At 63.0% G+C, this 57671-nt stretch carries 56 protein-coding genes and 2 pseudogenes (1 of these 58 running past the window's edge); 21 read left to right on the top strand and 37 right to left on the bottom strand.

From position 1 onward, the window contains the following. The 10 genes from E3T25_RS07550 to E3T25_RS07505 all read right to left on the bottom strand — a co-directional run. Positions 1-867 carry the beginning of a V-type ATP synthase subunit A gene (locus E3T25_RS07550; RefSeq protein ID WP_134373436.1) on the bottom strand. The gene continues 894 nt to the left of window position 1, outside the view, so the window shows 867 of its 1761 coding nt (coding positions 1-867); it begins with the start codon at positions 865-867; its stop codon lies beyond the left edge, outside the window. Next, positions 867-1190, bottom strand: a complete 324-nt coding sequence (locus tag E3T25_RS07545; RefSeq protein WP_158250282.1) for a V-type ATP synthase subunit F — start codon at positions 1188-1190, stop codon at positions 867-869. The genes E3T25_RS07550 and E3T25_RS07545 overlap by 1 nt, the downstream gene beginning before the upstream one ends. A 38-nt stretch (positions 1191-1228) precedes the next feature. Continuing rightward, on the bottom strand, positions 1229-2323 hold the full coding sequence (locus tag E3T25_RS07540; protein ID WP_134373434.1) for a V-type ATPase subunit: 1095 nt from the start codon (positions 2321-2323) through the stop codon (positions 1229-1231). Then, positions 2323-2916, bottom strand: coding sequence for a V-type ATP synthase subunit E (locus E3T25_RS07535; protein ID WP_134373432.1), 594 nt, complete (start codon positions 2914-2916; stop codon positions 2323-2325). Before E3T25_RS07535 ends, E3T25_RS07540 begins: the two co-directional genes overlap by 1 nt. Next, positions 2916-3143 (bottom strand): hypothetical protein, encoded by a 228-nt coding sequence (locus tag E3T25_RS07530; protein WP_198412860.1) that lies wholly within the window; start codon positions 3141-3143, stop codon positions 2916-2918. The genes E3T25_RS07535 and E3T25_RS07530 overlap by 1 nt, the downstream gene beginning before the upstream one ends. A gap of 14 nt (positions 3144-3157) precedes the next feature. Beyond that, on the bottom strand, positions 3158-5080 hold the full coding sequence (locus E3T25_RS07525) for a V-type ATP synthase subunit I (RefSeq protein WP_166784977.1): 1923 nt from the start codon (positions 5078-5080) through the stop codon (positions 3158-3160). A 15-nt stretch (positions 5081-5095) separates the two neighbouring features. Beyond that, positions 5096-5449, bottom strand: a complete 354-nt coding sequence (locus E3T25_RS07520) for a hypothetical protein (protein WP_104101650.1) — start codon at positions 5447-5449, stop codon at positions 5096-5098. Then, positions 5446-6096 carry a V-type ATP synthase subunit D gene (locus E3T25_RS07515; RefSeq protein ID WP_166784976.1) on the bottom strand — a complete coding sequence of 217 codons (651 nt, stop codon included), beginning with the start codon at positions 6094-6096 and terminating at the stop codon, positions 5446-5448. Before E3T25_RS07515 ends, E3T25_RS07520 begins: the two co-directional genes overlap by 4 nt. 111 nt (positions 6097-6207) lie before the next feature. Further along, a complete protein-coding gene (locus E3T25_RS07510; protein ID WP_104101655.1) occupies positions 6208-7383 on the bottom strand; it encodes a sensor histidine kinase in 1176 nt (391 codons plus the stop codon). After that, complete coding sequence (locus E3T25_RS07505; RefSeq protein ID WP_198412859.1) at positions 7380-7997, bottom strand: response regulator transcription factor; 618 nt, start codon at positions 7995-7997, stop codon at positions 7380-7382. The genes E3T25_RS07510 and E3T25_RS07505 overlap by 4 nt, the downstream gene beginning before the upstream one ends. A gap of 148 nt (positions 7998-8145) precedes the next feature. Here E3T25_RS07505 and E3T25_RS07500 point away from each other — a divergent pair, with 148 nt between their 5' ends. Next, positions 8146-9522 carry a serine hydrolase domain-containing protein gene (locus tag E3T25_RS07500; RefSeq protein ID WP_134373427.1) on the top strand — a complete coding sequence of 459 codons (1377 nt, stop codon included), beginning with the start codon at positions 8146-8148 and terminating at the stop codon, positions 9520-9522. Positions 9523-9791: 269 nt separating this feature from the next. Here E3T25_RS07500 and E3T25_RS07495 read toward each other — a convergent pair whose 3' ends face one another. Then, positions 9792-10643 carry a carbonic anhydrase gene (locus E3T25_RS07495; RefSeq protein ID WP_134373425.1) on the bottom strand — a complete coding sequence of 284 codons (852 nt, stop codon included), beginning with the start codon at positions 10641-10643 and terminating at the stop codon, positions 9792-9794. 192 nt (positions 10644-10835) lie between these two features. Here E3T25_RS07495 and E3T25_RS07490 point away from each other — a divergent pair, with 192 nt between their 5' ends. The 5 genes from E3T25_RS07490 (at position 10836) to E3T25_RS07470 (ending at position 15384) form a co-directional block, all read left to right on the top strand. Next, a complete protein-coding gene (locus E3T25_RS07490; RefSeq protein WP_104101734.1) occupies positions 10836-11402 on the top strand; it encodes an RNA polymerase sigma factor in 567 nt (188 codons plus the stop codon). Further along, complete coding sequence (locus tag E3T25_RS07485) at positions 11389-11997, top strand: hypothetical protein (RefSeq protein ID WP_134373423.1); 609 nt, start codon at positions 11389-11391, stop codon at positions 11995-11997. The genes E3T25_RS07490 and E3T25_RS07485 overlap by 14 nt, the downstream gene beginning before the upstream one ends. Before the next feature lie 210 nt (positions 11998-12207). Continuing rightward, positions 12208-12741, top strand: coding sequence for a TetR/AcrR family transcriptional regulator (locus tag E3T25_RS07480; RefSeq protein WP_134373421.1), 534 nt, complete (start codon positions 12208-12210; stop codon positions 12739-12741). Beyond that, positions 12738-13406, top strand: a complete 669-nt coding sequence (locus tag E3T25_RS07475) for a GAP family protein (RefSeq protein ID WP_104101668.1) — start codon at positions 12738-12740, stop codon at positions 13404-13406. The genes E3T25_RS07480 and E3T25_RS07475 overlap by 4 nt, the downstream gene beginning before the upstream one ends. A 523-nt stretch (positions 13407-13929) precedes the next feature. Next, positions 13930-15384, top strand: coding sequence for a M1 family metallopeptidase (locus E3T25_RS07470; protein WP_241980716.1), 1455 nt, complete (start codon positions 13930-13932; stop codon positions 15382-15384). Between the two features lie 323 nt (positions 15385-15707). Here the strand turns inward: E3T25_RS07470 and E3T25_RS07465 are convergent, their stop codons facing one another. Beyond that, positions 15708-16163: an SRPBCC family protein gene (locus E3T25_RS07465; RefSeq protein WP_104101671.1), complete on the bottom strand. Its 456-nt coding sequence runs from the start codon at positions 16161-16163 to the stop codon at positions 15708-15710. Between the two features lie 1223 nt (positions 16164-17386). Between E3T25_RS07465 and E3T25_RS07455 the strand changes: the two genes are divergently transcribed. Continuing rightward, positions 17387-18028 carry a DNA-3-methyladenine glycosylase gene (locus E3T25_RS07455; protein ID WP_134341943.1) on the top strand — a complete coding sequence of 214 codons (642 nt, stop codon included), beginning with the start codon at positions 17387-17389 and terminating at the stop codon, positions 18026-18028. Positions 18029-18068: 40 nt separating this feature from the next. Here E3T25_RS07455 and E3T25_RS07450 read toward each other — a convergent pair whose 3' ends face one another. Both E3T25_RS07450 and E3T25_RS07445 read right to left on the bottom strand, forming a co-directional pair. Next, positions 18069-18278: a hypervirulence associated TUDOR domain-containing protein gene (locus E3T25_RS07450; RefSeq protein WP_104099967.1), complete on the bottom strand. Its 210-nt coding sequence runs from the start codon at positions 18276-18278 to the stop codon at positions 18069-18071. 86 nt (positions 18279-18364) lie between these two features. Beyond that, the gene (locus E3T25_RS07445; RefSeq protein ID WP_134373417.1) at positions 18365-18898 is read right to left on the bottom strand and encodes a DUF488 domain-containing protein; all 534 of its coding nucleotides are present in this window, start codon (positions 18896-18898) and stop codon (positions 18365-18367) included. A 245-nt stretch (positions 18899-19143) separates the two neighbouring features. Here E3T25_RS07445 and E3T25_RS07440 point away from each other — a divergent pair, with 245 nt between their 5' ends. Further along, on the top strand, positions 19144-19875 hold the full coding sequence (locus tag E3T25_RS07440; RefSeq protein ID WP_134373415.1) for a dienelactone hydrolase family protein: 732 nt from the start codon (positions 19144-19146) through the stop codon (positions 19873-19875). 265 nt (positions 19876-20140) lie between these two features. Next, positions 20141-20584 carry a hypothetical protein gene (locus tag E3T25_RS07435; protein ID WP_134373413.1) on the top strand — a complete coding sequence of 148 codons (444 nt, stop codon included), beginning with the start codon at positions 20141-20143 and terminating at the stop codon, positions 20582-20584. 777 nt (positions 20585-21361) lie between these two features. Here the strand turns inward: E3T25_RS07435 and E3T25_RS07430 are convergent. Then, the gene (locus E3T25_RS07430) at positions 21362-22354 is read right to left on the bottom strand and encodes an Lrp/AsnC family transcriptional regulator (RefSeq protein ID WP_134341939.1); all 993 of its coding nucleotides are present in this window, start codon (positions 22352-22354) and stop codon (positions 21362-21364) included. A gap of 154 nt (positions 22355-22508) precedes the next feature. Here E3T25_RS07430 and E3T25_RS07425 point away from each other — a divergent pair, with 154 nt between their 5' ends. Together E3T25_RS07425 and E3T25_RS07420 are read left to right on the top strand one after the other, a co-directional pair. Beyond that, on the top strand, positions 22509-23750 hold the full coding sequence (locus tag E3T25_RS07425) for a flavin monoamine oxidase family protein (protein WP_134373411.1): 1242 nt from the start codon (positions 22509-22511) through the stop codon (positions 23748-23750). Further along, positions 23747-25054, top strand: coding sequence for a flavin monoamine oxidase family protein (locus E3T25_RS07420; protein WP_241980714.1), 1308 nt, complete (start codon positions 23747-23749; stop codon positions 25052-25054). The genes E3T25_RS07425 and E3T25_RS07420 overlap by 4 nt, the downstream gene beginning before the upstream one ends. 63 nt (positions 25055-25117) lie before the next feature. On the opposite strand, the gene E3T25_RS07415 is transcribed toward E3T25_RS07420, so the two are convergent. From E3T25_RS07415 to E3T25_RS07375, 9 genes are all read right to left on the bottom strand, one after another. Further along, positions 25118-26305 carry an ABC transporter ATP-binding protein gene (locus E3T25_RS07415; RefSeq protein WP_134373409.1) on the bottom strand — a complete coding sequence of 396 codons (1188 nt, stop codon included), beginning with the start codon at positions 26303-26305 and terminating at the stop codon, positions 25118-25120. Then, positions 26302-27087, bottom strand: a complete 786-nt coding sequence (locus E3T25_RS07410) for an ABC transporter permease (RefSeq protein WP_134341936.1) — start codon at positions 27085-27087, stop codon at positions 26302-26304. The genes E3T25_RS07415 and E3T25_RS07410 overlap by 4 nt, the downstream gene beginning before the upstream one ends. Beyond that, complete coding sequence (locus E3T25_RS07405) at positions 27084-28022, bottom strand: ABC transporter permease (protein ID WP_241973158.1); 939 nt, start codon at positions 28020-28022, stop codon at positions 27084-27086. The genes E3T25_RS07410 and E3T25_RS07405 overlap by 4 nt, the downstream gene beginning before the upstream one ends. Then, a complete protein-coding gene (locus tag E3T25_RS07400) occupies positions 27995-29113 on the bottom strand; it encodes an extracellular solute-binding protein (RefSeq protein WP_134373407.1) in 1119 nt (372 codons plus the stop codon). The genes E3T25_RS07405 and E3T25_RS07400 overlap by 28 nt, the downstream gene beginning before the upstream one ends. A gap of 376 nt (positions 29114-29489) precedes the next feature. Further along, positions 29490-29918, bottom strand: a complete 429-nt coding sequence (locus E3T25_RS07395; protein WP_134341934.1) for a GNAT family N-acetyltransferase — start codon at positions 29916-29918, stop codon at positions 29490-29492. Positions 29919-30003: 85 nt separating this feature from the next. Then, complete coding sequence (locus E3T25_RS07390; RefSeq protein WP_134373405.1) at positions 30004-30282, bottom strand: cupin domain-containing protein; 279 nt, start codon at positions 30280-30282, stop codon at positions 30004-30006. Positions 30283-30383: 101 nt separating this feature from the next. Continuing rightward, positions 30384-31613, bottom strand: coding sequence for an acyl-CoA dehydrogenase family protein (locus E3T25_RS07385; protein ID WP_134373403.1), 1230 nt, complete (start codon positions 31611-31613; stop codon positions 30384-30386). 30 nt (positions 31614-31643) lie between these two features. After that, positions 31644-33188, bottom strand: coding sequence for an aldehyde dehydrogenase family protein (locus E3T25_RS07380; protein ID WP_134373401.1), 1545 nt, complete (start codon positions 33186-33188; stop codon positions 31644-31646). Next, positions 33185-34558 (bottom strand): aminotransferase class III-fold pyridoxal phosphate-dependent enzyme, encoded by a 1374-nt coding sequence (locus tag E3T25_RS07375; RefSeq protein ID WP_134373399.1) that lies wholly within the window; start codon positions 34556-34558, stop codon positions 33185-33187. The genes E3T25_RS07380 and E3T25_RS07375 overlap by 4 nt, the downstream gene beginning before the upstream one ends. A gap of 115 nt (positions 34559-34673) precedes the next feature. Between E3T25_RS07375 and E3T25_RS07370 the strand changes: the two genes are divergently transcribed. Then, the gene (locus E3T25_RS07370; protein WP_134373397.1) at positions 34674-36251 is read left to right on the top strand and encodes a PucR family transcriptional regulator; all 1578 of its coding nucleotides are present in this window, start codon (positions 34674-34676) and stop codon (positions 36249-36251) included. On the opposite strand, the gene E3T25_RS07365 is transcribed toward E3T25_RS07370, so the two are convergent. Further along, positions 36248-37450 (bottom strand): CaiB/BaiF CoA transferase family protein, encoded by a 1203-nt coding sequence (locus E3T25_RS07365; RefSeq protein WP_241980712.1) that lies wholly within the window; start codon positions 37448-37450, stop codon positions 36248-36250. The two genes, E3T25_RS07370 and E3T25_RS07365, sit on opposite strands and share 4 nt — an antisense overlap. A gap of 160 nt (positions 37451-37610) precedes the next feature. Here E3T25_RS07365 and E3T25_RS07360 point away from each other — a divergent pair, with 160 nt between their 5' ends. The 3 genes from E3T25_RS07360 (at position 37611) to E3T25_RS07350 (ending at position 39487) form a co-directional block, all read left to right on the top strand. Beyond that, positions 37611-37937, top strand: a complete 327-nt coding sequence (locus E3T25_RS07360; RefSeq protein ID WP_134373395.1) for an NUDIX hydrolase — start codon at positions 37611-37613, stop codon at positions 37935-37937. A gap of 192 nt (positions 37938-38129) precedes the next feature. Further along, positions 38130-38846, top strand: coding sequence for an ASCH domain-containing protein (locus E3T25_RS07355; RefSeq protein WP_134373393.1), 717 nt, complete (start codon positions 38130-38132; stop codon positions 38844-38846). Positions 38847-38920: 74 nt separating this feature from the next. Beyond that, entirely contained in the window at positions 38921-39487 is a 567-nt protein-coding gene (locus tag E3T25_RS07350) for a GrpB family protein (protein WP_134373391.1), read from the top strand. A gap of 634 nt (positions 39488-40121) precedes the next feature. Here E3T25_RS07350 and E3T25_RS07345 read toward each other — a convergent pair. The 3 genes from E3T25_RS07345 to E3T25_RS07335 all read right to left on the bottom strand — a co-directional run bounded on the left by E3T25_RS07345 (position 40122) and on the right by E3T25_RS07335 (position 43157). Further along, positions 40122-40910 carry a class I SAM-dependent methyltransferase gene (locus E3T25_RS07345; RefSeq protein ID WP_104101742.1) on the bottom strand — a complete coding sequence of 263 codons (789 nt, stop codon included), beginning with the start codon at positions 40908-40910 and terminating at the stop codon, positions 40122-40124. Positions 40911-40919: 9 nt separating this feature from the next. Beyond that, positions 40920-42458, bottom strand: coding sequence for a putative bifunctional diguanylate cyclase/phosphodiesterase (locus E3T25_RS07340; protein ID WP_134373472.1), 1539 nt, complete (start codon positions 42456-42458; stop codon positions 40920-40922). A 318-nt stretch (positions 42459-42776) separates the two neighbouring features. Continuing rightward, on the bottom strand, positions 42777-43157 hold the full coding sequence (locus E3T25_RS07335; RefSeq protein WP_369827978.1) for a DUF7793 family protein: 381 nt from the start codon (positions 43155-43157) through the stop codon (positions 42777-42779). 440 nt (positions 43158-43597) lie between these two features. Here E3T25_RS07335 and E3T25_RS07330 point away from each other — a divergent pair. From E3T25_RS07330 to E3T25_RS07315, 3 genes and pseudogenes are all read left to right on the top strand, one after another. Then, positions 43598-43909 (top strand): annotated as a pseudogene (locus E3T25_RS07330) (NUDIX domain-containing protein); the annotation flags it as partial. An 810-nt stretch (positions 43910-44719) separates the two neighbouring features. Next, positions 44720-44878 carry a VOC family protein gene (locus E3T25_RS17925; RefSeq protein WP_420898235.1) on the top strand — a complete coding sequence of 53 codons (159 nt, stop codon included), beginning with the start codon at positions 44720-44722 and terminating at the stop codon, positions 44876-44878. Positions 44879-45214: 336 nt separating this feature from the next. Then, entirely contained in the window at positions 45215-45706 is a 492-nt protein-coding gene (locus E3T25_RS07315) for a GNAT family N-acetyltransferase (RefSeq protein WP_134373387.1), read from the top strand. A 508-nt stretch (positions 45707-46214) separates the two neighbouring features. Here the strand turns inward: E3T25_RS07315 and E3T25_RS07310 are convergent. Beyond that, a pseudogene (locus tag E3T25_RS07310) lies at positions 46215-47359 on the bottom strand (IS3 family transposase). 105 nt (positions 47360-47464) lie between these two features. Continuing rightward, on the bottom strand, positions 47465-48460 hold the full coding sequence (locus tag E3T25_RS07305) for a glycoside hydrolase family 26 protein (protein ID WP_338145472.1): 996 nt from the start codon (positions 48458-48460) through the stop codon (positions 47465-47467). A gap of 91 nt (positions 48461-48551) precedes the next feature. On the opposite strand from E3T25_RS07305, the gene E3T25_RS17385 reads away from it, so the two are divergent. From E3T25_RS17385 to tatA, 3 genes are all read left to right on the top strand, one after another. Next, complete coding sequence (locus E3T25_RS17385; protein ID WP_241980730.1) at positions 48552-48752, top strand: hypothetical protein; 201 nt, start codon at positions 48552-48554, stop codon at positions 48750-48752. 153 nt (positions 48753-48905) lie between these two features. Continuing rightward, entirely contained in the window at positions 48906-49283 is a 378-nt protein-coding gene (locus E3T25_RS17920) for a fibronectin type III-like domain-contianing protein (RefSeq protein WP_134373383.1), read from the top strand. Between the two features lie 291 nt (positions 49284-49574). Further along, complete coding sequence (gene tatA, locus E3T25_RS07295) at positions 49575-49790, top strand: twin-arginine translocase TatA/TatE family subunit (protein WP_134373381.1); 216 nt, start codon at positions 49575-49577, stop codon at positions 49788-49790. 75 nt (positions 49791-49865) lie between these two features. On the opposite strand, the gene nrfD is transcribed toward tatA, so the two are convergent. The 7 genes from nrfD to E3T25_RS07260 all read right to left on the bottom strand — a co-directional run. Then, positions 49866-51812 (bottom strand): NrfD/PsrC family molybdoenzyme membrane anchor subunit, encoded by a 1947-nt coding sequence (gene nrfD, locus E3T25_RS07290; RefSeq protein ID WP_134373379.1) that lies wholly within the window; start codon positions 51810-51812, stop codon positions 49866-49868. Beyond that, on the bottom strand, positions 51809-52672 hold the full coding sequence (locus tag E3T25_RS07285; protein WP_134373377.1) for a 4Fe-4S dicluster domain-containing protein: 864 nt from the start codon (positions 52670-52672) through the stop codon (positions 51809-51811). The genes nrfD and E3T25_RS07285 overlap by 4 nt, the downstream gene beginning before the upstream one ends. Positions 52673-52728: 56 nt before the next feature. Then, a complete protein-coding gene (locus tag E3T25_RS07280) occupies positions 52729-53310 on the bottom strand; it encodes a hypothetical protein (RefSeq protein WP_134373375.1) in 582 nt (193 codons plus the stop codon). Between the two features lie 44 nt (positions 53311-53354). Beyond that, a complete protein-coding gene (locus E3T25_RS07275; RefSeq protein ID WP_241980727.1) occupies positions 53355-53699 on the bottom strand; it encodes a cupredoxin domain-containing protein in 345 nt (114 codons plus the stop codon). A gap of 50 nt (positions 53700-53749) precedes the next feature. Further along, complete coding sequence (gene nosZ / locus E3T25_RS07270; protein ID WP_134373371.1) at positions 53750-55750, bottom strand: Sec-dependent nitrous-oxide reductase; 2001 nt, start codon at positions 55748-55750, stop codon at positions 53750-53752. 397 nt (positions 55751-56147) lie between these two features. Continuing rightward, a complete protein-coding gene (locus tag E3T25_RS07265; protein WP_104100445.1) occupies positions 56148-56408 on the bottom strand; it encodes a hypothetical protein in 261 nt (86 codons plus the stop codon). Between the two features lie 458 nt (positions 56409-56866). Beyond that, the coding region (locus E3T25_RS07260; RefSeq protein ID WP_134373369.1) for an MFS transporter at positions 56867-57671 on the bottom strand (805 nt) is incomplete at its 5' end.

The following is a 57671-nucleotide window of genomic DNA, read 5'->3' as shown; positions in this document are numbered from 1 at the left end:
CAGCGACGTCCCCGTGCGTGGGTCGACGAGCGCCGGAAACTCCTCGAGCACCTCTGCCAGCTCGTTGCCGCGTTCCCCGCAGCCGATGTAGATGACAACATCCGCCGTCGACCACTTTGCGAGCGACTGTTCGAGCACGGTTTTGCCCGTGCCGAACCCTCCCGGGATCGCCGCTGCGCCACCCCGAGCGATGGGGAAAAGAGTGTCGATGACGCGTTGGCCGGTCACAAGGGGCACCTCGAGAGCGAGTCGCTGCGAGGCCGGCCGAGCCTGGCGCACGGGCCAGTACTGCAGCATCGCCACTTCCTCGTCGCCGACCGTTGCGACCGGTTCGCTGACTCGCAGGAGGCCGGTGCGCAGGTTGCGAACGATTCCGCTCACTCTCGGCGGCACCAGAACACGGTGCGCCATCGCCGCATCCGGCACGGTTCCGAGCAGGTCGCCCGGCCCCACCTGGTCACCCTCGCGAACCGCCGGCGAGAAGTCCCACCTGCGCTCGCGATCCAACGCTGTTGCGCGGGCCCCGCGCGCGATGGTCGCGACGGCATACGGGTCGTCGCCGCGCCTGGCGAGCTCCCTCAGCGGTCGTTGCGTCCCATCGAGGATCTGGCCCAGCAGCCCCGGCCCCAGCTCGACCTGGAGCGGCTGGCCGGTATTCACGACAGGTTCGCCGACCGCGAGGCCCGCGGTGTCCTCGTACACCTGGATGACGCAGCGTTTGCCGTCGATCCGGATCACCTCGCCGGGGAGTTGGGCCGTGCCGACTAGCACGACATCGTAGAGCCGGGCGTGGAGGCCTATCGCCTCGGCCACGGGGCCGGCGACCCGCCATAGGGTTCCGGCGTCGGTCAGGGTTTGTGTGTTCATTACCGGCCTTCTGAGTCGAATGTGATTTCGTAACCGACTGCCTGCCACAGCCGTTGGAGGAGTTGTTCTCGCCGTCCGGAGTCGCCGTGCGGACGCTCCCCGGAGGGGAGTGCGACAACGAGTGGGGGCAGGGTTCTTTCGATACGCCGGAGTAGCGGCGGGTCGAGGGACGTGTAAAACGGTTCATGCACCGCGATCACGCCCACCTCCACGCCCTCGTCGAGGAGTTCGCGGAGTCTCGTACCTGCCGCCTCGGCATCGGCGACGACCATCACATCAGCACCGGCCAGGCGGTACCCGACGGCCAGTTCATCGACCGTCATTACCAGCAAGCGAGAACGCGCATCCGCTGTCACGCTCATCATCGTCGGGCCTTCGGCAAGAGAAGCTGCCCATCGAGGTCACCCGGAGAAGTCCCCAGAGCAGCGCCCTGGGCCAACACCCGGAGATTCCGCGTCTCCAGTGCCAACTCGGCGACGTAAGCGATCGGAATGGCGATACCCGAGGGATCTCCGCGGCGAAACAGCGAGATCTCGTTCAGCACCCGCTGCTGCTCCAAAGCGCGCTGAGTCCTCGCGACGTCGCCGTCGCGCGACCAGGCCTCAAGCGGGCTGTCAAGGTAGCGGGCCGACGCGGAAAGAAGTGCAGCAGCCTCGGTGTCTTCGGCCTGCCTCAACGCCGATTCCAGTGTGGAGGTGACGATTCCGCCACCGGGTAGCCAGGGTGCGACGTCGGGCAGCTTGGACATTTCGCGACGGGACAGTGCGGAACGAAGTCGCAGCAGCGCGATCACGTTGGTTTCGTCGACGCTGCGCGCAAGCGAGGCGCGGAGGTCGACGGCCTCTCTGCCAAGGTCATCAAGTTCGCCGACAACCCATCCCGTGTGGGCTGCAGTGATTGTGCTCTCAAATTGGCCGAGGTTGCCATCACGTTCGTAGGTGGCAAAGGCGTCCACGGTGGCGCGCGCTGTGACGACGTCGGGCAGCTCCCAGCCCGCCAGCAGCGAGACAACAGCAGCCGGCTCGTGTTGGCGAACCATTTCACGGACCAGGAGGTCGGTGAAGGCGCCCACGGGGATGATCTCGTCGAGCACCTGCTCTTCGTCTGCGCTTCGCAGAGCACCACGCAGCAGCACGAGCAGATTGTGTAAGTCGAATCGGGCCAGCAGGAGGTCGACCAGGTGTAGCGCAGTTTCACTGTAGAACCCGCGCATCGACTCGAGTTCGCGGGCTTCGTGCCCTCGAAGTGCGGCGTTCAAAAGCCGCACGCCGCCGCCGCGGGCAAGTGCAGCTTCGGCCTCGGCTCGGAGCGCCGTCGAGGCGAGCGCACCCAGAAGGCCGTCGACGTCGCGTCCCATCAGTTCGGAGAGCTGCTTCTCCCCCATGCGATCAAGCCGCCGGACCCGGAGCCGGGTGTTTCCGTACTCGAAGCGGGGACGCACCCGCAGGATCGCCATCAGCTGCTTTCGCTTCCCGCAGTGACGATGGTTCGTGCATAGAGCATCCGAAGGCAGGGTTCGGCATCGACCAGGCGCTGTTCCAGAGTGTTGATCACAGTGCGGCCATCGGGATCGACCGCGTGGATCCCACCCCAGGTCGATAGTGACGCTTCAAGCGTCACGGGGGGAACGGTGCTCGCCAGCAGCTCCTGAGCAGTGATCGCATCGCGGGGATCCACCCGGATCAGCACGGTGCCAGGGAGTGCCGCGATCGCACCCTGGATGAGCTCGCCCAATAGCCGCGGGTACGCCGGTGAGTGCCGGGCTGACCTCAATTCCTCCGCGAGGTCCGCCCGCAGCGCGAGATAGGCCTCTTCGCGAGCAAGACGGACTTGGCGGACGGCGGCAAGACGGGCGGCTGCTATTCGCCGGCCGGCATCGACCTGGGATTCGGCCGTGGCCCGCAGTTCGAGCTCACGCTCAAGCGCGTGCGCCCTGATGGAAGCCTCAGCGACCGTGGCGTCCGCCTCAGCTCGCAGCGCTCGCAGGTCCGCCGCGATCTCGTCGTCGGCTTCGGCCTGGATGGCCTGAAGCAGGTCTGTGAGCGGCATCAGGCCGGCAGCAGGAGGATCGCCATAGCAGCCACGGCGAAACCAAGGATGACCAGGGTCTCCGGGATCGCGACCAGCAGAATGGCCCTGCCGGCGAGTTCCGGCTTCTCGGCGATGGCACCCATGGCTGCCGCGCCGATTCGGGCTTGAGCCAGCCCGGTTGCCAGCGCCGAGATGCCTACTGCGAGGGCCGCGCCGATTGCGATGAGTCCGATTCCAATGTCCATTTTTTTCTCCTGGGTTATGAGTGTGATTTTCCGAACGGGATGAAGGCTTGACCGCCGCCAATAAAGAACTTCGAGAAGAACTCGACGTAATGAAGTCGTAGCGCTTGGATCATGGGGCTGAAACCTGCGAGAGCGAGGTTGAGTACGTGAAAGAACGTCGCGACGATGATGCCGAGCCAGAGCGGGCCCACGGTGGCGAGCTCGTTGGCGACGATGGCGAGGTATACCGACGCAAGGCCGACGGCGGCCAGCCGCAGATAGGAGAGGATGTTCCCAATCGCGCCGAGCAGCTCCAGCGGCGCCATCATCAGCCCGAGAGTGCCGTGGAGCGACATCACGAGGACCAGGCCGACCACGGTCAGGGCTATTGCCGGCGACATGAATCCCGGCGGCAGGGCGCCTGCCGCAAAACCGGCCAGACCCAACATCCCGCACAGGAAAGCGAACGTTCCCACCCGATCGAGAAGGTGACGGTGCGCGCGGTCCCGCCACGATTGCCACATGCCGAGGACAACGCCGAGCAGTACGTGCGCAGCCCCGATCGCCAGTGCGAACAGCAGGAGCGGCTGCAATGCGTTTGCGTCGCCGCGGTAGAACCACAGCGAGAAGTCACCGAAGAGGTTTTTACCGAGATTGCCCAAAGCCTCTCCGAAGAGGAAACCGAAGATGATCGCCCAGATCGCACCGAACACCAGAACGCTGCACAAGTCGGCGATACCGGGGGAAATCCTGCCAAATTTCCGGCGAGCCCAGAGGCCGACGAGAAGAAGAGCCGTGCCGTACACCACATCGCCGACCATCACGCCGAACATCAACGGCAGGAAAAGCGCCATCAGCCCGGTGGGGTCCAGACTGGCGGCACGGGGGTTGTCCAAAAAGCGGGTCAGAAGTCCGAACGGGCGCGCCACCCGGCGCTCCTTCATCAGCACCGGTGTGCTGTGGGCACGTTCGTCGTGAGGTAGTTCCTCGATTGCGAGCGGACCCATCGAGAGAGCGGCGAGTGCCTCGTGGAAACGAGCCACGTGTGGGCGCGGAACCCAGCCGACGACGGCGAATGCGCGGTCGGTTACCCCGGCCCTGGCGGCGGCGGCGAGTTGTTCGAGTTCCGCGCGAGCGCCCGCAAGCGTGACGTGCCATGCCTCCACGTGCGGGCCGATGAGCTCCTCCAGCACCTGATGCGCGTCAGCGAGCTCCCGCGGAAGGGCATCCAGCCGCGTACGCATCCCTGCCAGAGCTCCGAAGAGAGACTGCCCGGAGTAGGCGCTTGGGAGGGGCAGGTGCCGAACGTGTTCCTGCCCCAGGAGGGCGTGCAGGCGTGCGCTGTCGCTGTGTGAGAAGACGAGCAAACAGCCGATCGCATCCGTGCCGACCCGGGCCGAGGTGAGATCGAAGCGCACTCCGAACACCTCGGTCAGTTCGCGCCGTAACGTGTCGACCAATGTGTCATCCGACGTATTCAGTACCAGAGCCGCGGTGTCCAGCCCGAGTTTCTGTAACTCGTATTCGGGGAGGGCCGCAAGCTCTGGCACCAGTCTCGCCAGTTGCTCCAGCGGGTGCAGGTACCTGGGCAGCACCGCCAGCTCATCCGTGAGCGAATCAAGATGTTGGGCGGCTCCCTGTACCAGAATGCTGATGCGGTCGAGCTCGGCCTCGACGTCGGCCAGGTCGACAGCACCGCTGACGGGATCCGGGTCCCCACGGAGACGAGAGTCACCTCGATCATCGCTGCCGACGAGTGAGAGCAGTGCGTCGAGGCGGGCGACGAGGAGTTCAAGACGCGCCTGCGTGAGGGAGTTGGCGTCATTCAAACCGGCGGCATCGACATCGAGCGCCGGATCGCGGGCAACGTCGACCAATTGCATGCCCTGGAGACGGTAGATACCTTCGAGAACCGCGCTCAGTTCTTCGCGACGGCCCGCGATTTGCAACTTGGCCATGGGGATCAGCATCGGCTAGGCATCCGAACGGTCGAAAGTCTCGGGAGCGGCTACTGCCCGCATCTCGGCGAGCAGGGCGGCTCGCTCGGTGGTCAGCCACAGGTGCAGTGCAGCGATCTCGGCGTCCGCTTCCGCTCGGATCGACCCGGTCTCGAGCTCGCTGGCTGAACTCACTTCCTCGCGGGCGCGCTCCGCGGCACGCGAACCACGGTCTTGGGCTTCGGCAATGAGGCGATCAGCCTCCCGCCGGGCGTCCTGACGGCTCTCAGCTGCAAAGGCGCGGTGCTTCACGGTGTCCGAGAGCGTACGCTCCAAGTCGCGGATGGCGTTGATCGCTCCCGGCATTTTCTGCACACCTCGGGTGGTCACGCGACAACCGCCATTTCGTCCGGCTCATTCATCCGCATACTCTTCGCGCGCATCAGGCGGACCCGGTCCTCCAGCTCGCGTTCGTCGAGAACCAGGGCGATGAAGTCACGTTCGCCTTCGAGTCGGGGTACCACGACGTTCTCCAGTGCGCTCACGCGCCGGGTCGTGCTGGCGATCTCTTCGGCCAGGCGACGCAGAGTGAGTTCGACCGCCGCGAGATCCAGGAGCCGGTCAAGTTGACGCTCGAACGCGTCGCCGGCGACATCGACTCGCGCCGAGGAGAATGGCAGCCCGTAACCGCGGGCCATGCTCGACCGCGCCACCGGGTCGTGGGACAGTTCAGCGATCCGGACCCCGGCCACGGAGCGAGCGGTGAGCTCAACACCGATGCTTGCCGACGCGGCAATCGCGGCGGATCCGACATACTCCGGTCCGTCAAGAGCCAGGGCCTCTCCCAGCGACCGGCGAGCGACTCCCGCGCCGCGCTCGAACTCGCGCATTGCCTCGAGAACGGATGTCCCGAGTCGCTGAAACTCTCGCATCAGGGCCGCACGCTTCTCACTGAGAAGGTCCCTGCCCTGCACGGCGAGTTTGATCTGGCCGCGTCGTGCCAAAAGCTCGCTGCGCGTTGCACTCACATGTTCCATGCAGTCAGTCTTGCGGTGTGGACGTCGGCCACTCGAGACACGACCGGATGAAACCTCAGGTAGACGCTGGAGCCGATCGGAGGTCATCCGATCGACTGTGCAGAGCTCTGATCAGGCCGCTCTGGAACGCGCCGGCATCGGCAGGCACACACGGACCCGCGTACCTCGGCCGTCTGTTCCGGCGCCGTATTCGAAGGTTCCGCCGATCGCCACGGCGCGCTCGGCGCTGGAGGCAAGGCCGATATGCCCATTCAAGGGAGCCCGCTCGACCTCGCTCGAATCGATTCCCACTCCATCGTCGACCACGATCAGCTCGACCGTGTCGGCCAATCTTCGGATGGAAATCGACATGGACGTGGCGTGAGCGTGTTTGACGCAGTTGGCGACCAGCTCGCGGGCGATTGCGAACAATAACTGATCGTGCACGCCGCTCGCCGCTGCCTCGACCTCGACGGAAGCGTCGAATCCCCCGCGATCGCCCGCACGTGCGGCGATGGCGTGAATGGCACCACGCAGTCCGACTGGTTCGAGAAGATACGGGTGGAGGTCGAAGACGGCCTCCCGTATTTGAGAGATTCCGCGGTCCAGCCCCTCACCGATCAAAGCTGCATTGTCACGCCCCTCAGACGCCAGGAGGTGGCGGGCGGCGAGAAGATTCTGAAGTGCGTGGTCGTGCAGCGACGTCGCCAATAGTCTTCGCGCCTGGTCTTCCGCATCCAGGGCTTGCGCCACAAGACGGCCGCGGACCGCCAGAAGCTCAGACACTTCACGCGTTCGGCGCGCCAGAATCGCCGACAGAACGCTTGCAGCGGAGCCGGTCCAGGCTAGAAAGAGAATCTGCGTGATTTCGAAACCGACGGCATCCCTCGGGACCTGGGCAAATTCCGGATAGGTTACGGCGATGAGGGCATACAGTGACAATCCAGCCGCCGAGAACGCGGCCGTCAGACGGGGGCTCACGAGCAGCGCCGCACCAAGGGGTAACAGGAAGAATGCGTAGCGAAGCTGGGAAAACGGACCTCCGGAGGTCGCCACAAGAGCTGCGATCAAGACAATGTCGACTGCGACGAGAACAGCCGGCGTGCTGAGCGGCCGTCCACACACCTCCGAGACCATGGCGGCAACAGCGTAAAGGGCCGCCAACGCCAGCAATGGGGTGAACAGGGCTTGATTGGCCTCGGGATGTTCGACCAGCCGCTCGGCCAGAAGGAATACCGGCACCGCAGCCAGTCGGATGACGGCGAAAGCTCCGCTCTGGCGAGACATCAACCGGGGTCGCGACGTCATTCCAACAGCCTGCGCCGCATCCCCTCCGCAACGGCTGCGGCTCGATCCGAGACCCCGAGCTTCTCGTACAGTCCCTGAAGATGACTCTTGATCGTCGGCGTGGACAGAAAGAGGAGTTGTGCAATCTGCGGTGCGGATCGACCCTCAGCGACGTGCACGAGGATCTCCAGTTCACGCTTGGACAGCGTGGGGCGCTCCTGTGCTCCCCGGAGACGGATTTCGGCTGCCAGAGAAGCTTGCACTTCCGAACCGAGCACTGTCTCGCCCCGGCTCACGGCGCGGATCGTGTCCGTGAGAAGTTGTGGATCGACGCTCTTGGAGAGGTAGGCACTGGCACCCACGGCCACAGCGTCAAAGGCCACTGATCCGTCGACGTAGGCCGAAAGGAGGATCACCCGGGTCGAGAGCCCATCGCGACACACAGCATTGACCACCTGGAGGCCATCCAAAACGGGCATTCTGACATCGAGAACTGCGACATTCGGGGCCAGCTCGCGTATCAACTCCATCGCCTCGCCACCATCCGAGGCCTGGCCGACAAGCTGAAAATCACCCTGGTCCCTGATCGTCTGCTCCAGCGCACGCCGAAACAGTGGATGATCATCGGCCACCACGATTCGAACTCGAGGACCTACGGTTCGCATGCAAAAAGTTTAGCCTCCGTGGGCTGAAATCGGGCGGTTCAGACAGCATCGGACCCGAAAGGTGGCCGCCGGCGACGACTCGAGTGCCGGCATTTGCTCGACCCGGCACAATTGAACCATGAACCCGCTCCCCCGCAGCACCAACGAGGCCGAGGGAATCTCCTCCGCCGCCATTCTCGATTTCATCGCCGCGGCGGAGGCGCAGCTCGAGAGCCTGCACAGCCTCATGGTCGTTCGACACGGTTGCGTCATTGCGGAGGGCTGGTGGTATCCCTTCGCGGCGCAGCATCCGCACCTCATGTTCTCGGTGAGCAAGAGCTTCACCTCGATCGCCGTCGGGCTCGCCATCGGCGAGGGCCGGCTCACGCTCGACGACCTCGTCGTCGACCTGCTACCAGACGACCTGCCCAAGCAGATCCACCCGCACCTGGCCGCGCTGACTGTGCGCCATCTGCTCACCATGACCACGGGGCATCCCACCGACACGGTGTCGCTCGCCGACGACTCGCACGGTGACAACTGGGCGCGCACCATCCTGGCCCAGCCCCTCGAGTTCGCGCCGGGCACCCACTACGTCTACAACAGCGGCGCGAGCTACCTGCTCTCGGCGATCCTGCAGCGGCTCACCGGAGAGCGCCTGTTCGACTACCTCACCCCGCGACTGTTCGACCCGCTCGGCATCATCGGCGCCACGTGGGAGTCCTGCCCGCGCGGCATCGACGCCGGCGGCTGGGGGCTCTCCCTCACGACCGAGCAGCTCGCGACCTTCGGCCAGCTGCTGCTGCAACGCGGCGAATGGAACGGCACGCGACTCGTGCCGGCGGAGTGGATCGACGAGGCCACCCGGGTGCAGGTGGACACGTCGGGCACCGAGCACGACGTCGACGGCCGTCAGGGCTACGGCTACCAGTTCTGGCGGAACCGGCCGACCGGTTACCGCGCTGACGGAGCGTTCGGTCAGGTCTGCCTCGTGCTTCCAGAAACGGATGCCGTGGTCGTGCTGACTGCGGCGCTCCCGACCGCGCAGCGCGCGCTCGATCTCGTCTGGGAACACCTGCTGCCCGCTTTCACCGACCAGCCGCTCGCAGAGATACCGAGTGGTCTTGCCGGAAAGCTGGCGGGCCTCACCCTGCCGACCGTCGTGGGCGAACCCACGTCACAGACGGCGGCGCGGGTGGCGGGCGTCCGCTTCGACTTCGACGATGCGGACGTGACCGCGGTAACTTTCGAGCCGGGACTGCTCACGATCATCCGTGGCGGCGTGGGCCAGCGGCTAGCCTTCGGCCACGGCGAATGGGTGGCATCCGCCGATGCCCGGGTACTGGCGAGCGGCGCGTGGGTCTCCCCCAGCACTCTGGTCGTGCGGGCGCACAACGTGGGCACGCCGTTCTCGCGCACGTACACGCTCGAGTTTCGGGATGACGCGTTGACCCTGGATGTCGATCAGAGCGTCGCGTTCGGGGAGCTTCCGCGGACTCACCTAGTCAGCCGGTAGCTGTGCAGATCCCCGTGGTTCCGTGCCTGAACGTGCCTCGCATGATGGCGATCGCGAGGAGACACGGCCAACTACACGGCGTTCGGTATTAATCCGCGCAGATAGGCGCGAAGGACTGGATCACAGACATAGACGATTTCGTCGCGGACTGAAATTTCGTCCATGCCGCAAACCTAGCAGTGTCGAGTTCCATCGGACTTTGGCGGCAGATGCGAGGCCTTCCAGCGAAGCCTTGCTGGTGGCGAACTTCAGCCTGCCCACAATCGCCACTAATGGGTTCCGGGGCCCGGAAGCCCCGGCGCGCTGGCCCGGAACGACCCGGCCGCTACCCCTCGATCCCGAGCTTCGCGGATCCGCCAACCACATCCCGGTCCCCCAGCGGCTGCGCCGGCCGTGCGTTGTGACTGTGTGCCTTCAAGTGTGCCGATCTGCTCCGCCGACATCGAGATCGGCGTGCTCGTCACGACCCACTGCACATCCTCGGTGCACGGCGGTGTGGTCAGACTGCCCGAGTACTCGTAGTTGTCCAGCGTCCGCGGCAGCACGGCCGCGATATCCATTGTCACGTCCTCGTCGTCAGCCATATGCGTGGCCCTGTCGATGAACGGCGCCAGGACGCCGGATGTTTGCCCCTCGGCCACGAGGATGCCCAGCACCAGTGGATTGCCAGCCGCATCCGCGTGCACCAGGTGCAGCTCGGCCGCCGCCGGCTGGCCGTTCACGGTGTGCTCCGACGGCACGTGGGCGTGCATCTGCTGCAGACTGTACTCGTCGCCGGCGAAAGTCAGGGTCTCGCCCTCGCCGTCGGCCTCGAACTCCACCGCGTGCCCGGTGTCGAACACATCGGCCTCCGCGTCCTCCGCGCTCAGCTGGATGACCGAGCTCGGTGCGGGCATGGTCGCGGGCAGGTCGATCGGGGACTGGGCGGTGCCCGCGCCGCAGGCCGCGAAGCCGGGGTCCACCTCCGCCCACGATGCCGGTCCGCTCGCGCCGTCGCAAGACCATCCCGCCGGCTCCGCCACCGGTGGCTTGCTCGACTCCGGCGCGGGCTGGGCGCAGCCGACAAGGGTGATCGCGGCCACCATGAGAGCTGAGGTGATGAGCCAGGGTCGTGCGGACATGGGAACTCCTGGAAAACGGCATAGAAAAACGCCACACCGAACATGTGGCGTGACCACTCTTGTGACAGAGCTGCTTTCCCGAATTATCCTCTCGCTGCACCCGGTCTACGGTCACCGCCGATCTCCTGCAGTGCGAAAGCACCTCGCCTGAAATCCCCACGCCCCTGCCGGACATCCCTCAGTATGAGAGTTGTGACCGACACCGATCGCGAGAAGCGGATGCATAACCTCGCCGTGCTCGTCGTCGACCCTGTGCGCCGCTATCTGCACCGCCGCACCGACGCCGCGACGGCCGACGACGTGATCGGCGACACTCTGCTGGTGTGCTGGCGCCGCCTCGACGAGGTGCCCGACGACGCACTTCCCTGGGCGATCGTCGTCGCTCGACAGTGCCTCAGCAACGCTCAACGCGCCGAGCGCCGGCGCATCCGTCTCATCGGCCGCATCATTGCCATCGACCCGCCGCCGGCCGCTGCGGACGAGAACCCCGCAGCATCCACCGTCGATGGCGCCGCCAAGACGGCCCGCGTGACCACCGCCCTCGCCGGCCTGCGTCGAAACGACGCGGAGATCCTGCGGCTGTGGGCATGGGACGAGCTGAAAAGCCCGCAGATTGCCGTCGTGCTCGGCATCAGCGCGAACGCAGCGGCGATCCGCCTACACCGTGCGAAGGCTCGCCTCAAGCAGGAGCTACTGAAATCCGGCGACCCGACCGGACATGTACCGTACGACGAAGGGAGCGAAGATGCACGACGATGACCGTGCGCTGCGCGATCAGCTGCGTGCCGCCGATCCGGCCCGCACGCTGCCCCCTGCCTCGCCGACATGGCTCGACCACAGAATGGAGCAGATCATGACCGACCAATCCCCTATCACCACGACCGTCACCCCCACGGCGCCGCGACGCGCCTTGCGGCGGTGGATGCCGGTGGTCGGCATCGCCTCCGGCCTCGCCATCGCCGCCGCAATCGTCGTGCCCCTCGTCGTCGTCGGCCCGGAGCCCACCGTCGAGGCGTTGCAGCCTCCCATGGACGGAGGCCTCGCGAGCGGCAGCTGCCTCAGGCTCGAGCCGGCGACCGTCGCGGCGCAGGAGCAGGCGTTCGCCGCGACGGTGCTGCAGATCCAGGGCGACACCGTTCTGCTGGAGGTCAGGGAGCGCTTCGCTGGCGACGTCGCCGACCGCGTGGAGGTAACGCAGGTCGACGCGATGACCTCCGACTTCTCGGGCGTGCCCTTCGTGGTCGGCCAGAGCTACCTCGTCGGCGCAGTCGATGGAACGATCACCGGCTGCGGCGTCACCGGGGCCGACAGCGCTGAGCTTCGCGCGGTCTACGACGCAGCGTTCCCTGGCTGATCCACGCCCGCGAGCGGATGACGGGACCGGTGCCGGAATCGTCACATCTGGTTTCGGACCCCGCGGCGGTCAGTGAGACCGTTGTGTCGTGCCCCGGAAGAAAACGAGTTTGCCGGATGCGACAGTAACTCACTGCTGCGCCGGGATAATCTTCTGGCCGATCAACAACGATGTCCGACCGACCGGTCGGTTTGCATCTAGGATGGTCCCATGGATCGTCGGTCACTTATTCTCAGCGCAGCCCGAAACCTCACTCTCGAGCGCGGTGTTGTGCCGTCCTTGAACAGCACCGCGAGTGCTGCGGGGGTGTCGAAGGGCGGACTGATCCATCATTTTCCTTCGCGCGCGGCTCTTGTTCAGGGCTTGGCCATCGGGGCGTTGGAGGAGCTCGACGTAGCGATGCTTGCGGCGTCGATGGAGGGCCGGGCGGCGGAAGCCTGGCTCAGGCTTTCCGTGCCGACGGGTGATGACGTGGCTCTGTTCCGAGCTTTAGCGGTCGCGCACCGGGCGGTCGAGTCGCCGGGTGATGACGTCGCTACCGCCGCGCAGGAAGCCGGCTCTCGGTGGGAGGCCATGATTCAGAAGGAAACGGGCGACGTCACACGCGCGCGGGTGATCCGCCTCGTCGGTGACGGACTCGCAGCCAACGTGATCGCCGGCATCGAGCCTGCCCCCACCCCCGCACAACTCGACGCACTCCTCGACGTCCTGATCCCTCGACCCGGTGGTGCGTCAAGACAATGAGTGGAGCGCTACTGGGCGCGATTGCCGGCCTAGCGGCCCTCGACGCCTTCAATCCTGCGACCATCGTCGCCGTCACACTCATCCTGCTTGTTGCACCCAGTCGGCCCGGACTAACGGCACTGGTGACCATTCTCGGCGCGGCCACAACCGTGTTCGTGGCGGGTGCAGCACTGTTTCTCGGCGCTAGCGCAGCCGCAGGCGCCGTCGGCGGCATTGTGCTCGCGCTGCGCTATGTCGCCTTCGGAGCAGCGGGAGCCGCGGTGGTTATCGCTGGCGTTCGACGCTTCCGAACCCGACCCCGCAAACCCATCGAACTGCCCACGTGGTTTACCCCGTGGACTGCATTCCCTTTTGGCGCACTACTCACGGCCGCCGATCTGCCCAACGCGTTCCCCTACTTCATCGCTATCGAAAGGCTCCTCGACGCGCAAGCCAGCACAGGTGAAGCGCTCCTGGTGCTGGCCGGGTATACGGTCATCTACTGCCTACCCTGCCTAACGCTCCTAGTCATCGGCCTGCTCTCTCGCCAACGAACCCATGCGCTCCTGGCCCGCATCACCAACAGACTCGGAACCGGAGACGTCCCAGCGTCACATCCGGCGGCGATCGCGCTCATGACCCTTGGTCTCTTCGTCGGGACTCTGCCTCTCTGGGCTCTCAGCTAACATCGTCCGCCCCTTCTTTCTGGGTCTTCATCCTGTCTGGCCATTCGCGACGCATGGGTCCACTACCTCCTCGGTAGCTTCATCGAAGTGGTACTTCTCATCGCCATTGCCGTAACCGCATGGAAGTGGCCGCCGACTCAAGTCGCATACTCACCGACGTAGGCAACCAACGCGAAGAGCCCGCGTCACAGTCCCACGGACATCCACTCGCGGGAGCAACGACGCCGGGTGCACTGTGCTTGCTGCGCCAATTCCATGAGCGCGGTTGATGTTGCCGGAGATGGGCACTAAGTTGTGGATTCCCTGAATTTAACCGTCGTCTTCACGCTTTTCTCCAGTCCAGCCAGTCCATATTCGACCTCACTGCCAACAAAGGGGATGTCCCTTGGATTCATTGAGAAGGCTCACAACCGTCGCACTCGCGGGGTTATCCGTGTTCGCTTTGGCCGCCTGCGGAACCGGAACAGCAGTAACCCCCAACGCGTCCGACGCCAGGGCGAGGTTAGCTCCAGCGGTCGCAATCGTGCCGACAACGGTCGCGTCTGGCGCATTCAGTGAGACGGCGCAGGTCTCCCTTGGGAAGGACGGGGCGCGCTCTACGGCCGGCGCGGCCGGAAGCGGTGACGCGTACTTCCCCAACGCCGGCAACGGCGGGTACGACGTCCAGCACTACGACCTTGCCCTTCGCTACACGCCGCCGACGGAACCCACGGTCCTCACAGGCCGCCTCAGCGGCGTCGCGACCATCACACTCCGCGCGAAGCAGGATCTGCAGTCGCTTAACTTCGACTTACGCGGCCTCGACGTTTCGTCGGTCCGGGTGGACGGCAAGGCGGCGGCACACGGGAAAGCGCAAGGCAAAGACAACGCCGAGTGGTCACAGAAGCAGGACAATGCAAACCGATACTGGGAACTCACCGTTGAGCTGCGGCCGAAGCTCGAAGCAGGACAGACGACGACCATTGTCATTGAATATGGCGGGATCACCGGGCGGCCACTAGACACCACCGGGGCCCTTTACGGGTGGGTCACCACTGCTGATGGCGCGATGGTGGTCAACGAGCCCGATGGAGCGGCGACCTGGTACCCCGTGAACGACGACCCGGAAGACAAGGCAACTTACAGGTTCCGCATCACGGTGCCGGCCGGTAAGACAGCTGTGGCAAACGGGCTGCCCGCCGGGGCGCCCCAGACAAAGGCCGGCTGGACAACATGGACGTGGCGGGCATCCGACCCGATGTCCAGCTACCTGTCGACGGCGAGCGTAGGCGACTACGCCTTGTCCCGCGACGTGAGTCCGGACGGTCTGCCGATCATCAATGCGATCGACGATGGAGTGACGGGCGCGCCTCTTGCAGAAACAGCGGCGGCACTCGCGCTGCAGCCCCAGATGATCACCTTTCTGGAGGCCCAATTCGGGCGATACCCGTTCGAGTCGTTCGGCGCCATTGTCGACGACGACTCGGTCGACTACGCCCTGGAGACTCAGACCCGCCCGGTGTACTCCGAGGTCGCGGACGAAAACACAGTGGTGCACGAACTGGGGCACCAGTGGTTCGGCAACTCTGTGACCCCGGCTGATTGGAAGGACATCTGGCTGAACGAAGGCTGGGCGACCTATATCGAGTGGCTCTGGGCAGAACATCAGGGCACCGCATCAATTTCCAATCAGTTCGCCGACACGGTGGCATACCTGGACGCAAACGACGGCTGGGCACTCAACATCGCAGACCCGGGTCGCGACAGCCTCTTTGCGAATCCGGTCTATCTGCGAGGCGCGGCCACCCTGTACGCATTGCGCGCGAAGATCGGTGACGACGCGTTCTTCGCCGGCGCCCGCTTGTGGCTGACTGAGTACGACGACTCGAATGCGACCACTGCGGACTTCGAAGCCGTAATGGAAGAGAGCTCAGGCCAGCAACTCCAGACTTTCTTCGACGACTGGTTGCGCGAAGGCGACCGCCCGGCAATGCCCTAGCCACCAGCGCAGTCCCTGGCAAGGAGAACCCGAAGGTTCACGGCTCGATGTGCCCCGAGCAATCGAGCCCGACTGACTTCATGCGCCCGGACAAAGTGAAACACACAGCGTTCGAGACCATCCGACACAGGTGAGCACAGAAAAACAGCCGGAGCTACGGCGCTGAAGAAGAACTCGCAGCCACACGAAACCGCAAGATCCACTCAAACCAGAAATCGTTCCTGAGAAGCCTCAGGTGCGATTTCTCTATATTTGCCTTCACTGATCCGGTTGACCGACGACTCTATACAGTAGCGCTTGCCGAGGTTGGTCTTCCGGCAGCGTCAGGCCTTCACATCTCCGCGCCATCCGCCGTCGGAGGTTCCCTTCGCCTCGATGAACTCCTTAAAGTTCCTGAGGTCTTTTTTAATGGCGTGATCGTCGATACCGAGAGCGGCCCCAGCCTTCTCAAGCAGCCCTGTCGCCTCCCAATCAAGCTGTACCGTCACCCGTGTCTCGTTCGCGGCCAACTTATGGAACGTGACAACTCCCGCGTGGTCAACCTGGCCGCCGGTGCTGTTCCAGGCAACACGCTCGTCAGGGTGCTGCTCAGTTATCCGAGCCTCAAACTCGCGCTCCACGCCACCGACTTTAACCTTCCACTCGGTGAGAGTGTCGGTCACCTGCGTGACGGATTCAACAAAACTGAGAAACTTTGGAAACTCCTCGAATTTTGTCCACTGGTTATACGCGACGGTAACGGGAACGTTGACGTCGACAGTCTCGATGGCGTTGGGCATGATGACCTCCTAATGCGAATTCGACGGATGAAATAGTTTCTGCAATCCCATTCACAGTACCGAAGGCTAATCCAAGGTCAACCCGGGTAAGGAAAAACTCGCGGGAACGAGAAGGTTCCTGTGCGCGGAACCTCAGCAGCGTGAACAGGCGATGGGACGGGCTGAACGACGGGCGAGGGAGACTCTTCAGAATCTCTCTCGGTCCCAGGGCGAAGGGCGACCAAAATGCACTTCAGATCGATGACGATCGCGGCCGTGGGGATAAGCGACGTCGCCCCGGCACCCAACTCTTGCATGCCGTGCAGAATCGCCTCGACTGCCGCTACGGCGGCATCAAGGGGCGCGCTATCACGCGGGCCATCGTCCGGGGCACGCAAGGTTTCTGCGACTGCGTGCAGGGCATCGCTGAGAACCGGAGGCAGTTCGGGCGGCAGCTCAAGGGGAATCGGTTTACCCCAGATCATGCCCGCAAAAACCTCGGACAGGTTGCGCACGTGAAAGGTGACGTTCTCCAGGGCCGCGAGGCCCTCCTAGTCAACAACAAGATTTCTGCGGTTGAAACGAGCGCGAGGGTTACCCTTACGACTCTCATCGGCGCGTTGCACAGCCGACCTGACGTCTCGTGCCGCGTCCGTGAGTGCGCTGCCCCTGGTCGCCCGGAGTTCACGCTCGGGAGGCCAACTCCCACCCAAGGCCACGCCGATATCGCTGAGGTGCGTGGCGAGGGTGCCTCAAAAACTGCTCAACCGCTCGACCTCCGCCCACAGTAAGCCATCGCATGCCTCCGATAAGGGGGCCGAGGCCGATGACCAGCCAGATCGTCTAAACGCTGGGCTCGCTCAGGATGAGCACGGCCCCGGCGAGGGCGATTCCGAAGGCCAGCCCAGCGAGGGTTTGTAAAGCGCTGCGGAGCGAACGCATGAGGGTTGGGTGCATGCTCAGAAGTGCGCCCAGCGGCGCGTAGTACCGCAATTCCTGAGCGTTTCCAGGGAGGAAAGGGAACGGTGTCCAGGCAATCGCCACAGTAACAGAGATCTCGGTGATCTGGAGGAATCGCGGAGGTTGGAGACGACGACGAACCGACGTCACCGTCTCATGCCGCTGCATCTCTTGCGCTGCTCATTCAAAAAATTATTTCGCGTGACGTTGAGACCAGATCAACTTCTGAGATGCTCTGAACGCTCGTTCGCGCGTTGCTCGCCAGGAATGCATACGATAACCAAGTGACTTTGCCGAACGGATTTCATCTAGCGAACCGAGAGTTCTTTGCCCGCGAGGTGCTCAATGTCGCACCCGAGATTCTCGGCTGCATCCTTCAACGCACCGATGACGACGGCATTGTGACCATTCGAATTACCGAGGTCGAGGCGTACGCGGGTGAACGCGACCCCGGCGCACACGCCTATCGGGGCCAGACGAATCGGAACAAGACAATGTTCGGTCCCGCCGGGCACCTCTACTGCTACTTCACCTATGGAATGCACCACTCGCTGAACCTCGTCGCCGGACAACCAGGACAGCCATACGGTTGTCTCATCAGGGCGGGAGACGTGATGGGAGGTGCCGCCATTGCCCGCAGCCGTCGAGAAAGCAAACCACGAAAAGTTCCTCTTCCCAGTAGCAGTTTGGCGCGGGGCCCTGGCTGCGTTGCCCAAACCTTCGGGGCAACCCTGGCAAACGACGGTGACGATCTTTTTGGCGGACAGTGGAAGTTTTTCGTTCCGGATGATGGCCTGGTGTTACCCCACCGAACCGGACCACGCGTTGGCGTCAGCGGACCCGGCGGCAATGCGATGAATTTCCCCTGGCGATACTGGTTAGCTGATGCGGCATCCGTCTCAACCTACAAACCAGGCCGCCCGTAACCGTGGCTCGCCGTTTGTCTGCATTGGTGGCCGCGGGTGGTTATATTTTCGTCAGGGCCTCGCCCTTGTGCATCGCCACGTGGTCGGTCGTGTCACTCGTGATCTCGTACTGCGGATCATCGGGACTGCAGCGGTGAGTGTGCCCTTTGTATTCCACGTCTATCGTATGAATTTTCGCGATGGTGCCGTGCACATGGCCGGCCTCGGAGTTCCAGCGCACGTGATCGCCAACTGAGAATTTTTTTGTCATTGGTATGCCTTCCACTGTCATAACGCTGCTGTATCTTTCGAACGTATTCGCTGTACCCGCTTGCTTCGGATTGGCACCCTCGGGTTTCACTCTTCCGGTGGATACCAGAGGCGGTTACCATCGACTTTCGCGAAGCTGGTGAGGGTGTGGGGCTTGGTCGAGGTCAGGCTCATGATGTCGGCAACCTGCAGACCGCGAGCCAGCAACGCGTCTCCGATCAGTGATCGGTGACAACGCCAGGGCACGGCCTCGGCACACATGATTGCCACCGTCTGCTTCTTCGTCAGCGCCATCAACTCGTCGACGCCGGCAACGAACTCGGGCGTTTGCATGTAGTCGGCGTAGTTGCGGAAGCTTCTGTTACGCCACGCTCCGTTGATAGATGCTTCTGCCGCCGGAGTATGCCGTAACCCGCCTAGCTCGGGAAGTCGCTGATAGTCAATACCTGCCTCCGGCATGCTTGTGTCGAGTTCGTGTTCCCCAAATTGTGGGTTGTGACGAGACCCGGGAACGGTGCGAACGTCGATGAGTCGTTCGACACCATTTGCTTTCAACATTCCAACGAACTCATCAACGGGATGAGTGGAATGCCCGATCGTGTACACACAGATTCCAGCCATGCTCCCATTGAACCGCACGTGCTGAAGCCCGCATCAGAAATGTCAGATTTATGCGCCCGACACTCGGCTCCGCGATAAAGGGCGCAGCCTCGTAAGGTGGCATCGCCCTGTAGCCGTCCTGAAGCCATCGGTAACCTGATCGGGGGCGAAGCTTCTTCGTTTCAGCCCGCCGGTTCACGCGGGCTAGGTGAGGATATCTCCGGTGACGCCGCTGTCACTGAAGTCCTGAACGAACGGAAGAAAGCATGCAATCCATCCCGGCCCGTTCCGACCACTCGCATGCGAATGAAACTGCAGGGGCTGGTGGTGTCCCACTGACAGTGTCGATGCCGGTGGGTGTAGCCCGGGCTGGGGTCATTGTGCTCCACGAGGTCTGGGGCCTCTCCGCACCGGTCACTGCTCTCGTCGTCCGCCTAGCCGGCTGCGGCTATATCACCGCCGCGCCGCACCTCTACCACCGCATCGCAGACCCCGTCGTCACCAATGGGAAATTCACACAAGCCCGCCGTCACCACGACACCCTCACGAGGGAAGGGCTCACATTTGACATCGAGAGCGCCTTGTCCTGGGTCCGTGCCCAAGGAGCACAGAAAGTAGCGGTAATAGGATTCTCCATGGGAGGCACCCTCGCATTGTGGGCGGCAGCAACACTGCACATCGATGCCGCAGTCACCTTCTACGGTGCCGGCCTGGCTTCGCCACGCTGGCCTGGCATCCTCAGCGGAATCGATGCCGTACGCGTGCTCAAGGCTCCCTGGTTGGGAATATATGCCGGCACAGACGCCAGCACCCCGGCCCGTGACCTCCAACAGGTGCGCGAAATCCTCACCCACAACACCACGCAATCCGCGGTGGTTGTTTACCCTAAAGTCCGTCACGGCTTCGCCCTGGACCCGGACCTTCCACGCCACGCCGCAGACGAGGCGACAGACGCATTCGAGCGAACATCCCTCTTCCTAAAAACCCATTTACGCTAAACCAGCCAGCCAGTTCCGTAAACGGTGTCGCTCGTCGGTCACCCGGCGCATCACACCTAGCGCCATACGCCATGCACGTGGCCCAATGAGGACGGAATGGCCCATCATCGATACAGCAACAAACCGGGAGCGCATCAAGAGCCGCACCGCGTTCCAACTCCACGTCAAGGAGAAGCCCGATGCAACTGGCCGCGTCGTGCTGCGCTGCCCCGCACTGGCCGCCAGCCCGACCGTGACCTGCCCCTTATGAGAACTGCTCAAGACCGTGACGGACAAGATCCGCCCCGCGGTCGACGTAGAAGATCTGCCCGACTTCGCGGACAAGATCTGCAGCCAGCATTCCGTGTCCTTTGACATTGCCAACAACCGGCGCAACGCGCAGGCGTTCGAACACGGCACGAAGGAATGGGATGAATTCCACGACCATGCTCGCAACTCCATCGAGTCCCTGAACGACCAGATCAAAAGCAACGGGCCTGAGGACATCGAGTCCGCCAGGCGCCGCCGAGTGCGCGGATTCGGCGCCGCGCCAATTATCGTCACCATCCTGCTGACGAACTTCAACCTCCGCAAAATCGCCGCTTTCATCAGCGACAAAAATAGGGACGACGCAAAAAACACGTTCACGGAGAACCCGTCGTCCGCCCGATTCGCCGCCGCGACCGCGAATGGCACAACCCCTACACCGACACCTACCCGGCCGGAGTGATGCGGCCCGACAAGGTCAAACACCTCGCATCGGACGAAACCGGCGGACCACCGCTACGGACCTAACAGTCCCGCTCAGGACCAGATACCGCTCAGATGGCAAAAACACTTAGCATTCGAGACAATCCGGCGCGCGCGCAAACGCTTAAAAAGCTGCAGGACAGCCGATGGCACGACCACAACTCAAGCATCGCGATCGAAATCGGACGCGAGAACCCCTTCAACCAGAAATCGCTCCCGAGAGGCCTCAGGAGCGATTTCTTTTTGTTTCGACCGGACCATTTCGTGAAGAGTTTCGCGAACGGCCCTTTGGTCGGGCTGACAGGATTTGAACCTGCGACCCCTTTAAGGTTCAGGCCTTAACTTCGATTTCGCCAAATGTCTTGGAAAACTCGCGGATTCCCTTGTTTTTACAGGGAACCGGGCGGTTCACTATAACTAACTGCACCCGGTCGATTACGGTCGGCCAAGAATGATTTTGATGGGTAAGCAATGGGCAACTGCATCCACTCGAACCAAGGACGACTGATAGTCGTCTCGACGGTATCGCCCACCCGGAACTGCTGCAGAGTACCCGCGGATTTCCACGGTTTGCGTGTTCAGCCGGTTGTGCAGGAAGCCGTAAGCCGATCCGGTCGGCCAAGACCACGTTTTCAGGCGGCTTCGACACTAATGAACCACGGACTATGGCGAATCGAATGATGCCCAGATTAGAAGCAACAACCTGGCCAGCCTCGGAAAAGCTGCCGGCCGTACCGGCTGGCATGCCCGGCAGCGGTCACCGTTGCCGGGTGTCTCGATACTCAGCGACGCTGTAATCCTCTTTCTGAATCTGCAAGTGGACCCACGTTGAAAGCCCTACGACCCGTGGCTCGCGTCGAAGCGTCTCCACGAAGTCGTTCGCCTCCCGCAGAGTATTGAAAACTGCTGTGGCGATGATGCCGAAATCACCCGTCGTCGTGGCAATGAACTCTGCACCCAGTCTGCTCAGGACTTCTACACAAGTGCCGCTCGCTCCCTGGTGTCGCACGCCCAGACCGAGTGCGATCGTGTGTGCGCGGCCAAAATCCCGCTTCGGCACTGCGACCACACGGATTATTTCGCCATCGATGAGCCTCGTCATCCGGTGACGTGCGGAGCTTTCAGGCAGACCGAGCGCCTCGGCAAGCACCCGCACGGGAGCGCGACCATCTCGTTCGAGCGTTTCTATCAGGCGCATATCAAGCTCGTCGAGATAGGACTCATCCTCTGCCTGCAACGTGGGTGCGTAAATATTATGGACGATGCTTTCATAACGGTGCACCTGGATCGAAAGCACCTCGACGTGTTCTCTGATCGCAGCAAGTAACTCGACCAGTTCTGTCTCGAAGCGACATCGCACCTGAACGCACAGCCCCGCATCGCCGGTCGTTGTAGAGACGTAAGTCGTCAGTGATGACCCGACCATTTCTTCGTAAAGAGCACTTGCGTCACCACGGAGAACAATGTGAAGGTGACCCTCGACTTGAAAGCCAAACATGCGCGGATTGACGCTCGCCGTGAATCGCAGCTGACCGCTGTCGACCACTGATTTCACGATTTCAGAAACACGATTCCTGGTGAGCTCGAGCGCCTCTGCAATGGATGAGTAAGACGCACGCCCATCACGACGAAGGTAGTCAATGACGCGATCCTCTTCAATTGAGAACCCTAAGCTGCCCGGCACTTTTCGCCTCGTCTCAAGATCAGGTCCAGGGACTCCTGCACCACGAAAATACAAATCCGTGCGCATTCACCCTGATTGTTGGGAAACTGTATGAATATTCTCCGATTCTGGATAGTCTTTGTCCATAATATCTGGAATTAAGGCCTGAATAGCATCAACAATGGGGCTGGTCGTCGCTCAGGTCAACAACCGCGCCCCGTGCGGACTCTGAGGGGGAACCGTGAAGGTCATTATTGTTGGCGCAGGCCTCGCGGGCCTGACGGCCGCATGGAAGCTGAGACAACTCGGTCATGACCCTGTTGTTCTTGAGGCTCGCAACAGGGTCGGTGGGCGCACGTGGTCAGAGACACTCGGCAACGGTCAGGTCACTGAGCGCGGTGGGGAGTACATCTTTCCCACAGAATCTGCTATTCGTCGTTTGTCAGCGGAGGTTGAGGTTCCGATTCTCACTCACAATGTGCGGTACGCACGGCGAACCGTCAACGGTTCACACTTGAGCCTCAGCGAGCTGAATGCAGTAGGTGGTCGTCTCATCCGCACGCTAGAGCGGATGCTCGCAGATGGCGTGACCAAGATCTCGGTAGACACCGTATTCAAGGAGACGATTGGCTCAGGTTTTCACGGCCACCCGGCGTATCGGCGAATAGCAACATCGCTTGCCGGTGATCCTGAACTAATCAGCGCAGAAGCTGCCCTGATGCATGAGTCCTCGGCCGACGGAGGTTACATAGAGGACGGCGGCCGATTCCTCAGGGGCAACCAGTCGCTCGCCAGTGAACTCGCCCGCTCGCTTGGCCCGGCCATAAGGCTGGAGTCCCCCATAACCGCGATAGACCAGTCGAGTTCGGGTATTCAGGTGAACCTCCGCGACGGCAGCACAGTCGATGGGGACGCTGCAGTGCTCGCAGTGCCGCTCCCAATCCTGCGCACGCTCAACCTCGGGTTCACGCTCCCTGCTACCCAGCGAGCTGCGCTTGACCACCGTTCGATGGGAACGGCAGCAAAGCTCGGCGTTCCTCTGTCTGCTGTCGATGACGACACAGCACTCCAGAGCGCTGATCATGCGTGGTGGTCGTGGCGCTCCATGTCGGTCGATGGGGAAAATCGTGTGCCGGCGCTCTCGTGCTTCGCTGGCGGATCCCGCACACTGAAGTCACTCGATACGGCGAACGGGCCCCAACGCTGGGTTGCCGAACTGAAAAAAATGCGCCCTGAACTGGACATCGACGGGGATGTGCTGCTGACCGACTGGACAAACGACGAGTGGACACTAGGGTCCTACTCAGCGCCGTCCCTCGAATGGAGGCCAGAGGACACGACCGCATTTGACAGCGCGGCAGGGCTCGTTGCAATTGCTGGCGAGCACACCGGCCTCCAACAGTCCCTGAACGGGGCGGTCGTGTCCGGTTTTCGAGCAGCCAGAGCGATCTTGGCCGTCGCAAATGAAACTCAAGATCTGTGAATGCCGGCCTGGTGGATGCAGCAGACGTGATCGTCATCGGCGCCGGATTCGCCGGACTCGTGGCCGCACGAGAACTCGGGAACAGTGGTCACAGAGTGATCGTGCTCGAGGCTCGCGACCGAGTTGGCGGTCGCACGTGGACCGAGCATGCTTTAGGGCACGACCTGGAACTGGGCGGCACCTGGGTGCACTGGGTACAACCCCACGTGTGGGCGGAAATGACTCGGTATGGTCGGAAAATCGATCGCAGCCCGATCGCCGAAGACGCCTACTGGCTCGGTGCAGGAGGCGCACCAAGAAAAGGCACACTCGAAGACTTCATGGCTCTCATCCATGAAGGGCAACGTCAGGTAGTTGAGGATGCGCTCACTGCCATTCCGCGAGCGGTAGATCCAACAGTCGGCGGAATCACCGAACGGGATGACCAGTCACTACAGCAGCGCCTAGACGAAATACTCCTGGACGATGAGGCCCGCTACGCGAACGAATCTGTGTGGGTCGGACACGTGAACGCACCACTGCACGAGGTCGGTCTCGCCAGCGCTCTACGCTGGGCGAGCGCGGCCGGCGGCCACTGGCCTCTCATGCACGAGGCCTCGTCGACCTATCGAGTAGCGGGAGGCATGTCGTCCTTCACGGCAGCAATCGCCGCGGACATCGGCGGCGACATCCAACTCAGCTCGACAGTCACGGCCATCAAGCACAATGCGCACGGGGCCACCGTCTTTCTCTCCGACGGTCGACAGCTGCGGGCGCAGCGAGTGATTATGACCCTGCCCATCAACGCCGTCGATACGATCACCATCACGCCCCCACTCCCCGAAGTTTGGAGGCGCGCCAACCGCGAGCGCGTGGCATCACAGGGAATCAAGGTGTGGATAAAGGTGCGCGGTCGTCTGCCACGGTTCTTCGCTTACGCGTCTCAGCACCACCCGATCTCGGTGCTCAAGAGCGAGTTCATCGAGGAAGACCATTCGATTCTGGTTGGCTTCGGGCCGGATCACACAGCCATTGACGTGAACAGCATCGAACAGGTCCAGGCGGCCGTGGGAGTGTGGCGTGATGACCTTGAAGTGATCGACGTTGCTGCGCATGACTGGATGAAGGATCCCTTGTCGAAGAATACGTGGATGACCCACCGGCCAGGACAGCTCACTCGCGACCTTTCAAAATTGCAGCTGGCGGATGGCGTGCTCCACTTCGCTGGATGCGACACCGCCGATCTCTGGGGCGGGTTCATCGACGGCGCGATAGAGAGCGGGCTTAGAGAGGCCCGCCTCGTTTCGACGTTGCTCGCGAAATGAAGCCATCGGGCCTGATCTGGTGCGGCCCGACAGCTCCACAATCACTCACTCTCTGACCAGAGACTAGGTCAGTGACACTCCTGCATCACCGGTGTCTTCAAGCAGCACCCCGGAATCGACGTTCCAGCTCATCGACGCACGAGTACCCGGCTCCCGCACAACAGCGGAGTGCGCCTCACGAACAGTGCCGGTGCTGCCATCCGGAAGTTGCACCTCGCAACGCCAGGCTGCACCCAAATAGTTTGCGTCCAGCACGATCACTGGCAGCGAGTTCACCTGCGACGACTCCGGAACGGTGCCTTCATCCTGAAGCGTTATGTTCTCGGGACGAATGAGAATCGCTAGCGAAGCTGAACTCCTGTGGCCGGGAACACGGACTTCATGTCCGGAAATATCCAGGGTGGTCATTCCGCCGACGGAATCGACCGCCCGGCCGGACAACACCGTAGATTCACCGAGAAAGCGCCCAACAAAAAGGGTCTCAGGCCTTTGATAAAGTTCCGTCGGACTGCCGACCTGTTCTATCTTCCCGTTGTTGAATACTGCGATTCGGTCAGAAAGAGACAAAGCCTCTTCTTGGTCATGCGTCACGTAGACAAATGTTGATCCAACCTCGCGGTGGATTCGTTTGATCTCCTTCTGCAGCCATTCGCGCAATTTCTTGTCGAGGGCACCGAGCGGCTCATCCATGAGCAGCACGCGTGGCTTGTAAACGAGCGAGCGAGCGAGAGCCACTCGCTGTTGTTGACCACCCGAGAGTTCCGCCGGATATCGATCGCCGAATTCCCCCATGCGCACCATATCGAGAGCACCCGCGACCATCGCCTTTTGCGCTGATTTCGCAATCTTGCGCCGGTCCAGGGGGTAGGCAATATTCTCGAAGACGGTCTTGTGCGGGAAAAGGGCGTAATTCTGAAACACCATGCCGATGTCTCGTTTGTGGGGAGGCATCTTGGCAACAGGCTTGCCGTAAATGTGAAGCAACCCCTCCGTTGCAGTGACGAAGCCAGCGATCATGTTGAGAGTCGTCGTCTTCCCGGACCCCGATGGGCCGAGAAACGTCATGAACTCCCCCGGCTCTACGACGAGGTTGATCGCATCAACGACAGCTTTACTGCCGTAGCGCTTTGTCACATCGCGAAGGCTGATGCCCGCGTCGTTGATCACGCCAATGACCTCAGTATTGAGGTGCAATTGCCGGAGTTCACGTTCGTTTTGGTCTCGTGCGGCAGTGGTACTTTCCGGACTCATGCCGAAACTCGCTTTCTCTTGCGGGTAGCAAATTGTGCGGTGAGCATCACAAGCACTGACGTGAACATCGCCACGACGGCGACGGCAGCGACAGTTGGATCACTCGCCTGAGTCACGCTGTTGTAGATTTTCACCGGCAGCGTCTGCAACTGCGGACTCTGGATGAAGAGCGACAGAATAATCTCATCGAAGGACGTGACGAAGGCGAACAACGCTCCCGCCGTCACCCCGGGCATGATGAGCGGGAGGGTGATGCTGAAAAAGGTGCGTAGACGGCCAGCCCCCAACGTGGCTGACGCCTGCTCCAAGCGAGGATCTACACCTTGGAGCGAAGCCGTCACATTGAGAATGACCAGTGGCAGCGCAACCACGGTGTGCGCCAGCACAAACCCGGGAAGGGTGCCGAGGAGGTTGAAGCGCAGGAAAAGCGAGTAAAGCCCAATGGCGATCACAATGCCGGGGACGATGAGCGGAGTGAGGAAGTAACTTTCCAGCAACGCCTTTCCGCGGAATTTGACCTTGGACAGCCCGATTGCCGCCATGATCCCAAGCGACGTCGCGACAACCGTGGTGATGAGGGCCACCTGCAGCGATGAGCCCAAGGCGCGCAACCATGATGGGTCGGTTAAGAAGTTCTCGTACCACTGCAAGGAGAAACCCTGGGGTGGAAAATTGAACGACGCCGCCGCGTTGAACGACATAGGAATGATCACCAGGGTGGGAAGGAGTAACCAGAGAACGATGAGAACCGCCAGGGCACCCAGTGCGCGTTTCATTGTCATTTGGCCCGCCCCACAAACAGATTCGCACCCTTAGACACGCGGCTCAGGAGCGCGAGCACCACGATGGTCGTTGTGAGCATGAAGATTCCAAGGGCGGTGCCGTGGCCCCACATGAGGAAGCCACTGATCTGCTGGTACATGAGTGCAGACATCATGATTTCCTTCGACGAACCCAATAGCGCGGGGATGATGTAAAACCCGAGTCCCAGAATGAAAACCGTTACCGAACCCGCAAATATCCCTGGTCGAGAAAGCGGCAAGTAAACCGTGAAGAATGCCGTGACGGGTCTCGCCCCAAGGTTCGCCGCAGCGGGTAGCAACCGCTTGTCGATCTTGGCAAGCGCGGAATAAAGGGGCAGCACCATGAACGGCAGTAGCACTTGGGACATGCCGAGAGCGACGCCAAAAGTGCTTCGAATCAGCGGCAGTGGACCGATCCCGAACAACGTCTCAAGAAGCCCGTTGATGGGGCCGGTGTCTTGCAGGAGAACCATCCACGCGAGTGTGCGCACCAAGATGCTGGTCCATAGGGGCAGCATGATGAAGAGCTGCAACATATTGCGAGTGCGATCACTCACAATCGTCATCAGATACGCGTAAGGGTAAGCGATGAGCAAGCAGACGAGCGTAACAACGAGCGAGGTTCCGAATGTGCGAAACGCGACCACCATGTTGGTCGGAGTGGTGAACAGCCACACGTAATTCTGGATTCCCAGCGTTGGATCGCTGATGCTCCGGATGAAGACATCAATGAGTGGCGCGAGAAAGAAGAACGAGACGACTGCAAAGGCTGGTAGCAGCAGCAGAAACGGGCGCCAATTCTTTGGCTCTCGAATCGTCCTGCTCGTGTCACCGCCGTCAACGGAGCGATTGCCCCGGCCGCGGATGGATAGAACAGCCATGCCGGTCAGCTGCCGGTAACCCAGCTGGCCCATTCGTCCGACAGGGCATCGTAGTTCTCCACCCAGAAGTCAATGTTCGGAGCGTGCCCGGTCTTGAGATGCTCTGTGGTGAGCCACGTCTTCAACGTCGCATCAACCTTTGGCTCCGCGTCGACATTCACCGGCCCATAGGAGGTCAGCTCCGTCATGCGTGCCTGCTGTTCTGCGCCGAGGTAGAAGTTCACGGCGGCGAAGGCCGCCTGCGGATCCTTGACACCCTTGGGAATGGCAGTCGAATCGACCATGATCATCCACTCGTCCCACATAGGAGCAACCGGCGCGCCGGCCGCCGCTGCACCGTATCCGCGGCCTGACCACACCAGCCCCATGACAGCTTCGCCCGATTCAAGCTGCTGCTGTGCCTGAGCGCCGGAGGTCCAGCCGATGACGTTGTCACCGAGGGCACGGTACTTGTCAAAGGCGGTCGCGATGTCGGCGACCTGCACGTTGTTGATATCTTCGCCGTCCGCCGCCAGGGCGAACTCCACCGTCTGGGGGTCGACATACGGGGATTGGCTGACCGTACGCTTGCCCGGGAACTTGTCGGTATCGAAGAAATCGGCAGCACTGGTTGGAGGGTTGTCGCCGAACGCATCAGTATTGTAAGCGACGACCAGACCATAGAGAATATTCGGCACCATGCATTTGTCTGTGATCGTCCCCTCGGGAACCTTCGAGATGTCCACCTGCGAGTAGTCATACTCTTCGTACAGCGTTCCACAGCCACGGGCGGTGTCGAACTGCGTCGCGTTTGTGATGTCCCAGGTCACGTTTCCGCTGTCAACCATGGCCTTGAGTTTGCCGGCGTCGAATGCGTCCTGCAAAAATTTCGAACCTGAGATTTTTGCGAAAGGATCCCACGCTGCGTCGCGTTGACCATCCTGGAAAATACCGCCAGAAGCCGCGTAGGTGAGCGTGACACCATCAAAAACGCCCTCGGGGACGACTCCTGCCACCGGAGTGCCAAGGTCTCGATCTGCCACGGGTTCAGCTGCGTTACCTCCCGCGCAGCCAGCCATGATCAAAGTCGCCACTCCCCCCAACGCGATTGTGCTCAGTTGCCGCTTCAGTTTCTGGTTTCGCATGGTGATCCTTCTTCTTTCACTCCGTTGTGAAATCCCGTGAGCCCCGTAGACACGCACCCGGTGCATGGCCAGCCCGTGGAATCGGTTGGCCCCAACGTAGCAATACCGGTCCGGAAGTGCGAACAATTTACCAATATCAGCCAACTTTGCCGGCGAAAAAAACGAAAATACGCACTTAGTAACCCTCAATTTTACAATTCCTCCCGTGCATCAGGACGAAATGTGCGCACTTCCGAACTCGCCGAGAGACGCGGTCACCTCCCGCTGGCACCCGGAAAACGCTCGCCTGGACCGAAGTATGGGCGCGAGTATGGGCCGAGCACCCAAACTGACTCGGAACAAGCCACCGTCCGCCGCAATTCGGGTCTGCTGGTGCTCAAGCTGTCGGGTCCCCGATTCGTTCCATCCACGACTCGGGGATATCCAAAGCCGTGAACCCTAACCTGGAATACAAGCCGTGCGCATCGTTTGTCGAGAGAGCTATTCGTCGCAGACCAAGTGGTTCACACTCTTCCAAGACTCCATCGATGAGAGCACCGCCTATGCCGCGGCCTCGAACCTCGGGGTCGACGAATACGTCGCAAAGCCATGCAAAAGTCACTCCATCCGTGATGACCCGGGCGTAGGCGACTTGCTTGTTTGATTCGGTGTGGTAGATACCGAAGTTTCGTGAGCCGTCTATGGCTGCGTCCTGCCTGGCACGTGACCGCCCTGGCGCCCAATAGGACAGCTCGCTGATCCAGCGATGCACCTGGTCACGGTCTATCTCAGCGACGTCGGCTGAGAACCGATAGTACGAATCCATTCCCCATCCAATCGGTCTTGGGCGGACTGCGCCCCGGCAATCGCCCGATAGCACGTGATTATGCACATCCATGGTTGGATGCCGGCTAAAGGAGCTTCTCTATCTCGACGAACTCGATCGTGTTGGCCCCACGATTGATTACTGTGTGCTCAGCGCCGGCCGGGCGTGTGTAGCTCTCCCCGAGCCGAATCTCCGCCACGATCTCCGAGCCGTCGGAGTTCAGCACTCGCATGCTGTCGTTGACGAGCGGCACCACCACGTACTCGAACTCGTGCACGTGCATAGGAATGGCGTCATTCGGCTCGATGGTCCACTTCGTGACCCTGAAGATCCCATTGTCGATCTGCGTTTCAGCGGTTGCCATGATCGCTCACCTGTTCTTCGTCGTGTCATGGGACGTTCCCGGCCGCGCTGATCACTGGCCACGAGATGACCCCGGTGCAAGCTCGGGACGGTGGACCGGGGTCAGCGGAAGGCGGCGACTCCGGTGATGTGGTTGCCGACGATCAGCGTGTGAACCTCATCGGTGCCCTCGTAGGTGCGCACGCTCTCGAGGTTGTTCGCGTGGCGCAGCGGCGAGTAATCCAGAGTGATGCCGTTGCCGCCGAGCACTGTGCGGGCCTCACGGCAGATGGCGATCGCCTCACGGGTGTTGTTGAGCTTGCCGATGGAGATCTGGTGCGGCTTAAGCGTTCCGGCGTCCTTGAGACGGCCCAGGTGCAGGGCGAGCAGCGTGCCCTTGTTGATCTCCAGCGCCATGTCGACGAGCTTCTGCTGGGTCAGCTGGTAGCCGGACAGAGGCTTGTCGAACTGCATCCGCTCACCGGCGTAAGCCAGGGCGGTGAGGTAGCTGTCGCGCGCCGCGCCCATGACACCCCAGATGATGCCGTACCGTGCCTCATTCAGGCAGGAGAACGGGCCGCTCAGCCCCTTGGCCTTCGGCAGCATCGCCGAGGCAGGCAGGCGCACGTTGTCCAGGTCGATCTCGCACTGGATGGACGCCCGCATGGAGAGTTTCGGTCCGATCACCGTGGCCGCGAAGCCGGCGGTCTCGGTGGGCACGACGAAGCCGCGCACCCCGTCGTCGGTCATCGCCCAGATCACGGCGACCTGGGCGACGGCGGCGAGCCCGATCCACCGCTTCGTGCCGGTGATCACCCAGTCGTCTCCATCGCGGCGGGCGAACGTGGTCATGCTGCTGGGGTCGGAGCCCGAGTTCGGCTCGGTCAGCCCGAAGCATCCGATCGCCTCGCCGGCCGCCATCTTCGGCAGCCACTCGTTCTTCTGCTCTTCCGAGCCGTGCTTGTGGATGGCACTCATGGCGAGGGACCCCTGCACACTCACGAAGGTTCGGAGGCCCGAGTCCCCGGCCTCGAGCTCCAGGGCGGCCAGACCGTACTCGACACTGCTACGGCCCGGGCAGCCGTAACCCTTCAGGTGCATTCCTAGCAGGCCGAGCTTCGCCATCTGGGGCACGATTTCGAGAGGGAAGACCCCGTTCTCGTACCAGCCGGCGATGTTGGGCCTGATGGTGGAATCAACGAAGGCCCGAACCGAATCGCGCAGCTTGACCTCCTCGGCGGTGAGCAGGGACTCGATGTCGATGAGATCCGAGGTGTCGATCAGAGGCGAGGCAACGACACCGGAGGGAGCTGTTGTCAAGGTCAGGCCGATGCGGGATGCGAGGTCAGTCATGGTTTCGCTTTCGTTAGGTTGAACCGGAAGTCAGAGGGTGGGGAGCGTCAGTCGCCCGTCGATGCGCCGAGGAACTCGCCAGGGGTTGTCAGGGTGGAGGGCATCCGAAAGGTGCGCGGGTTCGGCATTCTGCACCGCGACCGGTCGCACGAATCGGCCCAGCGCGCCCGCTCCAACGCTCGTCGCGTCGGACCGGGACGTGGCCGGCCACGGCCCGCCGTGCTGCATGGACCAGCTGGTGGCCACTCCGGTCGGCCACGCATTCAGCGCGACCCGGCCCACCTGCCCAAGCAGCCGCCGCACGACCTCCGCCGACTCCGGGTCGCCCGGGCCGCTGGTGAAGACAGATGCGACCAGGCTTGGCTGCAGGCGCGTCAGAGCATCCAGTGCAGCCCCGGTATCCTCGTATTCGCAGACGAGAGCGACCGGGCCGAAGCACTCTCCCAGCAGGCGTGAGCCGGGGTGAAGGTCCTCCAGCCGCACCAGGACGGCCTGCGGGGCGGCCACGTAGCCGTCAGCGGGGTCGGTCGGCGTTTCCCCGGTGACGACCGTCGGCGTGACGTTTCCCGCGACATCGGCGGCCTCGATGAGTTGCGCCACACCGGCCCGATAGCCGCACGCGATGCCGGCGGTCAGCAGCGGGGCCCGCGGGGCCTGCGACAGCCGGGCCAGCACTTCCTCGAAGATTCCGGCTCCCGCGGGGGCGAAGAGCAGCCCGGGTTTGGTGCAGAACTGGCCGGCACCGAGGGTGAAGGAGCCGACAAAGCCAGCTGCGATCCCCGCGGTGTCGGCCGCGGCATCCGTCGTGACGAAGACCGGGTTCACGGTTCCCATTTCGGCAAAGACCGGCACGCCGCGCGCGGCGGCGCGCTGCACGAGAGCCATCCCGCCGCCCTGACTGCCGGTGAACGCTACCGCCGTGACCTCGGAGGCGTCTACGAGCTGGAGGCCCGCGTCGAAGCCGACGACGAGCGCGTAGCTGCCTGCCGGGGCACCGGCCCGGTTGAGCGCGTTGGAGACCAGCTCCGCCAGTCGCATGCTGAGTCGCGGGTGGGCCGGGTGAGCCTTGACGATGACGGGACAGCCGGCGCCGAGCGCAGACGCCACGTCGTGGCCGATCACGCCGAACCCGAACGGGAAGTTACTCGCCCCGAACACCGCGACCGGGCCGAGGGGGATGTTCCAGCGGGACAGCGTGGAGTCGCCGCCGATGACTTCGGTGCTGGCACCCAGGTAGCTGCCCTCGGCCGCGACCGCGCCGTAGAAATCGGTGCTGGTGGCGCACTTGGCGAGTTCACCGCGCAGCCGGTCCGCGCCGAGGCCGGTCTCCTCTCCGGCGAGCTGAACGAGTTCGTCTTCGTGGGTTCGGAGGGATTCCGCAATCGTGGTCAGCCAGCCCTGCCGGGTCGCGGGGCTGGTGTCGGCGAGCTGGGATGCCGCGCCCTGCGCCCGCCGCAGGATCTCGGCGACCTGCTCCGGGGCAGTGTGAGAGACGCTTCCGTGCTGCGCGCCCGTGCGGGGGTCGTAGCTCGGGTCAACGGCCGAGTCGACGGCCGGTGCGAATGTTTCGGTCACGCGTGCACCGCCGCAGCGCCGACGGTCGATTCGGCATAGATGGTCTCGACGGCTGTCCGGAGCACGGCGAGCCCGTCTTCGAGTAGATCCTGTTCAATAACGAGCGGGGGCAGCAGACGGATGACGTTGCCGTATGTGCCGCAGACGAGCACGAGCACCCCCTGTTGGTGACAGCGGGCGGCAACGGCGGCGGCGAGCTCGGGGCGTGGTTCGAGGGTCCCGGAGTCGGCGAATTCGATTGCGAGCATGGCGCCGCGGCCACGGAAGTCGACGATGGGGGAATCCTCCGCCACGAGCGGCTCCAGGAAGCGGCGGGCCGTGCTCTCGATTCGCAGTGCCCCGGCGAGCAGGTCGCCGTTCTCGAACGCCTCGAAGACGCCGAGCGCGGCCGCGCAGGCCAGCGGATTGCCGGCGTAGGTGCCGCCGAGTCCCCCGGTGTGCACGGCGTTCATCAGTTCGACGCGGCCGGTCACGGCTGTCAGAGGCAGTCCTCCGCCGAGCGCTTTGCCCGTGACAAGGAGGTCCGCGGCAACGCCCTCGTGCTCGCTGGCGAACATCGTGCCGGTGCGGCCCATGCCGGCCTGCACCTCGTCGAGCACGAACACGATCCCGTGCCGGGCCGCGATGTCGCGGAGCCCGGCCAGGAAACCGGGAGCCGGCACGATGAAGCCGCCCTCGCCCTGGATGGGCTCGATCACCATGGCGGCGAAGGTCTCGGGACCGTGCTCGGCCAGAACAGCCTCGACCCCGGCGACCGCCTCGGCGGTGGCGTTCTCCGCGCCGCTCGGCCATCGCAGCGGAGCCGCCATCGGCGCACGCACGATCTCGGTGGGGAACGGCCCAAAAGTGATCTTGTAGGGCTTCTCCTTGGCGGTCATGGCCATAGTCAGCAGGGACCGGCCGTGATAGGCGTCGTCGAAGACCAAGACCCTGGCCCGGCCGGTTGCGGCCCGGGCGATCTTGATGGCGTTCTCCACAGCCTCGGAACCAGTGGAGAACAGCGCCGTGCGCTTCTCGAAGTCGCCGGGCGTGTGGGCGTTCAGCCAGGCGCAGACCGCCGTGAACGACTCGTACTCGGTGACCATGAAACAGGTATGCGTGAAGCGGGCAAGCTGCGCGCTGACGCGCGCCTGCACGAGCGGATTGGCGGCTCCGACGCTGGTGACCGCGATACCCGAGGCGAAGTCGATGATGCGGTTGCCGTCGACGTCCTGCAGGATGCCGCCCTCGGCCCGTTCGATGAACACCGGCAGCGCGGTCCCGAACCCGCTGGAGACCTGTCGCATCCGCTCGGCCTGCAGCGCATTGGACCGAGGGCCCGGGATAGCCGTCCGGAGGAGTCGGGTCTGGGGAACGGTCGCTGTGTCCATCGACTAAAGGTAGGGCAGGCCACGCCGCTTGACATCGTATGAAACGTCTAAGAAGGCCGGGCGGCGTGGCTAGAATATCCAAGATATTGGCCTTTCAGAGTCGAAAAGGAACCCCATGGTGACGATCAGCCTCACCCAACTGCAGGATCAGCTCGGCAGCGACCTCCAGTCAGACGGTGGCGGGCGACCGACCCGCCGCGACCTCACGGGAGTCCACATCTCCGAGCTGACCGACCCGACTCCGTACCTGGGCGGCGGCGAACTACTGCTGACCACGGGAATCCCGCTGGCCGGAACCGACGAGCATGTACGCCGATACGTGCGGCGGCTCGTCGACCACGGGGTGTCAGCCCTCGGGCTGGGCCTCGGCGCGGGCACCGACCACGTTCCGCCGCACCTCGCCGCCGCGTGCCGCGAGGCGGGGCTGGCGCTGCTGATCGTTCCGGACGGAACCCCCTTCCTGCAGGTTTCCCGGGCGTACTGGGACATCGTGGGCCGCACCGAACAGGCCGATTTTGCAGCGAACCTGGGGCTGCAGACCTCGCTCGCGCGCGCCGCCACGCGGCCGGGAGCGGCAGCATCCGTGGTGAAGGTCCTGGCCGAAGCGCTGGGCGGCTGGGCCGCGTACCTGCCGGCCGACGGCACGCCGGAGTCTCTCTGGCCAACGACCGAGAGCCGGGTGCTGCCGAAGCTCCGAGAGGAGACGGCCCGGCTGAACCTGGCCGGCACGCACGCCGCAGCGACCTTCCCGCTGCTGGGAACGGATGTCGTCGAGTACTCCATCGTGTCTGGCCGGCGAACCGCCGGGTTCCTGGCGGTCGGAGCCGGGCGGGCGCTCCGCCCCGCGGACCGGCAGCTCATGCTGACCGGCTGCATGCTGCTGTCGATCACGGCGCAGCAGGACTGGGAAATGCGCCGGGCCAACGCGATCCTGGGCGGAACCGCCACTACCCTGCTCCTGCACGGCTACGTCGACGCCGCGCGCCTTGCTGCGGTGGAGTTGGGACTGCCCCCGGTGACGGACCGGGTGCGGGTCCTGGCCGTCACCGGCGAGCAGGTGGACCTACTCTCTACCGAGGAGCTCGCCGATGCGGTAGCCGCGATGGCGACGCGGGAGGATGCCGCGGAGCTGCGGCAAAGCATCCGGCGCTCGAGCCTGCGGTGTATCTTCGACGGACTCAGTTACGTGGTCCTGGACGTGCCGCACGTCGCTCCAGACGTCGCTGGCGGCGCAGCTGCATCGGCCAAGACGGTGAAACTGGAGCATCCGGCGCCTGTGCCGAGGCGACTGCCGGGTGTCGCTCCCGACCGACTAGGGGCCGCGATGAGCGGTCCGGTGCTGCCGTCCCAGGTCTCTGGCATCGTGGTTGAGGTGGGCCGGGCCTGCCGGCGGGCAGCGCCGGGACAACTGGTACAGATGGAGAACGTTCTCGACCCGCTGGCCGATTCCTGGGTCGAAGCGCTCAAGGGCTACACCAGGGCGGATCTCGTGGATACCGTGCGCTGCTACCTGCGCCATCGCGGCCAGTGGGAGACGACCGCTCGGGATCTGCAGCTGCACCGCAATTCGCTGCGGCACCGGATCGAGATCGCCTCCCGACTGATCGACGCGGACCTCGACGATCCCGATGTGGCGGCGAACCTGTGGCTGGCGCTGCGCGGCGTCACCGCGCAGCCGGTTCAGCCTGCTTAGCCCCGGGGTGCGACGAGAACCGCAGCGCCGGTGAGCCAGGTGCGAATGGAGTCGTTGTGCTCGCCGAGGGCCGGCGGCGCGCTCGTGCGCGGGGCCAGCGGCGGCGTCCAGCTGACGGGGTGCCGAATCTGGCGGCCCATGGTGGCACCCGAGGCGTCCTGCACCTCGATCGTCGGCTCCAGGCCCAGTGATTCGGCGAGCTCGATGCCCTCGGCGATGGTGGCAACCTGCCCGGCCGGTACGCCGGCATCCGTGAGCCGGTTCTGCCAAGACAGCGCCGGAGCCTCCGCGAGGCGCGCTTCCAGGAGGAGCACGAGTTCCTCACGGTGGTGCACACGGGCCGAGTTGGTCGAGAAACGCGGGTCGGTTGCGAGTCGCTCGTCGCCGAGCACCCGGGCGAGCTTGGCGAACTGGCCGTCGTTACCGCAGGCCACGGCCAGTGGTCCGTCCGCGCAGGCAAGCAGCTGGTACGGCACGATCGACGGATGCCGGTTGCCCATTCTTCCGGGAACCACGCCCGCGCCGAGGTACGCCTGCGCCTGGTTGGCGAGCGCCCCCTGCAGGCTCGACAGCAGGTTCATTTCCAGCCGGGCACCGAGGCCGGTGCTCGCTCGGGCCGTCAGGGCGGCGAGCACGCCGATGGTCGTGTCTTTCGCGGTGAGCACATCTACGAGAGCGACGCCCGCTTTCATCGGGCCACTCTCGTCCCCCGTGACGCTCATCAGCCCGCCCAGCGCCTGGACCATGAAGTCGTAACCGAGCAGGTCGGCCCCACCGCCGCTGCCGAAACCGGTGATCGAGGCGTAGATGAGGCCGGGGTTCTCTGCCTTGAGGCTCTCATAGCCCAGGCCGAGCCGGTCCATCCCGCCTGGCTTGAAGTTCTCGACCACCACGTCGGCCCTGAGGGCGAGAGCGCGCGCGACGGCGAGGTCGGCGTCGTCGGTGAGGTCGAGGCAGAGGGATTCCTTGTTGCGGTTCACGCTCTCGAAATAGGTGGCCCCCGTGGCGGAGAACGGCGGACCCCAGCTGCGGGTGTCGTCACCGCTGCCCGGCCTCTCCACCTTGACCACCCGTGCTCCCAGGTCGGCCAGCGTCACGGTGGCCAGCGGACCGGCCAGTACCCGGGAGAAGTCCGCGACCAGGATCCCGGCGAGCGGCTTCGAGGTTGGACTCCGGCTGACTTCGAACTGATTCTGCACTCGTGCTCCGTTGACTCGGTTCGGATGATGTTCGGGTTTCCTCGAATCTAGTGGCGAGTCAGAGCGGTTTCATTGGACGGATCATCCAGAGTCTGGACATGTCTGCACCCAGCCTGCGGACATCCGATGCACGGATGCCCGGTTCAAACACCGCCACGCGGTGGAACCCGATTTGGGTGATGGATGCCGCGACGCCGGCCAGTACAAGGGCGATATTTGTTGCCCGGCCGATGCCCGGTTCGAGCACCCCGCCGCACCAGACCGGAACACCGGGCACGTCCGTGACACCGTGGATAACGCTTTGCTAACGCGTCGAATAGCGGACGTCCTCCTGGAGGTGTGGAGGGTCAACGGGTGGGACGGCGACACCGTCAATGCGGCGCCCGATGAACACGATGCTTTCGGCTGGTTCAGTTTGGACGAGGCGACGTCTTTGGACCTAGCTGATGATGAGTACCCAGCGCTCTTCAAACAGGTGCTGACCTAATCCCTGAGGGACCGGTTCCCACCTGCCGGCCGGCCCAGAGAGCCGAGGCCAAGCTAGCAGAGCCTTGGACGGCCATACGGGCACTGGATCGGAACCGTAACGACTGCCGTACGCCCTCAGGGTTCCCAATTCGGAAACTCGTTTGAGTCCGCAGAGCGAGTCGGGGGCCGGTGTCGATGCGAGACTGGGCCCGTGCTGGAAAACAACGAACGTCGTCTCGTGACTGCCGCCGAAGCGATAGTGCGATCACTGCCAGACGATGACACGCACACGGTCGCCTCGGCGGCCATGGATACCCAGGGCAATGTCCACACGGGCGTGAACGTTTTTCACTTCACGGGTGGGCCATGCGCCGAACTCGTCGTCATTGCAGCCGCCGCGCAGGCCCTCGCCGGCCCCCTCGTCACCATCGTCGCGGTCGGTGACCGTGACCGTGGTGTGCTCGCTCCGTGCGGACGGTGCCGACAGGTCTTGCTCGACCTTCACCCCGATGTGGCAGTCATCCTGCCCCTCCCCGGTGGCGACGTGACCGCGGAACCCCTACGCGATCTACTACCCCGCAGCTACTCGGCACCGGAGCCCGCATTCGGCCCCAGAATCGTCTACTTCAACCCTCGCTACTACGACAGCATTGCTTCGGGTCAGAAGACAATCACGATCCGCCACCACGATCCCGTCCAGACTGGATCGGCAGTGCTTGTATTCGACGACGGAGACACCATTCGGCGGCTCAACGCCAAGATCGAGAGCGTCGAATCACGCCGCTTTGATCACCTGAGCAACGACGACGCTCGCCAGGAAGACCTCCCCGACGCTGACGCTCTTCGCGGAGCACTGCGCACGCACTACCCGGACCTCGAAGGCCACGATGTCGTGGACGTAGCGACGTTTCACCTGGTGACTGCTTGACGCGGTCACGGTTCCGCTGCTGAGGGACTTCCGTCTGGCCTGGACGGCCGAGCCTGTCGTGCCAGACTCGCTGGATGGACCAGGCAAGAGACACGGAATTCGACACCATCCTGATCGGTGGTCGTGAGCAACGTGCGATCGTCATCGTCGATCACGACGACACATGGCCCTCAAAAGCAGCTTCCATGGCTCAAAAGATCCAGGACTCCCTGGGCCCAGCTGCGCTGTCGGTCGAACACATCGGTTCGACCTCAGTCCCTGGACTGGCTGCGAAATCGGTGATCGACATGCTGCTTGTCGTGGCCAACATTGACGACGAGGAGTCCTACCTTGTGCCAATGGAATCCATCGGGTTGCAGCTCCGTGTCCGAGAATACGGCCACCGGATGCTCCGCACGGCGGAGTTGGACTTCCACGTGCACGTTCTTCCGCCAGAGTCCGCTGAGCAAATCGACTACCTCGACCTCCGCGACTGGCTCCGGGTCAGCGCTGCAGACCGTGCACTCTACGAATCCACGAAGCGGACGCTCGCGGAGAACACATGGAGCGATATGAACCACTACGCCGATGCCAAGAGTGCAGTCATCCAGCAGATACTGACCCATGCACGCAACTGGCGAGCAGGACAGCCCACCAGCTGAACCGTCCCCACGGAACCACGTCCCGGCGACGGTTCCACCGATGCAACGGTCGCGGATCTGGTGCGGGGTGTTTTCATGGCGGGCGGCGAGTAGCTTGTTGCTATGACTGAGCTGTTGGCGGCTCGCGTGACTGTGCCGGATGCTGTCGGGCTCCCGTTCCATGTCGGCCGTGACTTAGCCGCCGAGTTTGGCGTCACTCTCGCTAACCCCGATCCTGATGGGCCGCCGATCGGTGGCCTCGCGTGGCCAGGGTCGTTCTACATCACGTCGCAGAACCCCCCTGCGGGCACTGAGCTTTACCTTTGACTCCGTCACAGTCGAGATCGTTGGCTATGGCGAGGCGGACCGCGATTCGCTTCGGAACTCTCCGGTCGCGCCGCCGGCGGACGAGACCCATGCAAAAGTAGAGCCGGTGAGTTTAGTCGACCTGACTCCGACCGCCAGCGTCGACCAGAACCCGGACTGACGATCGGTGGGTCTTGTCGCCCGCGTCCGTTGGCGGTTTCATTTCACCACGTAACGCGAGAGACCCTCGACGTGAGCGGGGTTCGGAGAAACGGCTGTTCCTACGTGTCAGGGCCAGTACCTCAGAGCAAGTCCGCCGTTTGACGCTCAGGGCGGATGTTCGCTGGATTTATTTGCCGGCCAGAAGAGCGAAATATCCCGGAATCTGCTGCGAAAGACCGGTGGATTTCATCGGGACCACTTCGATGTTCACCGGCCCGTCCGCGATCAACTGCCAGTCCGAATCCGAAAATGTGCTGTGCCGTTCCTGGGCGCCGAAACGCCCGGGGCGGGGCAGGTTTTCCAGGGCGCTCTGCAACTGCCGGGGTATGCTTCGCGGCGTGGCACCCAGCTGCTGCAGGTAGGCGAGGCTGTTTCCTTGGAAGTTGGTTTCGGCGAGGAACACCCGGCCGCTGCGCCCGATGACGGTTCGCAGGTTGGCAGCTAAGCTGGACTGTTTGTCGGGTTTCAGGACGTGAAAGACTCCGCGGACAAAAACGTTGGCAGGCCCCATCCGCTCCAACAGGTGCTCTCCCGCTCCTACTCCCGCAGCATCCATGACCATGAAGTCGGCGTTCTGGACGCCTTCAGCTTCCCTCCTCGCCAACTCGACCGCGCCGGTTGAAACATCGATGCCGAGCACGCTTGGAAAAAGACCAGCAAGCCAGCGGGTGTAGGTCCCGTTACCACACCCGACGTCAATCACCGGAAGAGCCGGATCAAAGTGGGCTACGACGGCGTCGGAGTACTGCGCATGCTCGGTCCGGGATCCGGAGTCCCACAGCACGTCTCCGGAACGGCCGGTGGTGTGGATTCCGCGCCAATACCCATCCCACGCGGCCGCCGGGTCTCTCGGTACCCGGGAAGTGAGGCGTACTACTGTTGGGACAAGCAGCATCTGTTCCCAAAGCTTTGACATGCCCTAACTCTACCGACGCTGCGCGAGACTCCGGAGCTGATCCAGTACCTTCGCGGGCGGCAGCGGGTAGCTGTAGTAATAGCCTTGCCCGTAAAGGCAACCCATGGCCTGCAACTGGATCGCCTGCTCGGCGGTTTCGATGCCTTCCACGATCGCTTTCAGTCCCGCAGAGGAAATCAGCTGAAGAATGGCAGCAATGAATTTCAACTGCTGCGGGTCCGAGCCCATGTCCTGAATCAGGGATTGGTCGACCTTCACAGTGTCCGCGGGAAGCGACCGGAGATAGCTGATGGACGAATAGCCGGTACCGAAGTCGTCAATTTGCAGCCCCACGCCCATGTCCCGCAGCCCGCTGAAGACCTGTTCTTCCGCCGTTCCCCTAGACATCAACACGGTCTCGGTGATCTCCAAAACCAAACGCCGCGGAGCTACGTGATGCCGGTCCAGCGTATCCCTGATGTCCTCCAGCAGATCACTGCGAAGCAGTTCGGCGGCGGAAAGATTGATGTGCAGACGGAAGTCCGTCAGGTCAGGTGCGGTTTCGCTCCAGCGTCTCATCTGGGCGACTCCTTCATGCAGCACCCACCGCCCCAGCTCTAGGATCAGGCCGGTTTCTTCCGCGATGCGGATGAAGCTGTCCGGCATAATAATTCCGCGCACGGGATGATGCCACCGAAGGAGGGCTTCGATGCCTATAACCCTGCCGGAGGCCAATTCGACCACCGGCTGGTACCGCAGTGCCAGTTCGCCGCCGGCAACAGCGCTGCGTAGTTCGGCGGTTATGCGCGAGCGTTCCCGGACAGCGACGAGCATATCGGGGTGGAAGAGCTGGACGTTGTTGCGACCCTGCTCCTTCGCCTGATACATGGCGATGTCAGCATCGCGCATCAGCGCCTCGGCCGGATACCCCGGCGTGCCGATGCAAACCCCGATGCTGGCCATTGCCCAGACCGTTTCGGTTCCGACACGCACGCTGTCCTGCAGTTGCTCGGATGCCCGCTGCGCAATTTGCAGGATCTCCTCTTCCGTGGCCTCGGTGATGACGATGGCAAATTCATCCCCACCCAGACGGGCCACTGTATCGGCGGCCCTGACGGCGGACCGGAGACGCTTGGCAACCTCGACCAGCACGGCGTCACCGGCACCATGGCCCAGAGTGTCATTTATGGCCTTGAAAGAATCCAGATCCAGCACCAGCACGGCCGGGGCTTTCCCGCTGTCCGCACTGGCCAGGATTGCCTCCTGGATCCGCTCGTTGAGCAGGGTCCTATTCGCAAGGCCTGTTAAGGCATCCGTCTTGGCCATCTGTTCCAGCTCAGCCTGCGCTCGCCCCAACATGGCCGTACGGTCGGCAACCCGCCGTTCCAGATCCGAGTATATATGGTCAAGTTCCTCCGCGAGCAGGTTGACACCCGTGATGACAGCATCGATGTCATCCCTACGTTCCGAAGTTTTCATGCGTGTGTCGAGCTCACCGGCAGCCAACCGGACAATGCCCTCCACCAACTGCTGCAGGCGCGGGTCCTCAGCGGCCTTTCCCGAGCTCATATCGTCCAAAGGTGCAATCCACGACGGGAAGTCTGGCCCTTTGCAGACCCCGGCCGAAGAACTGGTAACTGCCCCGGGGTCGCCCTGAATCGATCTGTCACGCGCTGAATCCTGCGGTCACCAGCGACCTCCGATGTGGGCCCACTATCGATACTCCACCAAGAGGAGTACCCACCCGAAGGCGCCTGCCAGCCCGACGGGCGGTCAGTAACCCTGCCGGTTGGCCGGAACGTGTCGGGCACCGCCACCGCCGGTTCCCCGCTCAAAGGACAGACGCCCGGTGTGGCCCTCATCGCGGCAGGCAGCACTTCCCGGCGCTCATGCACGGGCACTAAGCCAGTCCAAGGCCTCGCTGCGCGATGTAAAAAAACGAGTCGGACAAGGCGGGACGTGCACACCGAGGAAGAAGTTCGCCAGGACCCGATCTACAGGCGATTCGCCTAATAGAGCAATGCGTGAGGCGCTGCAGGGAATGGACCAAACAGCCCTGGCCTCACGGCTAACCGAACCGACCGCTGCCATATCGACGAGCATGGGATGCTCTTCCTGCTGGCAGACCTCGTTGACTTTCGCCATCGCGGCCCGAGCGTCCTCGACCTGAACGTGGACCCCGGGCAGCCAGCGCAGATGGAGAAGCCCGCTATCACTCATTTCAATGCTGAGCTTTGCCTCGTTTGCAGCGACCGGATCCACCACCACGTGTCCTCCCCCGAGCACGCCGCCGAACCATTCAGCCGCTCCTCAAAGGTACTCGGGTTCATCGATTTCTCCCGTCACGAGGACGGTGGGTTGCAGGCGGAGAGCGGTTCTTGCCTCTGCAGGCACGGAGGATGCAATGTATTAGTGCGAGTATCCAAATGCCGGGTCCAATACCGATCAGGTATGCAGGTTACTGATCTCACAGCGGCCATGAACGAATTACGACTGAGCGACCTCTCACGGGACATCCGGAGCTCCTACACGGCAAAAAGCTGGGGCCTGTCTCCCGACGTAACTGTGGGCGGAGTGGCCCCGGGCTGCTCCCCAAGGTTCGTTTTTGTTTATCGCGGGTCAGTTGTTGGTCACGAGGCCAGTTGCAGAATCGAAGGTTACGCCGGCACCGGAGGAGTCGTCGATGATGCGGATCCGCTTTACGCAGGGAAGTCAAGGAGGAGCTCGGTCTCGAGGTCGACATTGTCGCCGTGGTCGATAGCTATGGTGGCGTCGACTTGACGAACGAGTATCCGAACGGTGACGTCGTGAGCTACGTCACGACCGTCTACCTCTGCCGCCTTGCCGAGGAACTGCCAGTCCTCGAAACGGAAGAGTTGACCGCTGTCGGCTGGTTCTTTCCCCTCCAGATCAAACAGCTCGATCGGTTCGAATGGATAGATCGAGTCATTGACGACATCGGGCCCAGCTTGAACGGGCTCGATTCAGCCCAAACGGTACCCTCTCACGCGATCACCTAGGAGACAGCAGCCTGGACATCACGTTTACCGCGCTCGACCTGCCAGCTGACCACGCTGCACTGATGCAGTTCATGATGACTAACGAGTTCCCCTTCCACGTGAACGCCAGACCGTCCCGCACGGATCTCGAGCGAAAGACCTCCGAGGGAGCATTTGGCGGCCCCGCTCACGCGAGCTTCTGGGTCCAATCGGAATCCGAAGGGCGCGTAGGCCTCGTGATCCTTGAAGACCTCCTCGACGACGCACCCTTGTTCGACCTGCGGCTATCCGCGAACGCTCGGGGCCGCGGGTTAGGCGCGCCCATTCTGCAGGCCCTCACCGCCGATGTAATCAAGCGATGGCAACCGATTCGAGGGGCAAACCCGCGAAGACAACATCGCGATGCGTAAGACTTTGCGTCGCTCAGGGTTCATCAAGGAAGCTCACTACCGCGAGGGCTGGCCCGTGACCGGCGCGCGCCCGTTGGCATCAGCCGCCTATGCGATTCCTCGTCAAGATTGGGAATCAGGCGAGACCACAAACTTCGTTTGGGAAGATCTCACCGTCTGAGGGATAAACCGTCCCGGTAACCGTTCGCTTTCCGGAGACCGCTCGCGACCGGCGGGCAGCAGCGCGTCAGTCGCCCTGATGCTGATCAAGAGCGCTCTTGAGGGATCAAGCCGCGACACATCCGCTCGGTCGGTCGAAGCGTAAGGCAATCCGCATGATGTCTACGTTGCCAATCCTTGTCTCTACGGCATCGGACAGGGCCGCTGAGGGCCAAAAAGTCACTGAAGTTGTGGCAGACGCGGACCGCTCGCGGGCCCCGGCCTGGTCCCGGAGCTTCTGGTCACCTCTCTCGAGGCGAGCCTGGATTTCTGGTGCCGCCTGTGCGGATTCGAGGTGCTCTACGATCGCCCCGACGAGGGGTTTGCCTACATCACCAGCGGCACGGCGCACATCGTGCTCGAACAAAGAGGATCAGGATGAAACTGGATACCTGCCGCCTTGGAGCCGCCTCTCGGCCGCGGGATCAACTTCCAGATCACTGTGGCGTCGATAGAACCGCTGCTGAGCGCTCTTGACGCCGCGAGCTGGACCCTCTTCATGGAGCCGGAGACGAAAGTGGTACCGGACCGGCATTACCGAGGCCGGAGTGGCCCAGTTCCTGGTGCAAGACCCGGATGGATACTTGATCCGGTTCCAAGCAGCCCTTGGCCGCAGGCCTGCCGAGAATGGCACCCTCTAACACTGCAGCCGAACGCCGCTCCGAAGGAGCGGGCTCACTCCGACTTGGCCGGTTGCTCGAGAAGTACTGTGGAACGCATGACTCCAACGATGCCGATCGTCGTCTCTGCGACATCACCGACGTCCGCTGAAGCCAAGGACGTGTCGCTTCGGTACTACGAGGACATTGTGGGTCGCTACCACGGGCGACCCGCGTCTCGGCAGGAGACCCTGGATGCCCAGGCCGGATACCCCAGTAACGACCTGGTCGCACCACTCGGCCTCCTTCTGCTGGCCCGCCAAGGAGCCAGCGTTCTCTGCTGTGCAGGAATGCGGGTGCGCCCCGGCGACATCGGCGAGGTGACCAGAGTCTTCGTGGAACCGGCGGCGCGCGGTAAGGGCGTGGGTCGCCTGCTCATGAAGGAACTAGAACGCAAATCCCGCGAACTAGGACTCGACGCATTGCGGTTGGACACACGAACGGACCTCGCCGAAGAGCGAAGCCTGTACGCGTCCCTTGGCTACATCGAAGGAGCCCCACACACCACGGACCCATACGCGAACCACTGGTTCCGGAAAGAACTGGCGTGAATTCCGATTCTTGAGGGCCAGCGAAGGACTTAGTCGGTTTATAGTACCCGGTCCGGGTTCGGCCTCTGACACAGGCTGTTCAGATTTAGATCTTTGAAGTTCCTTGGACGAATCAGCGTCGGAGCTTGTGGCTAGCACGGAGCTTCTGAGGGCACTGAACCATCGAATCGATGGGCGACGATCGCGGCGTGGGACCGCTTGCCCGGATCGGTTCGGGTGTTCACCGCGTGAACGTCAAACCCTGCGGCCTCGAGCTGCGAACTCATCTCACCGATAGGCCAGAAGTAGGCGGTCGTAACGGCGTGCGGAAACGGCTCGACGGTGTCGCCCTCGAAGAAACCGAGGAGGAGGCTGCCTCCAGGAACAATACAGCGGGCGAACTCGCGCAAAACCGCTGGCAAGTCACTCGGGGAAAGGTGAATAACGGAATACCACCCAAGAATTGCAGCTGCGTATCCGTCCCGGACAGGACTGCCCCGAGTTCAGTTGACTCAAAGGGTTAGTGGTTTCAGGCGGCCTTGAGGGCCACGTTTATTGTCTCAAACTCGATCGGGGTGAGCCTACCGAGGCGGCGCTGCCGGCGCTTTCGGTGGTAGGTGCGCTCGATCCAGACCACCATCGCCAGGCGCAGTTCCTCCCGGGTTGACCACCGCTGACGATCGAGGACGTTCTTCTGTAGCAGGGCGAAGAACGACTCCATCGCGGCGTTATCGCCGCATGCGCCAACGCGGCCCATCGACCCGGTGATGCCGTTGTTCTTCAGCACCCGCAGGAACGCGTTGGAGCGGAACTGCGAGCCTCGGTCGGAGTGCAGGATCGTGCCGTCGATGGTGCGCTGGCCGATCGCGTTCCGGGCGGCTGCGACGGCCAGGGACGCCTTCATCCTGGAGTCGATCGAGTACCCGACGATCTTGTTCGAGTAGACGTCTTTGATCGCGCAGAGCTAGATCTTGCCCTCGTCGGTGCGGTGTTCGGTGATGTCGGTGAGCCAGAGCTGGTTCGGGCGTGTCGCGGTGAATTTCCGTTTGACGTGGTCGGCGTGGACGGGCGTGCCGGCCTTGCGCGTGAGGCCGCGTTTCTTCGCGAACACGGACCAGAGCCGTTGCTGCGAGCACAGCCGCCAGACCCGGTTCTCACCTGCGGTGAGGCCGACCTGGCCGAGCTCGTCGGAGATGAACCGGTAGCCGAACGCGGGGTTGTCTCGGTGGATATCCCAGGCGGCGTTGGTGAGGTGGGCGTCGTCCCAGTCGCGCTGGGAGATGGGGTCGCGCTTCCATTGGTAAAACGCTTGTTTGGAGAAGCGCAACACCCGGCAGGTCACCGTGACGGGGACACCGTCGACGGCAAGTTCAAGGACCAGTGGGTAGATCATTTTGGGTTGACGTCCCGGGACAGATAGGTGACGGCACGGCGCATGACCTCGGCTTCCTGCTCGAGCAGCCGAATGCGCTTCTTCGCATCCCGCAGCTCAACGGACTCTTTCTCGGTCACGCCCGGCTTCACGCCTTCCTCGACGTCGGCTTTCTTCAGCCAATTCGCCAGGCAAGACTCCGAGATCCCGAAGTCTTTCGCGATCTGATTCAGCGGGGCTTCGTGCTTCCGGGCGACCGCGACAACATCGCAGCGGAACTCGGATGGATAGGGCTTGGGCATGATGACATCCTTCCAGCGAAGACGAATCTCCACAGGTTAGGAGTCAACCAAACCGGGGACAGTCCCCTTCCTATTTCAGCGGTCGGCTGTCACCAACCTGGCGGCTCAATTCACCGAGCGCGCCGCCAGTGCCTTGGTGAGGGAGCTTGTGGAGGTTGTGGAGCTGTTGATGCGCCAGTCGGTCTCCTTGAGGAAGTGGAACCAGACGAAACCGGTGACGTCGGGTTGCTTCGCCAGGTAGGCCACCAAGGCGGTGTTCCACTTCGACTTCGACCCGCCGGCCTCGGCGGACGAGGTTTCGGCGATAATGATCTGCTTCCCGGGCGCCAGTGCGCGCAGTTGGGCGAGCCCGGTGTCGAAGAGGGCCGCTGGTGCCTGCCAGGTGCTCCAGGCCGCCGACGTACCCCAGTTGTACCCGTCCAGCGCAACGACGTCGACGTACGCGGCGCCGGGGTAAAGGCCGGCCAGCGGGGTCGAACCGGTGTACGGGATGTTCGGGCTCCAGACCCAGGACACGTTGGTGGCTCCGGCTGCGGCGACGACTTCGTGCACGTGGCGCCAGGCCGCAACGTAGTCGCCCGGGGCGTTGCCGTTAACGCTATCCGCCCAGGGATACCAGTTGCCGTTCATCTCATGGCCGTAGCGAAGCATCACCGGCTGCCCCCAGGCGGCCAGGGCCTGGCCCCACTGGGTGAGGTAGGTGTCGTAGGTGCCGTCAGTGATGCGAGTAGAAGAGTAGGCCGGCTGGCTTAGCCCGCCGCCCCAAACCCAGGGTTCCCAGGTGATTAGGCTCGTGGCTCCGCGCGCCCGCACGGAGTCGAGTTCGGCGATCGACAAGGCCTGGTTGAAGTCTTTGTACGACATCACGATCGAGGGGCTCTCGTTTACGAGAGTGGCGACCGCGTCCAGTTCGGAATTCGCCAGGGCGCCGCCCGGGGTGGCCACCCCGAAACGTAGACGGGACGCGCTGATTGGGGCGCTCGTTGTAATGGCCTGCTGGGTGAGGGTGGTGGTGGCTGCCGGGTCCACCGCGGTGGAGACGGGGGCGAAGCTGACGGTGAAGGACGCGCTGGCCGTCACGGTGCCTACTGTTGCCGTCACCGGCAGGATGCTGGTTGTGGTGTTGGGAACCGTCAGATCGGCGCTGAAGGTTCCGTTCGCCCTGGTTTGAACCGCAAGACGGGTAGTTCCCATGGTCACCGTGACCGCGGTGTTTCGCGGAAATCCGCGTCCGCTGGCGGTGAGTGTGGAGCCGGCCGGGCCGGTGTTCGGGCTCAATGAGAGAGTGGTGGCACTCGACGCGGCCGACGCGCTGGGGGCGGCAGCCATGCCGGTGGATCCGGCCAGGATGGTAAGTAACACGACCGAAACCGCGACCGCGGATCGGATGTGACGGTGTGCGCGCATGGAAGCTCCCGGGTGGGGAGATTCACTCGGATACCACGGCACAATGCCGCAGTGAAAATCTCTTGTGTCGTCAGAGTAGGGCATCAAGGGGGCCCGCGGAATCGGTGGGTCTGCTGGCCGCTACTATAAAAAAACAGTAATGCGCGTGTACTTGGGGCCAGCACGTTGGGGCATCCAGGAGGGTGGTGGCGTGCGAGGAGAGTCGCGCCGTGCCTGCTGGCGGATCCGGCTCGCCCGGGAACACCGCACTCCTGCGGGACGCCAAGGAGCAGAGCCTGGTCACCTGCGACAAATCGCCCCTTTCACCCGAGTGCACCTCCACGCGGGCGAGAGCGAGGCCGTTCAACTCGCCCTCGAACCGCGGAGCTGTACCCACTGGGATGAGAACGCCGCGGCGTTGCGCATTGTCGGCGGTACTTACACCGTCACAGTCGGCATCCTCGGGGCCGGCGGCTGGACCAAGGAGGCCACATTCCCGCTGAGAAGACTGAATCAGCCCGACTTGTCCCCGTCTTGAGCCGGAGCCAGGAAAGCGCCGACCAGCACGCTGAAGAATTAAAAGTTTCGAATGCTTTCGGCGGCAACAACGACCTCATTGCTCACCCGAATATCGATCTCGGCGTCGTCCCCACTCCGGGTCCGCAACGCAGAGTGCTAAATTACTTAGTAGGTCATCGCTAGTTCGGATGCGTTCAGCGACGTTTAGCGTCGCGATTGAGCGGCCGCGGAGATTTCGGATTGACGTTGTCCACCTCCCCCTTGATGGGGGCGGTATCGACACCCCTACCGAATTACAGATCGGACCCGCATGTTCAGCAACCTAACCGGATGGCATTCCCTGATCATCCTTGCAATCGTCGTGCTTCTCTTCGGCTCGTCCAAACTTCCCGCCCTTGCTCGCAGCCTTGGGCAGTCGACAAAGATTTTGAAGAGCGAAATGCAGAGTAAGACCCCCGCCGAATCAGGCCTCGATGCCCCGGTGGCCGCTACACCCGAGTCACCGGAGCCTGCCCCCCGTCTCTGAGACGGTGCCAAAGGGCATACAAGGAACGCCCGCGATATCGTCGCGGACGTTCCTTTTTTCGTAGCTGGTCCGGGGTCAGCCGGAGATGACCTTCCCGCCCTCGCTGCCCTGCGTGTCCTGGTTGAGCTGGGCGTCGGTACAGACCCGTCGGACCTTTACAACCTGCACGGTCAACGTCAACCAGATGGCGGCGACGATGGTGAAGATCGCTATGACCGTGACCTTTCCCGTCGTGACAAAGGGTTTGGGTTCGGCCGGATGGTATGCCGACTGGCCCACCGTGACATTCACGGTTACCGAGTCTGTGATCGGTTGCTCGCCCATAGACGGTGTGTAGTGGGCGAAGAATTCCTGCGGCCCGGCCTCTGACGGCCGGTACAGGTGGTCAGAGTCTCCGCCCAGGGTCAGGACGGCGACGCCCGTGGTATCGGTGGCGATTGTGCCCAGGGGAAGGAGCCGTTCCCCCAGTGCGCTCGTCGTCGTGAGGAATTCGACATCCCCCTGGGACATGGGTCGACCGTCCGGATCGGTGAGGGTCGCGGTGAGCCGCACTAGGCCGGTCGCTTCCACCCCGGTCAGGGCGATGGATGCCGTGTCTGACGTCGTGTCCGCCTGAGCGGGAGCCGCAGCCCCGATTGCCGCCCCACCCATCAGCCCCACGAGCAGGACGACGATACCCACGGATCGGGCCATCCGCCCGTTACCATCGACCTTTTGCCCGGATTCTGCTTTCCGGATAGTCCCATTCGCGGCGTCGATCTCCTCGATCTCGTCGATGGACAACAGGGGCACCACCCGGAAGAGCAGCATGAGCAGCAGCGGAACGGCGGCCGCTGCGGCGAGGGTCATGGCCACTCCGACCCATGTGATTCGAAAGTCGCCGAAGGTTCCGGTCATGTTGTCGAATGTGGCCGGAGCAACGACCATGAGCATCCGTTTCAGCCACATTGCCGGAACGACGAGGGCCGCCGCTGTGACGATGCCCCACACATTCCTGGTCCAGGGTAACGCCATGATCACGATCGGCAGTACGCCCCCGACGATAACGAATAGCCAAAACCAGACGGCCAGGCGGCCGAGCAGGAGCTCGTGAAACACTGCGAGGGTGTCTGGTTCACCGATGTACGCGCCAGGCAGGAGATCCGCAAAGGTCATATAGAGATAGGTCGCGGAGAAAGTGACCAGCAGCATCCCGAGACGGACGAAGTGTCTTGGGGTGATAAACGCCTCCAGGTGGTAGCCACGACGGAATGACGCGACGACAAGGATGACCAGCGCTACGCCCGAGTAGAGTGCTGCGACGACGAAGTACGGCGCCCAGATGCTTTCATTCCACCAGGGGCGGTTGGTTAGGGTGAAGGCCCATGACAGCACGGAATGCACCGACACCGCCAAGGGAATGATCATGATCGACACCAGTCCAAGTGACCGGTTCAGCACCCTCCGTTGTACAGGGTTACCCACCCAGCCGCGAGATAGGACTCTGTACAAGCCGGCTCTGAACCGGCCGAGCCGGTGCGGGCCCTCACCATGCAGGATGGCCATGTCCGGCACGAGTGGCAACAGGAAGAACACCAGGGATGCGGCGGTATAGGTCATCACGGCGATAAAGTCCCAGAACACTGGGGCCGCGAAGTTTGGTTGGGTCAACAGCTCCCAGACTCGCTCCGGGCGTCCCAGGTGCGGGATGATGAGTGCCGTGCCCACGAGCACAGTTACTACTGCGGTGCCCTCGGCAAGCCGGGTGAGCGGTGCACGCCAGTCGGCGCCGGTGAGGCGCAGGATCGCGGAAACCACCGCTCCGCCGTAACTGACCCCAATGAATGTGATCACGTCGGCGATGTAGATGCCCCAGAACGCCTGATCGTTGTAACCGGCGACGCCCATCCCAAACACAAGCTGTACGATCCAGGCGACGACACCGGCCAGGACCACAATGCCGAGGGCGGTGATCGCGTACCAGTAGCGGCGGCTGGGGGTCCCGAATGGGCGAAGCGCTGCGGCCCGGACCGGGTTGCTCACGAGAGGTCCTGTCCGTGGCCGCGAATGTAGTAAACCCGCGGGTTGGTCCCGAGTTCCTCCTTGAATCGCACGGCGTCGTTCTCTTTGAGAAATTCGGAGAGTACCTTGACGTCACCGAGGCCATTCACGGCGACGTCGGTGATCAGGTCGCCGACATACATGACACCCATTGGGCAGCCGGTCACGCACGCGGGTAGTTCACCGTACGGCAGTCGGTCTGCGCATAGAACGCACTTGCCGACTGTTCCCTTCTGTTGGGGCACCGGCATTTGCGGCGTCGGAGGGAACGGCATCATGGTGACTGGTTTTGGTTCGTTCCAGTTGAAGTAGCGCGCCTCGTAGGGGCAGGCCGCCATGCAGGCCCGGGAGCCGACGCAGGTGTTCGGGTCGACGAGGACGAGCCCTTCGTCAGTGCGGAAGGTGGCGCTCACCGGGCAGACCGACAGGCACGGCGGGTTCTCACACATCATGCACGGCCGTGGCATCGGATAGGTGCCCCCTGTGCTGTCCTCCATCGAATACACCTTTATCCAGGTCTGCTCCTCCGGTAGCTTGTGCCGCTGTTGACAGGCGATTGTGCACGCTTTGCAGCCGTCGCAGCTTCGGAGGTCGATGACCATGCACCACGCGTGCTCCGGTCCTTTCCCCTTCTTTCCATTCGTTCCTCCCTGCCCGGTTGTCGCCTCCGCGTCGTCGTTGAGGAACCCGAGGGCTATGGCACTTCCGCCGGCTGCCGCGATCCCGAGGGTGGCGAGGAGGTTGCGACGGCTGAGAGTGTGCCCCTTACCTGCCACGCCGGCACCGGTCTTTCTCACCCGGTTGTCGCCTGCCTCGACTGGCTCGTCTGCTTTATTAGACATTCGAATGTCCTGCCAAACTGCTTGGTGTTCGTGAGTGGAACGGGTAAGCGCTGCGTTCAGCGCTCGGAGACACGCCGTGGGATGCGTCGTGGGATTGCCGGGGCGAACGTCACCAGTGCGGCGGCGGCCGCGATCAGCGCGAGAGCCGATCCGGGAATGCCCCACATTGTGAAGTTCATAACCACGGTCGGGCCCACGACCAGTGGGGTGAAAGAGTCGATGGTCATCGGTGCGGAACCATCCAGGTTGTGTCCCATCTGCCAGAGGTGGAACTGCACATCGGCCAGCGCCCCGACAGGTATAAGCCACAATCCGGTGCAGGCGAGACGTCGCCACCAGGCTCTGTCCGCCGCTGTCGCAATGATTACTCCCAGCACAGCGAGCAGGATCACAAACGGCCACAGCGTCATCTCGGGCATCCCCGTAGCGTCGAAGCGCGGCATCCCGATGTAATGCGAGAGCACCGTGATCTCACTCAGGTCGCCACTGACGCTGTTGCCGTACGCTTTGATGTCGAGGCCGGCTGGGTATTGGGGGGCGAGGAACCTCATTTGCCAGATCGGCAATGTGGCAGCGACGAGTACCAAAGCGATCCCGGCGGCACCGGCTACGATCCGCGCGATTCCGATTCGCGTCACCGAACCTCGCCGGAAAAAGCGGGCGAAACCTTCGGTTCCTGCCGTCATGAGACCGTCAGCGTTCCTTCCATTCCGCCTGACCGATGCCCGGGTATCGAGCAGTACACCGCGTATGTGCCCGGTGCGAGGGTGACGTCTGCCTCGACGGTTTCACCGGCATCAGCCATGAGATGCACATGCAACTCATCGATCAAGAGGTCATGCCCTGTCGTTCCCTTGTTCGTGAAGCGGATCGTCGTTTCGCCCGCGACCGCAGTGAGGGCGGCCGGCGTAAAGGAGAACTCCTTGCCGACCACGGCAAGCACCGCGGTGGACGAGCTGGACGAGGACGTCGCCGACCGGTCAGACTGAGCCCCGCCGGTGCTGCATGCCGTCGCCAGCAGGACCACGGTCAAGAACAACGATGCAAGGCCCGCGCGTCGCGAGGATGCCGGCCTCATCAGGCACCCGCCGGTGCTACAAGCAGCCACCCGTACATTTCCATGTGCATGGCAGAGCAGAACTGAGCGCAGTAGAAGGCGAACGATCCCACCCGGTCGGCGGTGAACTCCACGCTCACGGTCTCCCCCGGGTCGAGCGTGGCCTGAAGGTTGTGATTGGGCACTGCGAATGTGTGTGTGGCGTTTTCCGCTGTCTCGATGTTGGTCAGGTGGATGCGCAGCTTCTCACCGACAGTGACCGGGATCTGCTCCGGAGTGAAGTGGCTGCGCATGACAGTCGCGTAGACATCGACGAAGCCGTCCGCGCGCACGATTCGCTCCTGCCCGGAGGCGGTCGCGAACTCCGATTTAGCCATGGTCTCCGGGCTGGTACCCGGAGGGTAGACCGTGAGCGGGTTGAGCCGGTCGACGCTGATAATCTGCGCATAGTGCGGCTCGGATCCGCCGAGGGGCAAACTGCTCAGCACGCGTGGCGGCGTGTGATTAATGTCGAAAAGCTCCAAGTTCACCGGATGCTGCGGACCAAGTTTCTGCACCTGATCGAGCGACCACTTGTTGAGGGCGACCATGTACGTCCCGACCGGCGCTACGGTGTCTCCGCCGGGGATCGCGAGGTGGCCAATGTTGTAGTGCACGGGGATCTTCTCAAGAACGGTAAACGGCTTTTCAGTCACACCGGCATCGGGACCCAGGGTCCACTTGATGATCGCACTGTCAATGAAGAGGCTCGTGTACGCGTTGCCTTTGCCGTCGTACTGCGTATGGAGCGGCCCGGCACCGAGTTCGACATGCGCCGCAGTGACGGCCGTGATCGGGATGATCGGAACGCCGTAGCGGTCCGTGCCCTCGAAGTTCTTGTCCTCGATGGCCTTCTTGATCATCGTGATCGAGTACACCGTCACGGCCGGGTCGAGCTTGCCCGCGATCACGATGTAGTTTCCGTCGGGAGAGACCTCAACTCCATGCGGATTCTTCGGCTCAGGAATGAAGTGCAGGATGCCCTCACTGATGGCCACTTGCAACGGGATCACGCGGATGCCGTTCCGCATAATGATCTTGCCTGCCGCGACGACCTTTTCGGCTTTCTTCCAGTCAATGACGTGGAGGTAGTCGTATTTGTTCTTGGCCGCCCCGATTTCAATCGGCGGGTTCTTGTGAGACATGCCGACCGAGAGCTCGGCGTTGAACGAATTCAGGAACCCGTAGCCCGCGCTGGCCAGCTTGCCCATGTCCGCGAGATCCTGATTATAGGGTGGGAGCTCGATCTGAAAGCTTTTTTCGGGCACCAGGTGGCCCGTCGTCTGGTCGATCGCACACCAGCTCGAGAAGCCTCGATAAAGGTCCGCGTAGCTTTCGAGCGGCGCATATCCGTTATCGGTAATCGGCCGGGGAGTGATGGACGACACATGGGCGTACTCGGAATCGGGCGTGACGAACACTCCGCCGTGAGCGCTGCCGATGTTGGGGATGTCGTAGATCTGCTTCGTCTTGTAGTCGGCGAGGTCAACCATACCGATCCGCCCGTTGGCACGGTCGTTGACGTACAGCCAGCGGCCGTCATACCGGCCTTCGGTTTCCGAGAGGGCGGGATGGTGGGTGTCGCCCCAGCTCAGCAGATTGCTCTTGGTCGGATCGGACCCCCGCGGGATGACGCCGTCAACGTCCGTACCAAAGCCATATCCAGAGAATGAATCGCGAGAGAACACGGGAATGATCTTTAGCAGCCGCATCGAAGGGATGCCGATGATCGAGATCTGACCGGAGTGCCCGCCGGACGCGAACATGAAGAACGGATCATACTTGCCGGGTGGCACCACCGACGTCAGAGCCGCACGGGCCTCGGCACCGGTCAGTCCCCGGCTTGAGGCCACAGCCGCGAGTTCCCCACCGGCTCCTAGATTGTTGCCAACGTTCGTGCCGGTGATGCCAACGGCCGCGCCAGCGACCACACCACCGCCAACCTTGAGAAAATCTCTTCGTTTCATGGCGGGGATCTTCATGGCATGTTCCTCCTACTTGTCGCAGGTTCACACGGCTTTTCGGCGCGCAAAACAGGCACTAATGGCAGGTCATGCTCGCCCAGCTGAGGATCCCGAACAGGAGGCGGGCCACTACGGGCAGTGGGTCGCGTCAAAATACGCTTGACGCACGTCGTCACGTTTGCCGCGGCGGCTCCCACGATGCGACCGGCGAGACTTGGCCGGGGGCATGGGGTGGACGCACTCCACTTGGAATGCGTTCTAGCCTACCAATTGGATGATGCTCATCGAAGCATACCGGGTCTCGCCCCCGGTTCCGGAACAAGGGCGGTAGTTCTCATACTGTCGCCGCCGGCACAACTGTGGATTTCGTGGGTGAACGGATCGACACCAGTCGGAGCCAGAGCGCCGACGCTTCTCAGCCTTTGTGAATCAGGTCTACGATTCTTTGAGCGTTGTCGTCTGGAGCGATGCTGATCTGCACATGATCATCCTCCAAGGCTTCCATCACCACGGCGGCAGCCTGTATCTCGCCGCCGATCTTGATAATCAGGCGCGCCGAATCTCCGGCTTGGACAGCCTTCACCGTGAGGGCGTTAAAGACGATCGCCCCGTCTTCGGTGAACGTCACGTCAACCGCGTTCTGCCCCTCACCTTCGGCGATGGTGGCATCCTTCACTCCAGCTCGCTCAAGTGCGGATGGGAGAACAACATTCTCGCCATTGACCTGAACGCATTGCGGGTCCGCCCCATCAGCGCACGTCTCCGATACTGCCAACTCGATCGCTCCCCCTGTAGCCGACGCTGTATCGCTGGCGCCAACACCAGCCGAACACCCACTGAGGGCCAACACGATAAGTACGACCAGAGAGAGCCTGGGGGTTCGAGAAGCCATGAATATTCTTCCTTAGACGCGGGAGATGAGTGCTGGTACAGCTGCCGCGTCCAACCATTGTTGCCCGCCGCGGATTGGCGATCTACAAATTGGTCATCTGCACCAGCAGCGTCTCGGCGGCACTGGAGATGCTGCCAATTGAGGAGAGAGTGACGATGCCAGCAACGCCCCAGAACCAGTGGACGCGCTTTCCATCTCGGGGCACAGGTTACCAGGCATGGACTGGCGAGCGTTCGGGGCGTTCACTTCGCGGGCATCACGGCCGGGCGCCGCTCCATGTGCCGCCAAGCTCCTCCGGTCAGTGGACTCAGCGTGACGAGCGTGTAGACGACCGCGACGATTCCGAAGGCGAGCGACAGTCCGATCGTGTCGGCGGCGATGCCGCCGAGCAGGGCGCCGAACGGCACCCCCGCCCACGCACCGGCGTTGATCAAGCCGAACACCCGGCCGCGCATGTGTTCGGGTACGCGCTCGAGTTCCACCGCGCCGAGAATTGGGTTGATCGCCCCAGCCGCCAGGCCCGAGAGCACGGTCATCGCGACGAGCACGGGCAGCGGCGCACCGATAGCGAAGGCAGCGCTCGACGGGCCGCCAGCCACGGCGAAGCAAACCGCCAGGGTCACGCGGCGGGGCACCCGGTGAGCGACGAATCCGAAGGCCACGTTGCCCACCAGAGCGCAACCGCCCATGACCGCCACCAGCAGACCCAGAGCGGCCGCGCCTCCCAGACGATCGTTCGCGTAGAGGGGCATCAGGGTCGAGCCGCGGGCGGCGTCGAGCAGGTTCGTGACCAGCACGAGGCCCACGACCAAACGCATCAACGGGTCGTGGATGACGAAGCGGAATCCTTCAGCCAGGTCGGCCCAATACGAGGTACGGGGAGTGTCAACGCTGTCGCCGCTCAGCCTGACGGTGGCAGGGACGGCTGCCACGAACGCCCAGGTCAGCAGTGCTGAGACCGCGAACGTTGCCGCGTTGACGAAGAGGGCTGCGATCGGCCCCAGGAGCGCGACGAGCAGGCCGGCGATCGAGGCGCCGACCAGCTTA

Source organism: Cryobacterium sandaracinum (assembly GCF_004403415.1).
Taxonomy (GTDB): domain Bacteria; phylum Actinomycetota; class Actinomycetes; order Actinomycetales; family Microbacteriaceae; genus Cryobacterium; species Cryobacterium sandaracinum.
This window is presented reverse-complemented; position numbering and strand designations above follow the sequence as displayed.

Coding starts and splice junctions, on each gene's coding strand:
- E3T25_RS07545 (WP_158250282.1), bottom strand. CDS start 1,190: ATGACGGTCGATGAACTGGCCGTCGGGTACCGCCTGGCCGGTGCTGAT.
- E3T25_RS07540 (WP_134373434.1), bottom strand. CDS start 2,323: ATGGCGATCCTGCGGGTGCGTCCCCGCTTCGAGTACGGAAACACCCGG.
- E3T25_RS07535 (WP_134373432.1), bottom strand. CDS start 2,916: ATGCCGCTCACAGACCTGCTTCAGGCCATCCAGGCCGAAGCCGACGAC.
- E3T25_RS07530 (WP_198412860.1), bottom strand. CDS start 3,143: ATGGACATTGGAATCGGACTCATCGCAATCGGCGCGGCCCTCGCAGTA.
- E3T25_RS07525 (WP_166784977.1), bottom strand. CDS start 5,080: ATGGCCAAGTTGCAAATCGCGGGCCGTCGCGAAGAACTGAGCGCGGTT.
- E3T25_RS07515 (WP_166784976.1), bottom strand. CDS start 6,096: ATGGAACATGTGAGTGCAACGCGCAGCGAGCTTTTGGCACGACGCGGC.
- E3T25_RS07510 (WP_104101655.1), bottom strand. CDS start 7,383: ATGACGTCGCGACCCCGGTTGATGTCTCGCCAGAGCGGAGCTTTCGCC.
- E3T25_RS07500 (WP_134373427.1), top strand. CDS start 8,146: ATGAACCCGCTCCCCCGCAGCACCAACGAGGCCGAGGGAATCTCCTCC.
- E3T25_RS07495 (WP_134373425.1), bottom strand. CDS start 10,643: ATGTCCGCACGACCCTGGCTCATCACCTCAGCTCTCATGGTGGCCGCG.
- E3T25_RS07485 (WP_134373423.1), top strand. CDS start 11,389: ATGCACGACGATGACCGTGCGCTGCGCGATCAGCTGCGTGCCGCCGAT.
- E3T25_RS07480 (WP_134373421.1), top strand. CDS start 12,208: ATGGATCGTCGGTCACTTATTCTCAGCGCAGCCCGAAACCTCACTCTC.
- E3T25_RS07475 (WP_104101668.1), top strand. CDS start 12,738: ATGAGTGGAGCGCTACTGGGCGCGATTGCCGGCCTAGCGGCCCTCGAC.
- E3T25_RS07465 (WP_104101671.1), bottom strand. CDS start 16,163: ATGCCCAACGCCATCGAGACTGTCGACGTCAACGTTCCCGTTACCGTC.
- E3T25_RS07450 (WP_104099967.1), bottom strand. CDS start 18,278: ATGACAAAAAAATTCTCAGTTGGCGATCACGTGCGCTGGAACTCCGAG.
- E3T25_RS07445 (WP_134373417.1), bottom strand. CDS start 18,898: ATGGCTGGAATCTGTGTGTACACGATCGGGCATTCCACTCATCCCGTT.
- E3T25_RS07440 (WP_134373415.1), top strand. CDS start 19,144: ATGCAATCCATCCCGGCCCGTTCCGACCACTCGCATGCGAATGAAACT.
- E3T25_RS07430 (WP_134341939.1), bottom strand. CDS start 22,354: ATGCGCACGGATTTGTATTTTCGTGGTGCAGGAGTCCCTGGACCTGAT.
- E3T25_RS07415 (WP_134373409.1), bottom strand. CDS start 26,305: ATGAGTCCGGAAAGTACCACTGCCGCACGAGACCAAAACGAACGTGAA.
- E3T25_RS07410 (WP_134341936.1), bottom strand. CDS start 27,087: ATGACAATGAAACGCGCACTGGGTGCCCTGGCGGTTCTCATCGTTCTC.
- E3T25_RS07405 (WP_241973158.1), bottom strand. CDS start 28,022: ATGGGCCAGCTGGGTTACCGGCAGCTGACCGGCATGGCTGTTCTATCC.
- E3T25_RS07400 (WP_134373407.1), bottom strand. CDS start 29,113: ATGCGAAACCAGAAACTGAAGCGGCAACTGAGCACAATCGCGTTGGGG.
- E3T25_RS07395 (WP_134341934.1), bottom strand. CDS start 29,918: ATGGATTCGTACTATCGGTTCTCAGCCGACGTCGCTGAGATAGACCGT.
- E3T25_RS07390 (WP_134373405.1), bottom strand. CDS start 30,282: ATGGCAACCGCTGAAACGCAGATCGACAATGGGATCTTCAGGGTCACG.
- E3T25_RS07385 (WP_134373403.1), bottom strand. CDS start 31,613: ATGACTGACCTCGCATCCCGCATCGGCCTGACCTTGACAACAGCTCCC.
- E3T25_RS07375 (WP_134373399.1), bottom strand. CDS start 34,558: ATGGACACAGCGACCGTTCCCCAGACCCGACTCCTCCGGACGGCTATC.
- E3T25_RS07370 (WP_134373397.1), top strand. CDS start 34,674: ATGGTGACGATCAGCCTCACCCAACTGCAGGATCAGCTCGGCAGCGAC.
- E3T25_RS07350 (WP_134373391.1), top strand. CDS start 38,921: ATGGACCAGGCAAGAGACACGGAATTCGACACCATCCTGATCGGTGGT.
- E3T25_RS07345 (WP_104101742.1), bottom strand. CDS start 40,910: ATGTCAAAGCTTTGGGAACAGATGCTGCTTGTCCCAACAGTAGTACGC.
- E3T25_RS07340 (WP_134373472.1), bottom strand. CDS start 42,458: ATGAGCTCGGGAAAGGCCGCTGAGGACCCGCGCCTGCAGCAGTTGGTG.
- E3T25_RS07315 (WP_134373387.1), top strand. CDS start 45,215: ATGACTCCAACGATGCCGATCGTCGTCTCTGCGACATCACCGACGTCC.
- E3T25_RS17385 (WP_241980730.1), top strand. CDS start 48,552: ATGGTCACCGTGACCGCGGTGTTTCGCGGAAATCCGCGTCCGCTGGCG.
- E3T25_RS17920 (WP_134373383.1), top strand. CDS start 48,906: ATGCGCGTGTACTTGGGGCCAGCACGTTGGGGCATCCAGGAGGGTGGT.
- tatA (WP_134373381.1), top strand. CDS start 49,575: ATGTTCAGCAACCTAACCGGATGGCATTCCCTGATCATCCTTGCAATC.
- E3T25_RS07285 (WP_134373377.1), bottom strand. CDS start 52,672: ATGTCTAATAAAGCAGACGAGCCAGTCGAGGCAGGCGACAACCGGGTG.
- nosZ (WP_134373371.1), bottom strand. CDS start 55,750: ATGAAGATCCCCGCCATGAAACGAAGAGATTTTCTCAAGGTTGGCGGT.